The sequence below is a fragment of the Achromobacter deleyi genome (assembly GCF_902859705.1).
GTDB lineage: Bacteria > Pseudomonadota > Gammaproteobacteria > Burkholderiales > Burkholderiaceae_B > Achromobacter > Achromobacter deleyi.
Map to the genome: position 1 here is coordinate 1 of NZ_CADIJO010000028.1, position 56,518 is coordinate 56,518.

General features: G+C 67.5%; 51 protein-coding genes (1 of these 51 cut by a window edge). 26 read left to right on the plus strand and 25 right to left on the minus strand.

Annotation, left to right across the window (positions count from 1 at the left end):
• Positions 1 to 877 (minus strand): SPFH domain-containing protein (locus HV798_RS26855; RefSeq protein ID WP_175216599.1); only part of this gene is annotated, 877 nt, incomplete at its 3' end.
• 45 nt (positions 878 to 922) lie between these two features.
• The gene (locus HV798_RS26860) at positions 923 to 1,309 is read right to left on the minus strand and encodes a DUF350 domain-containing protein (RefSeq protein ID WP_175196487.1); all 387 of its coding nucleotides are present in this window, start codon (positions 1,307 to 1,309) and stop codon (positions 923 to 925) included.
• 97 nt (positions 1,310 to 1,406) lie between these two features.
• Between HV798_RS26860 and HV798_RS26865 the strand changes: the two genes are divergently transcribed.
• The 4 genes from HV798_RS26865 to HV798_RS26880 all read left to right on the plus strand — a co-directional run bounded on the left by HV798_RS26865 (position 1,407) and on the right by HV798_RS26880 (position 6,618).
• Positions 1,407 to 2,918 carry a polyamine aminopropyltransferase gene (locus HV798_RS26865; RefSeq protein WP_175196479.1) on the plus strand — a complete coding sequence of 504 codons (1,512 nt, stop codon included), beginning with the start codon at positions 1,407 to 1,409 and terminating at the stop codon, positions 2,916 to 2,918.
• The gene (locus tag HV798_RS26870) at positions 2,918 to 4,555 is read left to right on the plus strand and encodes an NAD(P)-binding protein (protein ID WP_175196477.1); all 1,638 of its coding nucleotides are present in this window, start codon (positions 2,918 to 2,920) and stop codon (positions 4,553 to 4,555) included. Before HV798_RS26865 ends, HV798_RS26870 begins: the two co-directional genes overlap by 1 nt.
• Positions 4,556 to 4,679: 124 nt before the next feature.
• Complete coding sequence (locus HV798_RS26875; RefSeq protein ID WP_175196475.1) at positions 4,680 to 5,924, plus strand: NAD(P)/FAD-dependent oxidoreductase; 1,245 nt, start codon at positions 4,680 to 4,682, stop codon at positions 5,922 to 5,924.
• 25 nt (positions 5,925 to 5,949) lie between these two features.
• A complete protein-coding gene (locus tag HV798_RS26880; RefSeq protein ID WP_281360923.1) occupies positions 5,950 to 6,618 on the plus strand; it encodes an aspartate/glutamate racemase family protein in 669 nt (222 codons plus the stop codon).
• Between the two features lie 83 nt (positions 6,619 to 6,701).
• Here the strand turns inward: HV798_RS26880 and HV798_RS26885 are convergent, their stop codons facing one another.
• From HV798_RS26885 to HV798_RS26895, 3 genes are all read right to left on the minus strand, one after another.
• Positions 6,702 to 7,496, minus strand: a complete 795-nt coding sequence (locus HV798_RS26885) for an ABC transporter ATP-binding protein (protein WP_025137868.1) — start codon at positions 7,494 to 7,496, stop codon at positions 6,702 to 6,704.
• 1 nt (position 7,497) lies between these two features.
• Positions 7,498 to 8,388 (minus strand): ABC transporter permease, encoded by an 891-nt coding sequence (locus HV798_RS26890; RefSeq protein WP_025137869.1) that lies wholly within the window; start codon positions 8,386 to 8,388, stop codon positions 7,498 to 7,500.
• A gap of 387 nt (positions 8,389 to 8,775) precedes the next feature.
• On the minus strand, positions 8,776 to 9,747 hold the full coding sequence (locus HV798_RS26895) for an ABC transporter substrate-binding protein (protein ID WP_025137870.1): 972 nt from the start codon (positions 9,745 to 9,747) through the stop codon (positions 8,776 to 8,778).
• 271 nt (positions 9,748 to 10,018) lie between these two features.
• Between HV798_RS26895 and HV798_RS26900 the strand changes: the two genes are divergently transcribed.
• Positions 10,019 to 10,975, plus strand: a complete 957-nt coding sequence (locus HV798_RS26900; protein WP_025137871.1) for an aldo/keto reductase — start codon at positions 10,019 to 10,021, stop codon at positions 10,973 to 10,975.
• 42 nt (positions 10,976 to 11,017) lie between these two features.
• Here HV798_RS26900 and HV798_RS26905 read toward each other — a convergent pair whose 3' ends face one another.
• From HV798_RS26905 to bktB, 10 genes are all read right to left on the minus strand, one after another.
• Positions 11,018 to 13,456 (minus strand): TonB-dependent siderophore receptor, encoded by a 2,439-nt coding sequence (locus tag HV798_RS26905; protein ID WP_175196473.1) that lies wholly within the window; start codon positions 13,454 to 13,456, stop codon positions 11,018 to 11,020.
• 95 nt (positions 13,457 to 13,551) lie between these two features.
• Positions 13,552 to 14,499 (minus strand): FecR domain-containing protein, encoded by a 948-nt coding sequence (locus tag HV798_RS26910; RefSeq protein WP_246289200.1) that lies wholly within the window; start codon positions 14,497 to 14,499, stop codon positions 13,552 to 13,554.
• A gap of 8 nt (positions 14,500 to 14,507) precedes the next feature.
• The gene (locus tag HV798_RS26915; RefSeq protein ID WP_425486173.1) at positions 14,508 to 15,014 is read right to left on the minus strand and encodes a sigma-70 family RNA polymerase sigma factor; all 507 of its coding nucleotides are present in this window, start codon (positions 15,012 to 15,014) and stop codon (positions 14,508 to 14,510) included.
• A 69-nt stretch (positions 15,015 to 15,083) separates the two neighbouring features.
• Positions 15,084 to 16,058 carry a Bug family tripartite tricarboxylate transporter substrate binding protein gene (locus tag HV798_RS26920; protein ID WP_175196470.1) on the minus strand — a complete coding sequence of 325 codons (975 nt, stop codon included), beginning with the start codon at positions 16,056 to 16,058 and terminating at the stop codon, positions 15,084 to 15,086.
• Positions 16,059 to 16,226: 168 nt separating this feature from the next.
• Positions 16,227 to 17,768, minus strand: a complete 1,542-nt coding sequence (locus HV798_RS26925; protein ID WP_175196468.1) for a malonate--CoA ligase — start codon at positions 17,766 to 17,768, stop codon at positions 16,227 to 16,229.
• 5 nt (positions 17,769 to 17,773) lie between these two features.
• Positions 17,774 to 18,565: an enoyl-CoA hydratase/isomerase family protein gene (locus HV798_RS26930; RefSeq protein ID WP_175196466.1), complete on the minus strand. Its 792-nt coding sequence runs from the start codon at positions 18,563 to 18,565 to the stop codon at positions 17,774 to 17,776.
• An 83-nt stretch (positions 18,566 to 18,648) separates the two neighbouring features.
• Positions 18,649 to 19,965, minus strand: a complete 1,317-nt coding sequence (locus tag HV798_RS26935; protein ID WP_175196464.1) for a malonyl-CoA decarboxylase domain-containing protein — start codon at positions 19,963 to 19,965, stop codon at positions 18,649 to 18,651.
• Complete coding sequence (locus tag HV798_RS26940; RefSeq protein ID WP_175196462.1) at positions 19,916 to 20,668, minus strand: GntR family transcriptional regulator; 753 nt, start codon at positions 20,666 to 20,668, stop codon at positions 19,916 to 19,918. The genes HV798_RS26935 and HV798_RS26940 overlap by 50 nt, the downstream gene beginning before the upstream one ends.
• A 147-nt stretch (positions 20,669 to 20,815) precedes the next feature.
• Positions 20,816 to 21,586, minus strand: coding sequence for a class I SAM-dependent methyltransferase (locus tag HV798_RS26945; protein ID WP_175196460.1), 771 nt, complete (start codon positions 21,584 to 21,586; stop codon positions 20,816 to 20,818).
• A 49-nt stretch (positions 21,587 to 21,635) separates the two neighbouring features.
• Positions 21,636 to 22,817 (minus strand): beta-ketothiolase BktB, encoded by a 1,182-nt coding sequence (bktB, locus tag HV798_RS26950; RefSeq protein WP_175196458.1) that lies wholly within the window; start codon positions 22,815 to 22,817, stop codon positions 21,636 to 21,638.
• A 215-nt stretch (positions 22,818 to 23,032) separates the two neighbouring features.
• Between bktB and HV798_RS26955 the strand changes: the two genes are divergently transcribed.
• Positions 23,033 to 24,184 carry an acyl-CoA dehydrogenase family protein gene (locus HV798_RS26955; RefSeq protein ID WP_175196455.1) on the plus strand — a complete coding sequence of 384 codons (1,152 nt, stop codon included), beginning with the start codon at positions 23,033 to 23,035 and terminating at the stop codon, positions 24,182 to 24,184.
• A gap of 9 nt (positions 24,185 to 24,193) precedes the next feature.
• Entirely contained in the window at positions 24,194 to 25,213 is a 1,020-nt protein-coding gene (locus tag HV798_RS26960; protein ID WP_175196453.1) for an acyl-CoA dehydrogenase family protein, read from the plus strand.
• Between the two features lie 4 nt (positions 25,214 to 25,217).
• Here HV798_RS26960 and HV798_RS26965 read toward each other — a convergent pair whose 3' ends face one another.
• Entirely contained in the window at positions 25,218 to 26,114 is an 897-nt protein-coding gene (locus HV798_RS26965) for a LysR family transcriptional regulator (protein WP_246289203.1), read from the minus strand.
• Positions 26,115 to 26,185: 71 nt separating this feature from the next.
• Between HV798_RS26965 and HV798_RS26970 the strand changes: the two genes are divergently transcribed.
• From HV798_RS26970 to HV798_RS26980, 3 genes are all read left to right on the plus strand, one after another.
• Complete coding sequence (locus HV798_RS26970) at positions 26,186 to 27,445, plus strand: CaiB/BaiF CoA transferase family protein (protein WP_175196449.1); 1,260 nt, start codon at positions 26,186 to 26,188, stop codon at positions 27,443 to 27,445.
• Positions 27,442 to 27,927 carry a MaoC family dehydratase gene (locus tag HV798_RS26975; RefSeq protein ID WP_175196447.1) on the plus strand — a complete coding sequence of 162 codons (486 nt, stop codon included), beginning with the start codon at positions 27,442 to 27,444 and terminating at the stop codon, positions 27,925 to 27,927. The genes HV798_RS26970 and HV798_RS26975 overlap by 4 nt, the downstream gene beginning before the upstream one ends.
• 126 nt (positions 27,928 to 28,053) lie before the next feature.
• A complete protein-coding gene (locus HV798_RS26980; RefSeq protein ID WP_175196445.1) occupies positions 28,054 to 29,019 on the plus strand; it encodes a Bug family tripartite tricarboxylate transporter substrate binding protein in 966 nt (321 codons plus the stop codon).
• Between the two features lie 97 nt (positions 29,020 to 29,116).
• Here the strand turns inward: HV798_RS26980 and HV798_RS26985 are convergent, their stop codons facing one another.
• From HV798_RS26985 to HV798_RS27005, 5 genes are all read right to left on the minus strand, one after another.
• Positions 29,117 to 29,491, minus strand: a complete 375-nt coding sequence (locus tag HV798_RS26985; RefSeq protein ID WP_025135635.1) for a tautomerase family protein — start codon at positions 29,489 to 29,491, stop codon at positions 29,117 to 29,119.
• Between the two features lie 159 nt (positions 29,492 to 29,650).
• Entirely contained in the window at positions 29,651 to 31,021 is a 1,371-nt protein-coding gene (locus HV798_RS26990) for a quaternary amine ABC transporter ATP-binding protein (RefSeq protein ID WP_175196347.1), read from the minus strand.
• Entirely contained in the window at positions 31,018 to 31,875 is an 858-nt protein-coding gene (locus HV798_RS26995; RefSeq protein ID WP_025135633.1) for an ABC transporter permease, read from the minus strand. The genes HV798_RS26990 and HV798_RS26995 overlap by 4 nt, the downstream gene beginning before the upstream one ends.
• A 210-nt stretch (positions 31,876 to 32,085) precedes the next feature.
• Positions 32,086 to 33,087 (minus strand): ABC transporter substrate-binding protein, encoded by a 1,002-nt coding sequence (locus tag HV798_RS27000; RefSeq protein WP_175196349.1) that lies wholly within the window; start codon positions 33,085 to 33,087, stop codon positions 32,086 to 32,088.
• Positions 33,088 to 33,671: 584 nt separating this feature from the next.
• On the minus strand, positions 33,672 to 34,946 hold the full coding sequence (locus tag HV798_RS27005; protein ID WP_175196351.1) for a class I SAM-dependent methyltransferase: 1,275 nt from the start codon (positions 34,944 to 34,946) through the stop codon (positions 33,672 to 33,674).
• 171 nt (positions 34,947 to 35,117) lie between these two features.
• On the opposite strand from HV798_RS27005, the gene HV798_RS27010 reads away from it, so the two are divergent.
• The 6 genes from HV798_RS27010 to HV798_RS27035 all read left to right on the plus strand — a co-directional run bounded on the left by HV798_RS27010 (position 35,118) and on the right by HV798_RS27035 (position 41,170).
• Positions 35,118 to 36,317 (plus strand): Bcr/CflA family multidrug efflux MFS transporter, encoded by a 1,200-nt coding sequence (locus HV798_RS27010; RefSeq protein WP_484456036.1) that lies wholly within the window; start codon positions 35,118 to 35,120, stop codon positions 36,315 to 36,317.
• A gap of 322 nt (positions 36,318 to 36,639) precedes the next feature.
• Positions 36,640 to 36,876, plus strand: coding sequence for a 50S ribosomal protein L28 (gene rpmB / locus HV798_RS27015; protein WP_006390601.1), 237 nt, complete (start codon positions 36,640 to 36,642; stop codon positions 36,874 to 36,876).
• Positions 36,877 to 36,913: 37 nt separating this feature from the next.
• Positions 36,914 to 37,081, plus strand: a complete 168-nt coding sequence (gene rpmG / locus HV798_RS27020) for a 50S ribosomal protein L33 (RefSeq protein ID WP_003810296.1) — start codon at positions 36,914 to 36,916, stop codon at positions 37,079 to 37,081.
• A 219-nt stretch (positions 37,082 to 37,300) separates the two neighbouring features.
• Positions 37,301 to 38,524: an ABC transporter substrate-binding protein gene (locus HV798_RS27025; protein WP_025135629.1), complete on the plus strand. Its 1,224-nt coding sequence runs from the start codon at positions 37,301 to 37,303 to the stop codon at positions 38,522 to 38,524.
• 13 nt (positions 38,525 to 38,537) lie between these two features.
• Complete coding sequence (locus HV798_RS27030; RefSeq protein ID WP_175196354.1) at positions 38,538 to 40,415, plus strand: ABC transporter permease; 1,878 nt, start codon at positions 38,538 to 38,540, stop codon at positions 40,413 to 40,415.
• Positions 40,412 to 41,170, plus strand: coding sequence for an ABC transporter ATP-binding protein (locus HV798_RS27035; protein WP_175196356.1), 759 nt, complete (start codon positions 40,412 to 40,414; stop codon positions 41,168 to 41,170). Before HV798_RS27030 ends, HV798_RS27035 begins: the two co-directional genes overlap by 4 nt.
• Positions 41,171 to 41,183: 13 nt before the next feature.
• On the opposite strand, the gene HV798_RS27040 is transcribed toward HV798_RS27035, so the two are convergent.
• From HV798_RS27040 to HV798_RS27050, 3 genes are all read right to left on the minus strand, one after another.
• Entirely contained in the window at positions 41,184 to 42,995 is a 1,812-nt protein-coding gene (locus HV798_RS27040; protein WP_425486174.1) for a SulP family inorganic anion transporter, read from the minus strand.
• Positions 42,996 to 43,032: 37 nt separating this feature from the next.
• Positions 43,033 to 43,905, minus strand: a complete 873-nt coding sequence (locus HV798_RS27045; RefSeq protein WP_175196361.1) for a phosphonopyruvate hydrolase — start codon at positions 43,903 to 43,905, stop codon at positions 43,033 to 43,035.
• A gap of 87 nt (positions 43,906 to 43,992) precedes the next feature.
• The gene (locus HV798_RS27050; protein ID WP_175196363.1) at positions 43,993 to 45,144 is read right to left on the minus strand and encodes a D-alanyl-D-alanine carboxypeptidase family protein; all 1,152 of its coding nucleotides are present in this window, start codon (positions 45,142 to 45,144) and stop codon (positions 43,993 to 43,995) included.
• 377 nt (positions 45,145 to 45,521) lie between these two features.
• Between HV798_RS27050 and HV798_RS27055 the strand changes: the two genes are divergently transcribed.
• The 10 genes from HV798_RS27055 to HV798_RS27100 all read left to right on the plus strand — a co-directional run bounded on the left by HV798_RS27055 (position 45,522) and on the right by HV798_RS27100 (position 55,610).
• The gene (locus HV798_RS27055) at positions 45,522 to 45,980 is read left to right on the plus strand and encodes an HU family DNA-binding protein (protein WP_025135623.1); all 459 of its coding nucleotides are present in this window, start codon (positions 45,522 to 45,524) and stop codon (positions 45,978 to 45,980) included.
• A gap of 201 nt (positions 45,981 to 46,181) precedes the next feature.
• Positions 46,182 to 46,694 carry a MarR family winged helix-turn-helix transcriptional regulator gene (locus HV798_RS27060; RefSeq protein WP_175196365.1) on the plus strand — a complete coding sequence of 171 codons (513 nt, stop codon included), beginning with the start codon at positions 46,182 to 46,184 and terminating at the stop codon, positions 46,692 to 46,694.
• A 58-nt stretch (positions 46,695 to 46,752) separates the two neighbouring features.
• A complete protein-coding gene (locus tag HV798_RS27065; protein ID WP_175196367.1) occupies positions 46,753 to 47,973 on the plus strand; it encodes an MFS transporter in 1,221 nt (406 codons plus the stop codon).
• A gap of 86 nt (positions 47,974 to 48,059) precedes the next feature.
• Positions 48,060 to 50,717 carry a leucine--tRNA ligase gene (gene leuS / locus HV798_RS27070; RefSeq protein ID WP_175196370.1) on the plus strand — a complete coding sequence of 886 codons (2,658 nt, stop codon included), beginning with the start codon at positions 48,060 to 48,062 and terminating at the stop codon, positions 50,715 to 50,717.
• A gap of 11 nt (positions 50,718 to 50,728) precedes the next feature.
• On the plus strand, positions 50,729 to 51,391 hold the full coding sequence (locus HV798_RS27075; RefSeq protein ID WP_175196372.1) for an LPS-assembly lipoprotein LptE: 663 nt from the start codon (positions 50,729 to 50,731) through the stop codon (positions 51,389 to 51,391).
• Positions 51,392 to 51,394: 3 nt separating this feature from the next.
• Positions 51,395 to 52,453 (plus strand): DNA polymerase III subunit delta, encoded by a 1,059-nt coding sequence (gene holA, locus HV798_RS27080; protein ID WP_025135618.1) that lies wholly within the window; start codon positions 51,395 to 51,397, stop codon positions 52,451 to 52,453.
• A gap of 92 nt (positions 52,454 to 52,545) precedes the next feature.
• Positions 52,546 to 53,826, plus strand: coding sequence for a glutamate-5-semialdehyde dehydrogenase (locus HV798_RS27085; protein ID WP_175196374.1), 1,281 nt, complete (start codon positions 52,546 to 52,548; stop codon positions 53,824 to 53,826).
• A gap of 48 nt (positions 53,827 to 53,874) precedes the next feature.
• On the plus strand, positions 53,875 to 54,255 hold the full coding sequence (locus HV798_RS27090; RefSeq protein ID WP_025135616.1) for a hypothetical protein: 381 nt from the start codon (positions 53,875 to 53,877) through the stop codon (positions 54,253 to 54,255).
• A gap of 5 nt (positions 54,256 to 54,260) precedes the next feature.
• Entirely contained in the window at positions 54,261 to 55,043 is a 783-nt protein-coding gene (locus tag HV798_RS27095) for a 2-keto-4-pentenoate hydratase (protein WP_175196385.1), read from the plus strand.
• 42 nt (positions 55,044 to 55,085) lie between these two features.
• Positions 55,086 to 55,610, plus strand: a complete 525-nt coding sequence (locus HV798_RS27100) for a GNAT family N-acetyltransferase (protein WP_175196387.1) — start codon at positions 55,086 to 55,088, stop codon at positions 55,608 to 55,610.
• 82 nt (positions 55,611 to 55,692) lie between these two features.
• On the opposite strand, the gene HV798_RS27105 is transcribed toward HV798_RS27100, so the two are convergent.
• Positions 55,693 to 56,518 carry the 3' portion of an amidase family protein gene (locus HV798_RS27105; RefSeq protein ID WP_175196389.1) on the minus strand. 578 nt of this gene lie beyond the right edge of the window, so 826 of the gene's 1,404 nt are visible here — the last part of the coding sequence; the start codon falls outside the window, past its right edge; the stop codon is at positions 55,693 to 55,695.

Below are 56,518 nucleotides of genomic sequence, written 5' to 3' on the forward strand. Positions count from 1 at the left end.
GGCCCTGGCCCGCCGCCTGCCCGACGCCCAGCCCGGCCGCCATGGTCTGGCCCAGCGCCGCGCCGGCCGCCAGGCCCGCGCCGATGCCGGCGATGCCGCCTTCGTTCTGCGCCGCCAGCGGAATGGACGTGGCCGTCTGGTACTGGGTGAACTTGCCCAGGTCGCCGGCCATGCCCATCGAGATCCGGGTATCCAGCGCCTTTTGCAATTCTTCGGGCAACGACACGTTTTCAACGGTGAAGTTGTCCAGCTTGACGCCATAGCGGTCGAACACCGGGGCCAACTGCTCGCTGATGCTTTGCGACATCAGGCCCTGGTTGCCGGCGATATCCAGGAACGGCACTTTCGAGCCGCCCAGCGCCGTCGTCATGGCGGCAACCACCATGTTGCGCAGCTGCAGTTCCAGGTCGTCGACGGTATAGACGTCGCGCGTACCGCTGATTTCGCGGTAGAACTTGGCCGGGTCGGTGATCTGGTACGAATACACGCCGAAGGCGCGCAGGCGCACCATGCCGAATTCGCTGTCGCGCAGCGTCACCGGCTGCGCCGTGCCCCAGCGCCGGCCCAGTTGCAGGCGGGTGCTGAAGAAGATGACGTCCGACTTGAAGGGCGACTCGAACAGCTTGTCCCAGTTCTTCAGGTACGTCAGGACCGGCAGCGTCTGCGTCGTCAGCTTGTACATGCCGGGGCCGAACACGTCGGCCACCTTGCCTTCGTTGACGAATACCGCCATCTGCGACTCGCGCACGGTCAGGCTGGCGCCGTACTGGATTTCGAAATCCTGCATCGGATGACGCCAGGCCAGCACGCCGTCGCCGTCCTCGTTCCATTGCAGGATGTCGATAAACTGCTTGCGGATAAATGAACCGAGACTCATGGCAAGTTCTCCTGTGTCAGATCGGAATCAGCGCGCCCGGCCGGATCAGGTCAGGCAGGCGGCGTTGACCACGCCGGCGGCCAGCGAGATCGATCCGATCAGGCCGCCCATGGCGATGTTGTTTTCTTCAATGGCCTCGTTCAGGCCGCGGATGGCCTGCGCCATGACCGCATAGACGATCAGCTGCACCACCATGGCGGCCACGCCCCAGACCACGAACATGATGAAGCTGGCGTGAATGGCGATGCTGGAGCACAGCGTGAAGGAAAAGCCCACCAGCGCGCCGCTGTAGGACAGCACCGCGGCGATATTGCCTTCGCGGATCAGTTCGAATTCCTTGTAGCGCGTCACGGTGGTGTAGACCGCGGTGAAAACGCCAAGCATGACCAGTGCCGAGACGATATAGATCAGATAGGTCACGGCCGGATGCATCGCTTCTCCCATATTCGCCCCCTTCAGGCCCTAATTGCGCGCAGTATATACGGCGGCTTCGATATACTGCGAACGCATTTTCTGAGTCGGAACCCCCATGCGCGACCGCGTTCTCATCCTGTCGGTATTGATCGTCGCTTCGTGCGGCTTGGGCTACGAGCTCATCAGCAGCGCGCTGGCCAGCTATCTGCTGGGCGATTCCATCCTGCAATTCTCGTCCGTCATCGGCTGCTATCTGTTCGCGATGGGCATCGGATCGTGGTTGTCAAAATATGTAAAAGACGACGACGTTTTGAATCGATTCATCGACGTCGAGCTGGCCGTCGCCTTGTTGGGCGGCGTTTCCGCCGCCGTCCTGTTCCTGGTGTTCGCCTGGCTGTCGGCGCCCTTTCGCGCCGCGCTGTACGTCGGCGTCTTCATCATCGGCTTGATGGTGGGCATGGAAATCCCGCTGGTGATGCGGGTCTTCAACCAGCGCAAGACGGAATTCCGCGAAATCGTCAGCCGCGTGCTGACCTTCGACTACCTGGGCGCGCTGGCCGTGTCGCTGGTCTTTCCGCTGCTGCTGGCGCCCAAGCTGGGCCTGCTGCGCACCGGGTTCCTGTTCGGCATCCTGAACGCCAGCGTGGCGCTCTGGACCACCTGGCTGTTTCGCGCCGAAGTGCGGCGCCCGGCCGAGAAAGCCATCCGCGGCAGCGTGGTGCTGGGCCTGTTGGCGCTGGGTTTCGCGTTCTCGGGCCAGATGACCGGCTGGGCCGAGAAAGGCCTGTACGGCGACGACGTGGTGCATGCCGAAACCACGCCCTACCAGCGCCTGATCGTGACCCGCTGGCACGACGACCTGCGCCTGTACATCAACGGCAACCTGCAGTTCTCGTCGCGCGACGAACATCGCTATCACGAGTCGCTGGTGATCCCGGGGCTGCAGGCGCTGCCGTGGGCCCGCAACGTGCTGGTGCTGGGCGGCGGCGACGGCCTGGCGGTGCGCGAGATCCTGAAATTCAAGCACGTCGAGCATGTGACGCTGGTGGACCTGGACCCGGCCATGACGGGCCTGTTTTCGCGGTCCGAACCGCTGACGCGGCTGAACCAGAATTCGTTGACGGATCCGCGCGTCACCGTCATCAACGACGACGCGGGCCGCTGGCTGGAAAGCCACGCCGAGGTCTATGACTACATCGTGGTCGACTTTCCCGACCCGTCCAACTTCGGGCTGGGCCGGCTGTATTCGGTGCCCGTCTACCACCTGATGGCGCGCCACCTGGCCGAGAACGGCTACATGGTCATCCAGTCCACCTCGCCCTACTTCGCGCCGCGCTCGTTCTGGAGCGTGGACGCCACGCTGAAGGAAGCCGGCCTGAACACCTGGCCGTACCATGCGTACGTGCCGTCGTTCGGCGACTGGGGATTCATCCTGGCCGGCAAGCGGCGCGACTACACGCCGCCCACGACGATTTCGGTGCCCACCCGCTACCTGGATCCGGCGACGATGCGCGAGCTGTTCCACTTTCCCGCCGACATGCCGGCGCTGGCCATGCCGCCGAACCGCCTGAACGAGCAATCGCTCGTGCGCTACTTCGACGAGGACTGGCGCAAGGTCATCCGCTGATGCGCCGCCGCACTTTCCTGTTGGGCGCGGCCACCGCCGCGGCGGCGGGCACGGCGGGCTATTACCGGTCACGCATCGTCGAGACCACGCCCGAGGTGCGCTACCCCGGCATGCAGGCGGGCCACGCACTGCGCGACGGCGCCGCACTGCCGGCGTCATCAAGCACCCGCCAAAGCCAGGTGGCGATCCTGGGGTCCGGCGTGGCCGGCCTGTCCTGCGCCTGGAAACTGGCGCGCGAGGGCTACACCGATTTCGTGGTCGTGCAAGGCCCGGAATACGGCGGCAACGCTGCGGCCGGCGTGCGCGACGGGCTGGACTATCCGCTGGGCGCGCACTACCTGCCGCTGCCCTCGATGCAATCCACCCACGTGCGCGAGATGCTGGCCGACTTCGGCATCGCCGAGCGCGATGCCTACGCCGCGCGGCCCTATTACGACGAAGCCATCCTGGCGCATTCGCCGCAAGAGCGCCTGCTGCGCGGCGGCCACTGGGAAGACGGCCTGCTGCCCATGACCGGCCTGCCCGACGGCCACGCCGAACAGCACCGCAAGTTCTTAGCGCTGGTGGATGTGCTGCACGGGCAGGTCGGCAACGATGGCCGCAAGGTCTTCTGCATTCCCATCTCCCTGTCGTCGCGCGACCCGGCCTGGCGGGCGCTGGACACGCTGACCTTCAAGGCCTGGCTGGAACGCGAAGGCTATACCTCGCCCGCCCTGCACTGGTACCTGAACTACTGCTGCCGCGACGACTACGGCGCCCAGTACGACGTGGTCTCGGCCTGGGCCGGCCTGCACTACTTTGCCAGCCGCGACGGCCATGCCGCCAATGCCGCAGAAGGCGCGGTGCTGACCTGGCCCGGCGGCCTGGCACCGCTGGTGCAGCGCCTGCACGACGCCATCAGCGCCCGCCTGGGCCACAGCAACTGGCTGCTGCCCGGCACCGCCATGCGGCTGCGCGAAACGCCCGCCGGCCCGCAGATCGACTGCCTGGCGCCCGGCCCCGCCTCGGCCGTCTACACACTGCAAGCGCGACGCGCCGTCTGCGCCATGCCGCTGTTCGTGACCCAGCACATCCTGCCGGACATCCGCGCCTATGGCTACGATCCGGCGGTGCATGCCTCGCCGCACGCGCCCTGGCTGGTGTCCAACTTCGTCATGGATGGCTATCCGCGCGAAGCGCCCGGCGAACCGCTGTCGTGGGACAACGTGGTCTACCAGGGCCAGGCGCTGGGTTACGTGGTGTCGACGCACCAGTTGCTGCGGGTGGCGCGGTCGCCGCGCACGGTCTTCACCGCCTACGACGCGCTCAGCGGCAAGACGCCGCAGGCCACGCGCCAATGGCTGGCCAGCGCCCGCCCCGAGGCCCTGCGCGACGAGGTGGCGGCCGACCTGGTGGCCGCCTACGGCGACGAGTTCTGGCGCCATGCGCGCCAGCTCGAGATCACGGTGCGCGGCCATGCCATGGCTTCGCCCTATTGCGGCTACCTGTCCAACCCCGGCCTGGCGGCGCTGCGCGACGTGGACGGCCCGGTGCTGTTCGCGCACGCCGACCTGTCCGGCTATTCGGTCTTCGAGGAAGCGGCGTGGTGGGGCGTGACGGCGGCCGGACGGATTCTGGGGCAACGGCCGGCGGCCTGATCGTCGTGCGCCCCGCTCGGGCCGCCAGCGTCCACGCCTCGACCTGATCTGCTTGCAGGCCGCCCCGGCTGCCCTACAATCGCCAGCGGGTCCCCTTGACCCTAGCCTGAGACCTAAAAAAACGATGGGAAAGCCAGTCATTGTGCTTGGCGCCGGCATGGTCGGCGTTTGCTGTGCGCTGGAACTGCAGCGCCGCGGCATGGATGTCACCCTGGTCGACCGCCAGGCCCCCGGGCTGGAAACCTCGCACGGCAATGCCGGCGTGCTGGCCCGCAGTTCCCTCATGCCGTTCAACCATCCCGGCCTGTGGCGCCAACTGCCCCGGCTGCTGCGTAACGACACGGTTCAATTCCGCTACCGCCCCGGCTACCTGGCCCGCAACCTGGGCTGGGCCGCCGGCTTCCTGTGGCGCGCCCGGTCTTCCGTGTTCGAGGAAACGGCCACGGCCCTGGACGGCCTGATCCGGCTGTCCGCCCCCGAACACCAGCGCCTGCTGGCCGAAGCGGGCATCAGCCATCGCCTGCGCGATACCGGCTGGATCTTCCTGTTCCGCAGCGAAGCGGCCTGGCAAGGCAGCGCCCTGGCGCGCGCCGCCTATGCCCGCCACCAGGTGCCGACGCAGGCGCTGGACCCGGCCGAACTGGCCCGGCTGGAACCCGCCCTGGCCCCGATATTCGCCCGCGCCCTGTGGATACAGGGCTCGTATTCCGTGGACGATCCGCGGGCGGTGGTGCAGGCCTATGCCGACCTGTTCCGCCGGTCGGGCGGCACGTTCAAGCCACTGCGGGCCACCGCCATCCGTCGCAACGGGCAAAACTGGACCGTGCAGGGCGACCAGGCGTCCGAGACGCTGACGGCGCCGGCCCTGGTGCTGGCGCTGGGCCCGTGGTCCAAGGCTTTGCTCAAGACCACCGGCATCGACCTGCCGATGGCGTTCGAACGCGGCTATCACATGCATTACGCGCCCGGCAGCGGCCCGGCGCTGGGCCGGCCCGTCTATGACACGGGCGGCGGCTACGTGCTCTCGCCCATGGCTCGCGGCCTGCGGCTGACCACTGGCGTGGAACTGGACGACTGCGACGCCCCCGCCCGGCCCGACCAGCTGGACCTGGCGGAAACCCGCGCCCGCGAAGCGCTGGCCCTGGGCGCCAGGCTTGATCCGCAAGCCTGGCTGGGCCGCCGCCCCACCCTGCCGGACAGCCGCCCGATGATCGGCCAGGCGCCGCGCCACCCCGGCCTGTGGCTGGCGCTGGGGCACCAGCACATCGGTTTCAGCACCGCGCCAGGAACGGCGAAGATACTAGGCGAGCTGATGGCCGGCGAAGGCGGTGAGCGTCATTCCGCCTTCCGCCCCGACCGGTTTCTCTGAGGCCTCACAGGACAAGGACACTCACGTGCACACCCCCGGCTTTCTAGGCGTGCTGATGCTGGACACCCGCTTTCCGCGGCCGCCCGGCGACGTCGGCAACGCCCAGACCTACGAACGCGCCGGCATCCCGGTGCGCTTTGTCACGGTGCAGGGGGCCTCGCCGCGCAAGATCGTGCAAGAGGCCGATCCCGCCTTCCTGCAGCCCTTCATCGACGCCGCCGTGGGTCTGGCGCGCGACGGTGCCGCGTTGATCTCCACCAGCTGCGGCTTCCTGGCCAGGTATCAGTCGGCGCTACAGGCCGCCGTGCCCGTGCCGGTGGTGACGTCCAGCCTCTTGCAGTGCCGCGGCCTTACGCGCGTGGGCATCGTCACCTTCGATGCGCAGTCGCTGTCGCGCGGCATCCTGGACGCGGTCGACGTGCCGGCCAACGCCATCGTCGAAGGGCTGGCGCCCGGCTGCGAGATGCATGCACGCATCCTGGAAAACAGCCCCGTGATGGACCTGGCCGAGGTCGAGCGCAACGTCGTGGATGCCGCCACCCGCCTGGCGGCGCGGGCGCCCGGCCTGACCGACATCGTGCTGGAATGCACCAACATGCCGCCCTACCGCGACGCCGTCGCACGCGCCACCGGCCTGCCGGTGCACGACATCGAAACGCTGCTGATCAAGACCTGGCGGGGCCTGGCGGCCTGACCGGCCCGCCATGAAAAACGCCCGCTGCGGGCCTCGGGTCGAGGCTTGCAGCGGGCGTGTTGCCGACCGGGTCGGCGCGCCGGTCAGCCGAGCAGCAAGGCGTCGTCAGACAGCTTTTCGCCGCGCACGCGCTCGAACATGGCCAGCAGGTCGGGCACGTCCATGCCGCGGCGTTCGTCGCCGGACACGTCCAGCACCACCTGGCCCTGGTGCAGCATCACCGTGCGGTCGCCCACGTCCAATGCCTGGCGCATGCTGTGCGTGACCATCATGGTGGTCAGCTTGTTTTCGGCCACGATGCGGGCCGTCAGTTGCAGCACGAAATCGGCGGTGCGCGGGTCGAGCGCGGCGGTGTGCTCGTCCAGCAGCAGGATGCGCGACGGTTGCAGCGCGGCCATCAGCAGGCTCACGGCCTGGCGCTGGCCGCCCGACAGCAGGCCGATGCGGTCGGCCAGGCGGCTTTCCAGGCCCAGGCCCAGCGTGGCCAGGCGTTCACGGAAACCGTCTTTCATCGACGCCTTGACGGCGCGGCTGTAGCCGCGCCGCGCGCCGCGCAGCTGCGCCAGCGCCATGTTCTCTTCGATGGTCAGGTCTTCGCAGGTGCCCGCCATGGGGTCCTGGAACACGCGGGCCACGCGGCCGGCGCGGGCCCAGACGGGCTGGCGCGTCACGTCCACGCCATTGATTTCGATCTTGCCGGAATCGATCGGCAGGTCGCCCGACACGGCGTTCAGGAAGGTCGACTTGCCCGCGCCGTTCGAACCGATGACGGTGACGAACTGGCCTTCGGGAATGTCCAGAGACAGGCCGCGCAGCGCGCGCGTTTCGATCGGCGTGCCCGCGTTGAAAGTGATCTTGAGGTCTTTTGCGGACAGCATATCAGCGCCCCTTCTTGCCGAGGAGCCGGCGCTTGAGCATGGGGATGACCAGGGCGATGGTGACCAGGACCGCGGTGACGAGGTTCAGGTCTTGCGCCTTCAGGCCGATGAAATCGCTATTGAGGGCCAATGCGATGAAGAAGCGGTAGACGATGGCGCCGATGATGACGGCCAGCGTGGCCAGCACCAGCTTGCGCGACGGCAGGATGCTTTCGCCCACGATCACGGCGGCCAGGCCGATGACGATGGTGCCGATGCCCATGGAAATGTCGGAACCGCCCTGGGTCTGCGCGAACAGCGCGCCGGCCATGGCGACCAGCGCGTTGGACAGCGCCATGCCGAACAGGATCATGCGGCCGGTATTCACGCCCTGGGCGCGGGCCATGCGGCCGTTCGAGCCGGTGGCGCGCACCGCCAGACCCGTCTGGGTGGCGAAGAACCAGTCCAGCGCCAGCTTGGCCAGCACCACGATGACCACCAGGATCAGGGGCCGCGCCACGTAGTCCGACAGCCAGCCCGGCTGCAGGATGGTGAAGACGGTGGGTTCGGTGATCAGCGGCACGTTGGGCTTGCCCATGATGCGCAGGTTCACGGAGTACAGCGCGATCATCATCAGGATACTGGCGAGCAGATCCATGATCTTGAGCTTGACGTTGAGCCAGCCCGTGACCAGGCCGGCGGCCGCGCCGGCAAAGGTGGCCGCGATGGTGGCGATGAACGGGTCGGTGCCCGCGGCGATCAGCGTGGCACAGACGGCGCCGCCCAGCGGAAAGCTGCCGTCAACGGTCAGGTCCGGGAAGCGCAGCAGGCGAAAGGAGATAAACACGCCCAAGGCCACCAGGCTGAAGATCAGGCCGATCTCCAGTGCGCCTAACAACGAGAACAATGACATGGGTCAAATCCAATCAGGTAAGGAACGAGCATATTAGAGATTTGAAACGTCCAACTTCTTGCGTTTCGGCATCAGTTTTACCCGAGCTTTTGCAATAAACGTTTCTTGCCGCGTGATTTTCTCTCGATTCCTGCCAAGGCGTCGCCAGGCTTGGCGGCCAGGGCCGCAAGCGGGCTGCTTGATGGACGCTCCGGGGGAGCAAAACGCAGCGTGGCGGCCAGAAGCCGACATGCCGTTCAAGACCAACGCCATCGCGCCGGGCCGCGCGCACCTTGTGGATGCTGCCGCCCTGTGGACCCCGCCTGTCGGCCGGGCAAACAAGAAAACAAGATAAAACAAACCCCGCTCGCGCCGGGTAGGCACGAGCGGGGCGAACCAGCCGATACTTTACTTCACGACCACCGCGGCCGACTTGATGACCGCGTCGGACAGCGTCACGCCTTGCTTGGCGGCCGCGCCCGGGTTCACGTAGAGCTCGAGCTTGTTGATGGTTTCGGACGGGATGGCGCCGGGCTTCTCGCCCTTCAGGATGCGCACCACCACCTTGCCCGTCTGCACGCCCAGGTCGCGGTAGTTGATGCCCAGGGCGGCGATGCCGCCGCGCTTGACGCTGTCGGTATCCGAGGCGATCAGGGGGATCTTGGCGTCGTTGCCGACCTTCACCAGCGACTCGTAGGCCGAGACCACGTTGTTGTCGGTGTTGGTGTAGATGACGTCGACCTTGCCGATCAGGCTGCGCGCGGCGGACGCCACGTCGACCGAACGCGGGGCGGCGGCTTCGACCAGGCTCATGCCCGACTTGGGCAGGATTTCCTGCAGCTTCTTGACCACCACGACCGAGTTGGCTTCGCCCGGGTTGTAGACGATGCCGACGCGCTTGGCGTTGGGAACGATCTTCTTGATCAGGTCGACCTGCTTGTCCAGCGCCAGCAGATCCGACACGCCCGTCACGTTGGTGCCCGAGGCGTCCATGCTGGACACGAGCTGGGCGGCAACCGGATCGGTCACGGCGGAATACACCACCGGCACGTCCTTGGTGGCGGCCACTACGGCCTGGGCCGACGGGGTGGCGATGGCCACGATGGCGTCGGGCTTGTCGCCGACGAACTTGCGGGCGATCTGGGCAGCGGTGCCGTTGTTGCCCTGCGCGCTCTGGTACTGCCACTTCAGGTTCTTGCCCGGCTCGTAGCCGGCGGCCTTCAGGGCGTCCTGCACCCCGTCACGCACGGCATCCAGCGCCGGATGCTCGACGATGGCGGTGACCGCCACCGACTTCTGCTGCGCCGACACCGGCGCGGCGATCGCCATCGCCAGCGCCATGGCGCCCACCGTCAGAAAATGTTTTTTCCCGATCAGCATAGATAAGCTCCTTGAACCCTTGGTATTTGTTCATTGTTACGGCTGTTCCGCAGGCTTCCCTGCGGTTCCGGTCCAGCCGTAAAGCCGTATAGTCTAACGTGTCGCAACACAAATTAACTTGGGGGGAATCCCTGAAATGGTGCATGCGCAGCACGCCTGCCCCATGTCGGGGCGAGCGGCGCCAATATACTAAAAGCGCCGCCCCCGCGCGACACGACATCCGCGACATCGCCGTCGCGGCACCTGATTGGCGCCACCCAAAGGCCTTACCATGATCAAACGCGCATTGGGCCGTTCCGGCCTGCAGATCCCTCCCCTGACTTTCGGCGGCAACGTCTTCGGCTGGACCGTCGACGAGGCCGGCACGTTCTCGCTGCTGGACGCCCTGGTTGACGCGGGCCTGAACTTCATCGACACGGCCGACGTGTATTCGCGCTGGGTCCCCGGCAACCAGGGCGGCGAATCCGAAGCCCTGATCGGCAAATGGCTCAAGCGCTCGGGCAAGCGCGACCAGGTCCTGATCGCCACCAAGGTCGGCATGGAAATGGGCCCGGACGCCAAGGGCCTGGCGCCGGCCTACATCCGGCGATCGATCGACGCCTCGCTGGCGCGCTTGCAGACCGACCACGTCGACCTGTACCAGTCGCACAAGGACGACCCGGACACCCCGCTGACCGATACGCTGGGCGAATACGCCAAGCTGATCGCGGCCGGCAAGGTGCGCGCCATCGGCGCGTCCAACTACACGCCGGTGCGCCTGTCCGAAGCGCTGATCGCGGCCGAACGGCACAACCTGCCGCGCTACGAAAGCATCCAGCCCGAATACAACCTGTACAGCCGCGAGCCCTTCGAGGCCGGCTTGCAGGCCCTGGTGAAAGCGCAGGACATGGGCACCATCAACTACTACGCGCTGGCCAGCGGCTTTCTCAGCGGCAAATACCGCAGCCCGGCCGACGTCGGCAAGAGCGCGCGCGGCAAGAAGATCGTCGACACCTACCTGAACGACCGCGGCTACCGCATCCTGAAGGCGCTGGACGAAGTCGCCGAAGACGCCGGCTGCACGCCCGCGCAGGCCGCGCTGGCCTGGCAGATCGCGCAGCCGGGCATCACCTCGCCGATCGTCAGCGCCACGTCGCTGGCGCAACTGGATGAATTGGTGAAGGCGGCCAGCCTGACGCTCACGCGTGACCAGTTGGCCAAGCTCAGCCTGGCCAGCGACTGGCGCTGAAGGCGATGAAACCGGTGCGGGCCACGGCCCGCGCCGGGTGCATCAGAAGCGCTGCGTCAAGGTCACCAGCGCGCTGCGGCCTTCGCCGTAGAACACCGAGTTGTAAAAGCCCATCGAGCGGTAGTACTTCTTGTCGGCCAGGTTGCGCACGTTCAACTGCACCTGCGTCTTGTCGCTGAAGTTGTACTGCGCCATCAGGTCGAACAAGGCATAGGGCTTCTGCACGATCGACCCCGACTGCAGGCCGTAATAGGTCTGCGCGCTGGTCTGGCTTTGCCAGCGCACGCCGCCGCCCACCGTCAGCTTGTTCCATGCGCCCGGCAGGCGGTAGGCCGTGCTCAGCTTGAGCAACTGTTCAGGCTGGGTGGTCTGCACCTTCTTGCCGGCGTTGTCCTTGGACTGGCGGTAGGTATAGCCCAGGAACACGTTCCAGCCCGGCACGACCTCGCCCGCCAGCTCGGTTTCGAAGCCGCGCGTGCGGGTTCCGTCCAGGATGTAGTACCAGCCGTCGTCGTGCGCATAGTCATAGCCGCCGTACTCGGCCACGTCCTTCTGGTCGGTCTGGAACACCGCCACCGACGCGTTCAGGCGCCCGTCCAGGTACGAGGCCTTCACGCCCGCTTCATAGTTGTGGCCATAGGCCGGGCCCGCCATGCTCCAGTCCCGCGTCTTGACCATCTGCGGCTGGAAGATGTTGGTGTAGCTGACGTAGGCGGTGTAGGTGTCGTTCAGATCGTAGGTCAGGCCGACATAGGGCGTGACCTCGGAATACGTATGCGAATAGCCGGTCACGCCGCCGCTGGTCTCGGTGGATTCCCAGCGGGTCCAGCGCGCGCCGGTCAACAGGTGCAGGCTGTCGGTCAGCCCCAGGCGCAGCGTGCCGTACACGCCCGTCTGCTTGTCGCGGTGGGTCTGCGACAGTGCCAGGATGTCCCAGTTGGGGGTGGGCCAGTCACCCGTCCAATGCTTCACGTCGGGGATCGGATAGTTGGCCTGGTCGCTGGTGTCCCAGCTCTGGTTCCAGGCATTGATGACCGAATGCGAAAAACCCAGGTTGAACTGATGGCGCCGGCCAAAGGCGTCAAAGCCGCCGTCCATGGAGCCGCCGTACACGTCCTGGTCGCTGCCGCCCTTGAACTTGCGAAGCAGCGGCGGCGTGGAAAAGCCGTCGATCGTCATCGGCACGTCGGACGTGAACAGCAGCGGCGCGTTGAACGTGTTTTCCAGCCGCGTGTACGACAGGCGGGCATTCCAGCCGTTGGCAAAGCCGTGCTCGACCTGGGCAAAATACTCGTGCGAATCGGTGTCCCAGCGCGACCACTTGGCGCCCATGGCCTGGCCCTTGGGCCAATCGATGGGCTTGCCGTTGGCGTCCAGCGCGGGCAGGCCGCCCCAGCTGATGCCGCTGGGGCGGGTGCGCTGCACCGAGCCGCCCACGCTGACCGTGGTGGCCTCGGCCACGTCCGCCTCGATGATGCCGTACAGCACGTCGCGCTTTTTCTTGTACAGGTCCATGGTGTCGCCGCGGCGCTCCTTGGCCCCCACCAGGCGGCCGCGCACCGAGCCGGATTCGTTGAACGGCGTGGACAGGTCGATCTCGCCGCGATAGGTGTCTTCGGTGCCGGCCGCGATCTTGGCGATGCCCTGGAATTCACGCGTGGGCCGCTTGCGGATGAAGTTGACCGAGCCCCCCGGATTGCCGGTGCCGCTCATCAGGCCGGTCGCCCCGCGGATGATTTCCACGTGGTCGTAGATCACCGGGTCCAGATTGCCATCGCCGAACTGGTACAGCCCGTTCAGCGGCTTGACCACACCGTCGAACTGGAAGGTATCCAACGAAAAGCCGCGTGAATAGTAGGTCAGGCGTTCGGATTCGGCCTGCTGCACGTTCATACCAGTGGCGTTCTCCATCACGTCGCGCACGGTCGTGATCGAGCGGTCGTCCAGTTGCTGGCGCGTCAGCACGCTGGTGGATTGCGGCGTTTCGCGCTGCGACAGCACCAGGCCATTGGCCGAGCGCATCCAGTCGGCGGTGTACAGGCCCGAGCCTTCCGTGGTGGCGCCCGCGCCCAGCACCAGCACCGGCGCCAGTTGCGTGGCCTGCTGGCCCGTGCGTTGCAGCAGATAGTCGCCATCGCCCCGGCGCAACGCTTCCAGCTGGGTACCGGCCAGCAGCGCGGCGAAACCCTGATCGATGCCGTAGGCGCCTTGCAGGCCGGCGCTTTGCAGGCCTTCGGTCAGGGCGGGGTCGAACGACAGCAGCACCCGCGCCTGCTGCGCGTAACCGGCCAGCGCCGCGCCCAGCGGCCCGGCGGGAATATCGACCACGCGGCCGGCTGCGGCGGGCGGTGCGGCCTGCGCCTGCACGGCTTGCGGGGCCAGGGCGCCGCCGGCCAGGGCGGCCAGCACCAGCGCGGCAAACGCCTTCATGCGCAGGCTGGCCCGCGCGGCGGGATGGGAAGGGGCAAACGGCAAAGACATGGTCAGGGTTCCAGGCAAAGAAAGTCGGGGCTACACCCGTATGCCAATCGAAACCGCGAAAGTGACAGTCCCGCCTGAGTTTTTTTCTAACGGCCCTACGGCCTGGCGCGCAGCGTCACCCAATAGCGCGTATAGCGCTGCGCCTGCACCGGCAGCGCGCGTTCCACCGCCGCCAGGATGCGGTCGGTGTCGCCCAAGGGGAACGAGCCGGAAATCCGCAACCCGGCCACCGCCGGATCGCAGGCCAGCCGGCCAGGCCGGTGGCGGCCGAGTTCGTCGATGAAATCGTCCAGCCGCATGTTGTCGGCATACAGCGCGCCCTGCACCCAGGCGGCGGCGTGCGGCGCCGGGCGCGCCGGCTGCACCGCGCCGCCATCGAAATAGGCGGAAAAGCCGGCCGGCACCGTTTCTGCCCCTTCGGCGTTGGCATGGATGGGCTGGATGCGCACGGCGCCTTCGGTCACGGCCGTCCAGGCCTGGCCGTCCAGCAGCCGCACGGTGTAGCGCGTGCCCAGCGCAGTCACCTGCCCCTGCGGCGTCACCACCCGCAAGGGCCGCGGCGGCTGGCGTGCGTCCGGGCGCGACGCCAGGTGCAATTCGCCACGGCGCAGGATGACCAGCCGTTCGGTGGCGGTAAAGCGCACGTCGGCCGCGCTGTCGGTGTTCAGGGTCAGCACGCTGCCGTCGTCCAGCGCCACGCTGCGGCGTTCGCCCACGCGGGTGGAGAGCGCCGCCGTCCAGCTCTGCCATTGCAGACCGGCGGCGGCCAGGCCGCCCGCGCCCAGCGCCAACGACAGGACCTTGAGCGCCTGGCGACGGCCGCGCGCACGCGGCCGATCCAGCGCGGCGATGCCGGCCTGGCGATCCACCTGGCCGAACTGGCGCCCCAGTTGCTCGACCCGATCCCACGCCGCGCGGTGCTGCGGGCTGGCGTCCACCCAGCGGCGCCAGGCCGCCGTGTCGGCCGCGCCGGCATCATCCGCGCCCAGCCGCACGAACCAGAGGCTGGCCTCGCGGATCACATCGTCGGAAAGCCTGCCCACCTGGCCGCTCACCACGCCGTCAGGCAATGCTGCATGGCACGCGCCAGGTATTGGCGCACCGAGCTGACCGACACCTGCAGGCATTCGGCGATCTCGGCGTGGCGCAGCCCTTCCAGTTGCGACAACAGGAAGGCGCGGCGCACCTTGGGCGGCAGGCCGTCAAGCAGGCGGTCGATTTCGATCAGCGCTTCCAGCGCCAGCGCGCGGCGTTCAGGCGAAGGCGCCAGCCCGTCTTCCTGCGCGGCCAGCGTGTCCAGGTAGGCACGTTCGATATCCCGGCGGCGGAACAGATTGACCATCAGGCCATGGGCGATGGTCACGAGGTAAGCGCGCGGCTCGCGATACGAGCGCGCCTCGCCCGCGCGCAGCAGCACTTTCAGGAAGGTGTCCTGCGTCAGGTCGGCGGCATCGAACGGGCAGCCCGTCTTGCGCCGCAGCCAATCGCACAGCCAGGACTGATGCTGCTGGTAAAGCCCTTCGACAGGCGCTTGAGAACCGCTGTGATTCATGGCCATGCGACGGACCGGGTGGATTCATTAATGATAATAGTTATCAATTGTAATCCAATCCGGCCCGCCCGGCCATCAATCCAGCTTAACCCCCGAATCGCTGACCACCTTGGCCCAGCGCGAGACTTCGCTGTCGACGAACTTGCCGAACTCGGCGCCCGTCAGCGTCGGCACGGCCGAGCCATTGCTTTCCCAGGTTTCCTTGATCTTGGGCGCGTTCAGGGCCTTGGTGATTTCGGCCGTCATGCGGTCCACGGCCTCGGGCGGCGTGCCGGCCGGCGCCCAGATCGCATACCAGGTCGACACCACGTAGTTCGGCACGCCGGCTTCGGCCGCGGTGGGCACGTCCGGCAGCGACGGCGAACGCTTGTCGGCGGCCACCGCCAGCGGCTTGATGGTGCCCGAACGGATGTGGCCCGACGAAGACCCCAGCCCGTCGAAAGCCAGGTCCACCTGGCCGCCGATCAGCGCGGTCAGCATGGGGCCGGCGCCCTGGTAGGGCACGTCCACCAGCTTGATGCCGGTCTGCATGGCGAACAATTCACCGGCCAGATGGTGCGTGCTGCCCTTGCCGGCCGTGCCGAAGTTGATCTCGCCCGGGTGCTTCTTGGCATAGTCGACGAATTCCTGCACCGTCTTGACCGGCAGCTTGGTGGCGTTGATGACGACCACCTGCGGCGGCTGCGCCACCAGCGCGACCGGCACGAAGTCTTTCTGGATGTTGTAGTTCAGGCTCTTGTACAGCGACGGCGCCAACGCGTGGTGCGCCCCGCCCATGAAGAAGGTGTAGCCATCGGGCCGGGCCTTGGCCGCCACGCCCGCGCCAACGGTGCCGCCCGCCCCGCCCTTGTTGTCGATCACGACAGACTGCCCCATCTGCAGGGTGAGCTGCTGGGCCAGCGGGCGGGCAAAGGTATCCGTGCCGCCGCCTGCGGGGAACGGCACGATGAGCGTGATGGGCCGTTCCGGCCAGGATGCGGCGCCGGCGGCGCCGCCAAACCCTGCGGCCGCCGTGGCCAGCAGGGCCGTGGCGAGTATGCGGTATTTCATATTGTCTCCTCTTGCTGCAGCGTGGGGACGGCGCGTTTCCCGCGTCTCGTCTCTTGTGTTTTCTGGATCGGGTGCTGCCAGGGTATTGCGGGGGGTTATGGACTGGCGTGGGGATCGGGCTCCTTGAAAAAAATGCCGGTCCATGGGGACCGGCACGGCTTCGCAGCGCTACAGCGTCTGATAGGTTTCGCGCAGCACGTTCTTTTGCACCTTGCCCATCGTGTTGCGAGGCAATTGGTCCACGATGTGCAACCGCTTGGGCACCTTGAAGTTGGCGATGCGCGCCTTCAGTTCGGCCTGCATCGCGGCCGCGTCCAGCGACACGCCTTCCTTGGGCACCACCACCGCCACCACCGCTTCGCCGAAGTCCGCGTGCGGCACGCCGATCACGGCCGATTCGGCCACGCCCGGCATGTCATCGATCAGGGTTTCGATTTCTTTGGGGTAGACGTTGAAGCCGCCGGAAATGATCAGGTCCTTGCTGCGGCCCACGATCGACAGGTAGTCGGCCGGCACGTCGCGGCCCGCGGATTCGCCGCCCCAGCGGCCGACGTCGCCCGTCTTGAACCAGCCGTCGGCGGTGAATTCCTCGCGCGTCTTTTCCGGCATGCGCCAGTAGCCCGAGAACACATTGGGCCCGCGCACCTGCACGTTGCCGATCTCGCCCGGCGCCAACGCAATGCCGGCATCGTCCACCACCCGCACCTGCACGCCCGGCAAAGCCCGGCCCACGGTACCCGCCAGGCGTTCGCCATCGGCCGGATCGTAGGGGTTGGAGGTCAGCATCACGGTTTCGCTCATGCCGTAGCGTTCGAGAATGGCATGGCCGCTGCGCTGGGCGAAATCGGAAAAGGTCTCGGCCAGCAGCGGCGCCGACCCCGAGATGAACAGGCGCATGTTGGCGCACAGTTCACGGTTGAAACGCTTGTCGGCCAACAACCGCACGTAATACGTGGGCACGCCCATCATCACCGTGCTTTGCGGCAGATAGCGCAGCGCCAGGTCGGCATCCAGCTTGGGCAGCCAGATCATCTTGGCGCCGGCCAGCAAGGCGCCGTGCGACGCCACGAACAGGCCATGCACGTGGAAGATCGGCAGCATGTGCAGCAGCACGTCGTCCGAACGCCAGCCCCAGTATTTGTGCAGCACCTGAGCGTTGGACGCCAGGTTGCCATGCGACAGCATTGCGCCCTTGCTGCGGCCGGTGGTGCCCGACGTGTACAGGATTGCAGCCAGGTCATCCGGCTTGCGCACCACGGTCTTGAACGTCTGGGGCAGGCCGCCCGCGGCATCCAGCAGCGTGCCGCTGCGGTCTTCGTCCAGCGTATAGACATGGGCGCAGCCGGCCTTGTCGGCAGCGCGTTGCACCCAGTCGCGGTTCTTGCTGGCGCACACCACCACGGCGGGTTCCGCGTTGCCCAGGAAGTACTCGATCTCGGCTTCGCGATAGGCCGTGTTCAGCGGCAGGTACACCAGCCCCGCGCGCAGCGTGGCCAGGTACAGCAGCAGGGCCTCGGGCGATTTCTCGACCTGCACCGCCACCCGCGCGCCCTCGGGCAGCTTGAGCGAACTGAGCAGATTGGCCAGGCAGGCGGTGGCCCGGTCGATGTCGTCCCAGGTGTAGGCAAGGTCGGGCGTCTCCAGCGCGACCTGCTTGCGGTTGGCGGGAAATCCGCCTTGCAGCACAGCGTATAGGTTGGCGTTGCTCACCGTATTCAATCTCCGGAAAAAAGAGGGTCTACGCCGGCCAGGAAGGCACGCACGCCTTCCTTGTGGTCGCGGCTGTCGGCGTAGGAGAAATAATCCTGGTATTCGTCTTCGGTCAAGGCGCCGCCACGGGCCAGCCGGGCGGACAGGCGCTTGTTGATACGGGCGGCCAGCGGCGCGCCCTGGGCGATGCGTTCGGCGCTGCGGCGCGCCTGGGCGGCCACATCGGCATCGGCCACGATGCGGGTCAAAAGGCCCAGGTCGCGGGCCTCGGCGGCGCCGAACACGCGGCCTTCCAGCAGGATGGCAAGCGTGGCTGCGCGTCCCGCCAGCGCCAGCAGGCCGCGCATTTCATCGGGCGCCATGGGAAAGCCCAGCCGGTTGATCGGCACGCCGAAGCGGGCGGATTCCCCCGCGATGCGCAGGTCGCACTGGCTGGCGATTTCCAGCCCGCCGCCCACGCACACACCTTCGATCTGGGCCACCACCGGCTGCGGACATTCGGCCACCGCCCGCAGCGCGGGCGCCAGCACCTCGCGGTGGTAACGCTGCACACCCGCGGCGTCGGCGCGTTCGACCGGAAATTCGCGGATGTCGGCGCCCGCGGCGAAATTGCCGCCCTCGCCGCGGACCACCACGCAGCGCAGCGCGTCGTCCTGCGCGATGCGTGTGAACACATCGCGCAGCTCGTGCCACATGGCCACGGTGATGGCGTTCAGGCGGCCCGGGTGCGATAACGTCACCCAGGCCAGATGGCCTTCGCGCTGCAGCAGCACGCGGCCGGCCACGTCGTCTGTCATGTCCCCTCCCGAGTTTGTCTGCGGGCCTGCCGGCATGGCACAGGCCCGCGCTCTTCTGTATTTATTGCCGGGCGGCGCGGCCGTCAGGCCACGCGCCCCACGCTGCGGCTGACCTGGGGCTTGCCATCGTGCAGCCGCGCCAGGTTGTCGTCGAGTTCATCCAGGTCGTACAGGTAGTTGACCATCAGCGCGCACGACTGCTTGAGTCCCTTGGCCGAGGTATCGGCCGCCCAGTTCAGGCGTTCGATGCGCGCGCCGTTGCCCAGGTGAAAGCGCGCCACCGCGTCCACCGGCAGGCCGTTCTTCATGGATTGCAGGTAGTGCGCGGCCAGCCGGAAGGCGGCACGCTTGACCACGTCGGGCGTCTTCTTGGCCTGCGCGGCTCGCGCCAACCGGGCCACCCAGCGCTGGCCATCGGGCACACCGGCACGCTTGCGCGCCTTGGCCCGCGCCTTGTCTTCGCGCACGATGGCTTCGACCGCGTCGGCGTCCAGCTTGCCCAGCCAGTCGGCAAAGCCGGGAATCGGCGACAAGGTCGCGAACGACTTGAGCTTGGGCAGTTCTTCCAGCAATTGCTCGACCACGCGCTTGAGCAGGAAGTTGCCGAAGCTGATGCCCTTCAGGCCCGGCTGCGTGTTCGAGATGGAATAGAAGATCGCCCAGCGCGCCTTGTCCAGGTCCTGGCTGGGCGCATCGCTGTCCAACAGCACCTGCACGTTGTCGGCCATCTGGCCGGCAAAGGCGACTTCGACGAAGATCAGCGGCACGCCCGGCATCTGCGGATGGAAATAGGCGTAGCAGCGGCGGTCGGGCGCAACCCGGTGGCGCAGGTCGTCCCACGATTTGATCTCGTGTACGGCCTCGTAGATGATCAGTTTTTCCAGCAGCGACGCGGGCGAATCCCAGGTCAGCGGGCGCAGTTCGAGCAGGCCCACGTCGAACCAGGCCGACAGCAGGCCTTCCAGGTCTTTGTCCAGCGCCTGGATGCCCGCCACCTGCTTGCGCCAGCGCAGCATGTCGGCGCGCAGTTCCACCAGGAAACGCAGGCCCAGCGGCTGCGCATTGAAACGCTTGAACAGGCGCACGCCTTCGCCGGCCTCGCCCGCGAAACTGCCGCGCACCTGCGCCAGCGCGGCCAGCATCAGGCGGCGGTCCTTGCCGTCGGCCGCGCCGTATTGCTCGCACCAGCGCCGCGCCAGCTTGTTGGCGGCCACGTCGGTCAGGCGCGCCTCGAACAGGCGCCGCACTTCGGATTCGCTGGGCAGGCGGCCGCGTTCCCACAGGCGTCCCAGGCGCGTGATCAGGCTGCCGGCCTCGTTGGCGGCCGACTCCACGGTGTCGGGTTCGGGCTCAGGCGTGCGTGCGCCGCGCGCGGGCGCGAGATTGGCGGGTGCGTTCATGGGCGGGTTCCTCAGCAACGGGAAGGTCGGAAAACGGCGTGTCCTGCGGATCGTCGGCGGCCAGGGCGCGCAGCACTTCAAGTTGGCGCATCAGGTGGTGGCGGGCCAGCGCTTCCGCGCGTTCGCCATCGCGGGCGCGCAGGGCCTCGAAGATGGCCAGGTGCTCGCCGCAGGATTCCTGGATGCGGCCAGGCCAGGCCAGGCTGCGGTGGCGCGACAGGCTCAGCACCTTGCGCAGGTTGCCCACCATGTCCACCAGCCATTGATTGCCGGCCAGCGCCTGCACGGCCTCGTGGATCAGGTAGTTGGTCTGGTAATAGGCGTCGATGCGGCCGGCGGCGGCATGGCCGGCCAGCGCCTCGTGCAGCGGCGCCAGCGCCGCCAGTTGCGCATCGGTGGCCTTGCGCGCGGCTTCGAAGGCGCAGCGGCCTTCCAGCATGGCCATCAGCGGAAAGATGTCTTCGAGGTCTTGCGGGGACAGTTCATTGACGAAGCAGCCGCGGCGCGGCTCCAGCCGCACCAGGCCTTCAGTGGCCAGCACCTTCAGCGCCTCGCGCAGCGGCGTGCGGGAAATGCCGAGCTCGCCGGCCAGCCGCAACTCGTCGATCCATTCGCCATTGCGCAGCGCGCGGGCATGGATCATGCCCCGCAGGCGATCCGCGACTTCCAGGTACAGGGCTTGCCGGACGATGGGTTGGGTCATGGGCTGACGGCTGGAACACGCCGTAATTCATAATTATGAATAAGCCCATCATATCCCTGGCGGTCGGATTCCGGCTAGCCGGACCGCTAAGGATTTGCCCTAACCCGCCGCGACAGAACGCGCGGGCGGGCCGGGACTTTCGGGGAATCAGAAGTGCAGAATCCCGTCGACCGCGTGGCGGGTCAACGAACGCGCCCAGCGGCGGGCCGGCAGGCCGTACTTGGACTCGACCACCTCGGCGCGCGCCAGCAGCTCGGCCGGCGTGATCGCCAGGCGCGGGCCGGAAAACGCCAGCACGATCTGGTTGCCGGCGTCGATTTCAGGCAGCAGCACGATGCGGTCGTCAAAGGCCTTGGACAGGTTGTCGATGTTCTTGCCGAAGCTTTCGTGGCGGCCGAACAGGTTCACTGCCACCACGCCGACTTCGCCCAGCACCCGGCGGCAGTCGCGATAGAACTTGACGCTGTCGCGCACCGGACCGGCGGCGGACGCGTCGTACAGGTCCACCATCAGCACCGGGCAGCGGCCGGCATTGGCGGGGTCAGCCGCCCAGACTGCCGCGTCGTCGTGTTCGACCGTGAGCCGGTTTTCGCCGGGCAGGCGGAAGAACATATGGCAGGCGGCGGTCACGCGCGGGTTCCATTCCACCGCCAGCAAGGGGCTGCGCGTGTGCTTGACGCAGAAGCGCGCCAGCGACCCCGCGCCCAGGCCGAACATGCCGATGGCCTCTTCCTTGGGCGGTTCCAGGAACAGCAGCCAGGCCAGCATCTGGCTGGTGTATTCCAGCACCAGTTCCGACGGGTTCTTGATGCGCATGGCGCCCTGGACCCATTCGGTGTTGAAGTGCAGATAGCGCACGCCGTCCACTTCGGACAGGGTCGGCTGGTCCAGTTCAGAGGGGAATTTGGATTTATACATGGCGCGATTGTAGGGCCGGCGGGCGGGGCCAGCCCCGCCCGCCGCGCGATCAGATGCGCTCGAAGATCGCGGCGATGCCCTGGCCGCCGCCGATGCACATGGTGACCAGCGCGTAGCGGCCCTGCACCCGTTGCAGCTCGTGCAGCGCCTTGACGGTGATGATCGCACCGGTGGCGCCGATGGGGTGGCCCAGGCCAATGCCGCTGCCGTTGGGGTTGACCTTGGCCGGGTCCAGCTTCAGCTCGCGGCTCACGGCGCAGGCTTGCGCGGCGAAGGCCTCGTTGGCTTCGATGACGTCCAGTTGGTCGACCGTCAGGCCGGCGCGCTTGAGCGCGGCCTGCGTGGCCGGCACCGGACCGATGCCCATGATGTTGGGGTCCACGCCGGCATGGGCGTAGGCCACCAGGCGCGCCAGCGGCTTGATGCCGCGCTTGGCCGCGACCGATGCATTCATGAGCACCAGGGCGCCGGCGCCGTCGTTCAGGCCCGACGCATTGCCGGCCGTGACCGTGCCGTTTTCTTTCTGGAACACCGGCTTCAGGCCCGCCAGGCTGTCGGCGGTGACGTCGCGGCGCACGTGTTCATCGGTGTCGAACACGACTTCGCCCTTGCGCGTCTTTTGCACCACCGGCACGATCTGGTCGCGGAAATAGCCGGCCTCGATGGCGGCGGCGGCGCGGCAGTGCGATTCGGCGGCCAGCGCGTCCTGGTCCTGGCGGCTGATGCCGAACTTGGCGGCCACGTTCTCGGCGGTGACGCCCATGTGCATGCGGCCGAAGGGGTCCGACAGCGCGCCGGTCATCATGTCCAGCATGACGCTGTCGCCCATGCGCGCGCCCCAGCGCTGGGCCGGCGCGATGTACGGCGCGCGGCTCATGCTTTCGGCGCCCGCGCCGATGGCGATCTCGGCGTCGCCCAGCAGGATGGTCTGCGCTGCCGACACGATGGCCTGCAGGCCCGAGCCGCACAGGCGGTTGACGTTGAAGGCCGGCGTTTCCTTGGCGATGCCGGCGTTCATGGCGGCCACGCGCGACAGGTACATGTCGCGCGGTTCGGTATTGATGACGTGGCCCACGGCAACGTGGCCGATTTCGTCGCCCGAAACGCCGGCGCGCTCGAGCGCCGCGCGGATGACGGTAGCGCCCAGGTCGCAGGGCGGCACGTCTTTGAGCGCCCCGCCGAAATCGCCGATGGCGGTACGGACGGCAGACGCGACGATGACTTCATTCATGGTGTTTCCTCCTTGTAATGCGTTCCATCATACCCGCGGGGCCGGGGGCCTTACCGGGCACTGCCGGCCCCCCGATCGGTTATCGGACAGACATCCAGTGATCGCTGATTCATATCGCCTGCCCGAAAAAAAATATTGGACACGCCTCGCGCCGCTCACGGATAGTGGCCTCTCGCCGCGCCTGCCCGGCGCCTGCTCGACCCGGACCCCGCCCCATGATCGATACGCTGGACCTGACCGCCATTCCCCCGCAAGACGAAGCGCTGCGCGCCGAGGTGCGCGCCTTCCTGGCCGCGGCCCTGGACGGCCTGGCGCCGGACCAGCGCGCCCGCTCCTGGATGGGGTATGACGCCAGCTTCAGCCGCCAACTGGCCGAACGCGGCTGGCTGGGCCTGACCCTGCCGCGCGAATACGGCGGCGCGGCGCGCGGCCATTTCGCACGCTTCGTGCTGTCTGAAGAACTGCTGGGTGCGGGCGCACCGGTATCGGCGCACTGGATCGCGGACCGCCAGAGCGCGCCGCTGATTCTCAAGCTGGGCACGGCGGCGCAGAAAGCCTTCTACCTGCCGCGCATCTGCCGCGCCGAGGCCTTTTTCTGCATCGGCATGAGCGAGCCCGGCTCGGGTTCGGACCTGGCCAGCATCCGCTCCCGGGCCGAGCCGGTGCCCGGCGGCTGGCGCCTGACCGGCAGCAAGGTCTGGACCACCAACGCGCACCGCTCGCACTACATGATCGCGCTGGTGCGCACGTCCGGCACCGCCGAAGACCGGCACCAGGGCCTGTCGCAGGTCATCATCGACCTGTCATTGCCCGGCATCACCATCCGCCCCATCCGCGACCTGGCCGGCGACGCGCATTTCTCGGAGGTGTTCTTCGACAACGTCGAACTGGCGCCCGACGCGCTGATCGGCGAGGAAGGCGCGGGCTGGGCCCAGGTCAACGCCGAACTGGCGTTCGAACGCAGCGGACCCGAACGCCTGTACTCCAGCATCGCGCTGCTGCAATGCTGGCTGGCGCACTGCCGCGGCGAGGACCGCACGGACGGCCCCGACGCCGCGCTGCTGGGGTCCGTGCTGTCGCAGATGGCGGTGCTGCGCGCGATGTCGCTGGCCGTGGCGGGCAAGCTGGCCGCGGGCCAAAGCCCCGCCATCGAAGCGGCGCTGGTGAAGGACCTGGGCACCGAGCTGGAACAGGACATTCCGCGCCTCATCGCCGACGCGCTGGGCCGGCGCCCCGACCGCCCGCCGCCCGCGCCGCTCGTGCGCACGCTGGCCTACCTGGAGCAGGCCGCCCCCACGTTTTCGCTGCGCGGCGGCACCCGCGAAATCCTGCGCGGCATCATCGCGCGCGGCCTTGGCCTTCGATAAGGACACCCCATGGATTCCCTTTTTGGCGACGCCGCCGAACGCCTGTTCGCCCAGACCTGCCCCCCCGACCAGATCCGCCGCGCCGAACAGGGCCAGGCGCCCGCCGACGCCTGGCAGGCCTGCGAGGCCGCCGGCTTTGCCGATGCGCTGGTGCCCGAGGCCCAGGGCGGCGCAGGGCTGATGCTGGCCGACGCACTGCCGCTGGCCGCTGCCGCCGGCCGTCACCTGTGCCCCTACCCCATCGTCGACACGATGCTGGCGCGCGCCTGGCTGGCGCAGGCGGGCGCCGCGCAATCGCGCGGATCGATCGCGCTGGCGCCGCATGGCTGGACCTTGCAAGGCCGCGAGGTCGCCGGCATCCAGGTGCCCTGGGTGCGCAGCGCCGATGCCGTGCTGGCGGTTATCGACGGCCAGGCCTGGCTCTTGCCGGTGGCCCGGGCCGCAATCGCTGCCGACGGCGTGCACGGCAGCCTGGCCGCCCCCGCGCGCTGGTCGCTGGACGATGGCGAACGCATCGACGCGCCCGCCGGCCTGCCCGCATTGGAAACCCTGGCGGCCACGGCCTGTGCCGGCTTGATCGCCGGCGCCATGGACCGGGTGTTGGCGATGACGCTGGACTACGCCAATACGCGCAGCCAGTTCGGCAAGCCCATCGGCCGCTTCCAGGCCGTGCAGCAGCAGATCAGTGTCATGGCCGAGCAGGTCTGGGCGGCGCGCATGGCGGCGCAACTGGCCTTCCAGGGCCTTGCCCGCTGCGGCCTGCCGCAGCCGCTGCTGGCCGCGCTGGGCAAGGCCCGCGCCAGCCAGGCGGTCGCGCGGGTGGCCGACATCGCGCATGCGGTGCACGGCGCCATCGGCATCACCGACGAATGCGACCTGCAGCTGTATACGCGGCGATTGCGCGAATGGCGCCTCGCGGCAGGCACCGAGTCGTACTGGCACGAGCGTATCGGCACGCAGGCCCTGGCCAGCGGCCTGGATGCGCTGCCATTCCTGCGTGAAGCGCTGTTCGACAAGGAAGCGGCCTGACGCCCTACGCCTCCTGCGCCAGCATGCTGTCGCGCAATCGCAGCACCGACGCGCACGACGTCCCCCGGTGCGTCACCAGCGACAGCGACAACGCGTTGCGCGCCTCCGTATCCGTCAGCGCGACGAACGCCACGTGCGGCGTGGAATAGGCCCGCGTCACGCCCGGCACCAGCGCCAGGCCCATGCCGCTGGCCACCAGGCTGACCAGCGTCTGCACCTGGATCGCCTCCTGGCTGATATGCGGTGAAAAGCCGGCCTTGCGGCACAGCGCCTGCGTCACGCCGTGCAGCCCCGGCACCTTGGCCGGCGCATACGTCACGAAGCTTTCACCGCGCGCGCGAGCCAGGTCGACCGGCCCGCCGCCCGCCAGCGGATGCCCTGCCGGCACCGCCAGGATCAGGTCGTCGCGCTCGACCACCCAGGATTCCAGCGCCGTGCCCTCGGCCAGCGGGCCGCGCACCAGGCCGGCGTCGATCTCATTGGCGCGCAGCATTGCCGCCAGCCCCACCGTGCTGTCTTCGCGCAGCTCCAGCTGCACGTCGGGATACTGCGCGCGAAACGCCGGCAGGCAGCGCGGCAGCAGCATGTAGGTGGCCGACCCGACAAAGCCCAGGCGCAACGTGCCCCACTCGCCCAGCGCCACGCGGCGCGCCGCCTGGCGCGCCTGGTCGGTGTGGAACAGCGCGCGGCGGGCATCGGCCATCAGCGCGTCGCCCGCGGGCGTCAGCGTCACGCCCTTGGCGCCGCGCACCAGCAGCGGCACGCCCACCGCGTGTTCGAGTTTCTGGATCGACACCGACAGCGCGGGCTGCGCGATGTGCAGCGCGTCGGCGGCGCGGCGGTAGCTGCCCAGTTCGGCAATGGTGACGAACTGGCGCAACTGCCGTAGATCGATAGCCATAACGGATTCCATATCAAGCAATACCGAAGCCATATTAGACGCGTATACGCCGCGCCGATAGGATTCCCGCCATGACCTCCCCTTCCCCCTCCCTAGCCCACGCCGCCGCGCTGGGCGGCGTGCGTGTGCTGGACCTGACGTCGGTCGTGTTCGGCCCCTATGCCTCGCAGATCCTGGCCGACTACGGCGCCGACGTCATCAAGGTGGAGGCGCCCGGCGGCGATTCCACCCGCCGCACCGGCCCCGCGCAGGAACCCGGGCTGGCCGCCATCTTCCTGGGCCTGAACCGCAACAAGCGCAGCGTGGTGCTGGACCTGAAGCAGGACGCCGCGCGCCAGGCCCTGCTGACGCTGGTGGACCAGGCCGACGTGCTGATGCACAGCATGCGGCCGGCCAAGATGGCCGCGCTGGGCCTGGACCCGGCCACGCTGTGCGCCCGCAATCCGCGGCTGGTGTATGCGGGCCTGTACGGCTTTGGCGCGGGCGGCGCCTACGACGGCCGGCCCGCCTACGACGACATCATCCAGGGCCTGGCGGGCTTTGCCGACCTGGCCGACCGCCAGACCGGCACACCGCGCTACCTGCCCACGGTGGCCGCCGACAAGACCTGCGGCCTGGTCGCCGCGCACGCCATCCTGGCCGCGCTGTTCCAGCGCGAACGCACCGGCCTGGGCCAGCAGCTGGAAGTGCCCATGTTCGAGACCATGGCGTCCTACGTGCTGGTCGAGCATTATTACGGCCGCCACCTGGCCGATACGCCCGACGGCCACCCCGGCTATCCACGCGTGCTGACGCCCTGGCGCAAGCCCTGCCGCACGGCCGACGGCGACGTCTGCCTGATGCCCTACACCGACGCCCATTGGCGCAACCTGTTTGTCGCCACCGGCCACCCAGATCTCGCCGACGACCCGCGCTTTGCCGACATCACCTCGCGCACCCGCCACATCGAAACGCTGTACGAATTGCTGGCCGGCATCGTGGCCGCACACCCCACGGCCCATTGGCTGGCGCTGTGCGAACAACTGGAAATTCCCGCCGCCCCCGTCAACCGCCTGGAAGACCTGGAAAACGATCCGCACCTGCGCAGCGTGGACTTCTTCCAGCCGCTGCAAAGCACATCCGGCAGCGGCTATCGCTTCACCCGCAACCCCGTGCGGCTGCAACGTTCAGAGGTGCCGCCCGCCATGCCGCCGCGGCTGGGCGAACACACCCGCGACGTGCTGCGCCAGGCCGGCCTGGACGACGCCGGCATCGACGCCCTGCTGCACAGCGGCGCCGCGCAGCAGGCCGACACGTCTTCCGATTCCGCTTCCATCAAGGATCCCGCATGACCGCAGACCGCAACGCCCCCGCCCAGCTCGGCCAGGGCTTCTACTGGCAGGACCTGACCGTCGGCCAGCGCTTTCGCACTTTCCGCCGCACCGTCACCGAAACCGACATCGTCAACTTCATCAGCGTCACCGGCATGCTGGAAACGATCTTCATCGACGCCACCTATGCGCACGGCGCCATCCAGGGCCGCCCCGCCCCCGGCGCGCTGACCTACGGCCTGATCGAAGGCCTGATCATGCAGGGCATGGTGCAAGGCACCGGGCTGGCGCTGCTGGAAGTGCACAAGAAGATGCTGGCGCCGGTCGTGGCCGGCGACACCGTCTGGGCCGAGATCGAAGTGACCGGCGTGCGCCCGACCTCGCAGCACAACCGCGCGGTCGTGTCGTCCACCATCGATGTCTATAACCAGCACGGCAAGGCCGTCATGACCTACACCGCCACGCGCATGCTGGCGGGCCGGCCGGATCGGAAGCCGGACTGAAGCGCCCCTTTTCCCGGCACCCAGCGGACAAGCGCCCCACGCAGAGGACGCTGCCGCGCTGAGGCCCCGCCACGCGGCATGCCGCGGGCTGCGGCCTCATTCCAAGAAAAGCACAAGGAGACAACCATGAAGCACGCATTGCGCGCGGCCCTGCTGGCCGCCCTGGCGCTGGCCGGCGCCCCCGCCGCCCAGGCCGCCTGGCCCGAACGCCCCATCACGATGGTGGTGCCCTTCCCGCCCGGCGGCCCCACCGACCTGGTCGCGCGGGTGCTGGCCAAGCAGTTGACCGACCAACTGGGCCAGACCGTGGTGGTGGAAAACAAGGGCGGCGCCAACGGCAACATCGGCATGCAGTACGCGGCCGCCGCCAAGCCCGACGGCTATACCGTGCTGTACAACACCTCGTCGATCGCACTCAGCCCCAACCTGTACCGCTCGCTGGCATTCGATCCGGTCAAGGACTTCACGCCGGTCTCGTCCACCGCCGTGATTCCGCTGGTGTTGCTGGTGCACCCGTCGGTGCCCGCCAAGGATGCGCAAGGCTTCGTGGACTACGCGCGCCAGCATCCGGGCAAGCTGTCCTATGGCTCCGCGGGCGCGGGCAACGTCACGCACCTGGGCGCCCTGCTGCTCTTGCGTTCGCTGCAGATCGACGCGGTGCACGTGCCGTACCGCGGCAGCGCGCCGGCCATGACCGATCTGGTCGGCGGCCAGGTGCAGCTGATGACCAATACGTTGAATGATTCACTGGGCTTCATCCGCGAAGGCAAGCTGCGGGCGCTGGCCGTCACCAGCCGTGCGCGCAGCGAGCAACTGCCCGATGTGCCCACGGTGGCGGAAACGGTGGCGCCCGGGTTCGAGATGGGGGCCTGGCAAGGCGTGGTGGTGCCGGCCGGCACCCCGGATGCGGTCGTGCAGAAACTGAACGCCGAAATCCGCCGCGCCTTGCAGTCGGACCAGATGCAGAAGCAATTGAAGGTACAGGGCGCGCAGGCCCTGGGGTCGACGCCCGGGGAATACGGCGCCTATATCAAGAGCGAAATCCAGCGCTGGGGCGCGGTCATCAAGGAGGCCGGCGTCAAGCTGGATTGAAGCGCTGGGCAATGGCGGGCGATCGGGTCGGGCGCAGACGCCCGGCAAGATACCGCCGCGCCGGCGCCGGGGCCTGCCCGGACCGGCGCCATGGGCCTTAACGGCCGGCGGCCTTGGCGCTCAGGCCGTTGGCCACGCCCATGTCGGTCTTGGGCACGTCGCGGATCAGCACGCGCACGTCTTCGCCCGAAATGCCGATGCTGTCGCACACGGCCTGGTTCAGCGCCGCGATCAGGGCGGATTTCTTGGCCTCATCGCGCCCTTCGATGAGCGCCGCGTCCACGCGGGCCATGGCCTTGCCGATCTCGCCGGCCACGATCACGTGTTCGGCCGGCACTTCCTGCAAGACGATGCGCACGCTGGCCAGCGGCGCGGCAATGCTTTCCACCACCGCCTGCGAGGCCGCCTTCAGCAAGGCGGTCTTCTGGGCGGCCGAGTGGCCCTGCATGATCTGGACATTCAAAATAGGCATGACGGGTTCCGATATTCCGAATAGGGACGAACCGGCGATCCGTGCCGGCCAGCCATCATATCCGGAGCCGGCGCCAGGGCAAGCCCCGGCGCGCGGCAAGCGGCCGCCTGGTCGACGGCCGCCGGACCGCCGGCCGCCGGATCGCCGGCCGCCACGCCCTCAGGCGGCTTCGCCCCGCTTGGCCGGCTGGGGCTGGCCTTCCAGCTCAGCCTTGGCGGGCGTGCCGTCGGCAGCCGGCGCAGCGTTGGCCGCGCCCTCGCCTGCCACGGGCTGGCCCGAGGCCGGTTCGCCCGACCCGGGTTGACCCGTGCCACTGTCTTGCGCCGCGTCGCCTGCCGCCTCGGTGGACGATTCCGCCAGCACCGGCGTCACCAGCTCCACCACCTTCTTGCGCGACAGCATGCCCAGGAACTCGTCGTTCTCGCCCGTCACCGCCACCGGCTGGTCGCTGTGCACCAATTGCGCCAGCACCTCGCCCAGCCCGGCCGTGGCTGGCACCGACGCCAGGTCCTCGACAAAGCGCGACACGTCGCGTCCGCCTTCGCGCACGGCCTGTTCGGCCGCCACCAGCGTCAGCACGCCGGCCAGGCGCTTGCCGTCCAGCACCGGCGCGTATTCATAGTTCAAGGCGCGCATGCGATCCACGGCATGCGCGGGACGCGAACGCATGGTCAGCGTCAGGCGCGCCGGGTTCACCGCGTGGGTCGCGTTCAGCACCTTGGTGCGGTTCACGTCCTGCAGGAACGACTGCACGTAATCGTTGGCCGGGTTCAGCAGAATGTCTTCCGGCGTGCCTTCCTGCACCAGTTCGCCGTCTTTCAGGATGGCGATGCGGTTGCCCAGGCGCAGGGCCTCGTCCAGGTCATGCGTGATGAAGACGATGGTCTTGTTCAGCTTGGATTGCAGCTGCAGCAGCTGGTCCTGCATCTCGCGGCGGATCAGCGGGTCCAGCGCCGAGAAGGCTTCGTCCATCAGCAGGATTTCGGCATCGGTGGCCAGCGCGCGCGCCAGGCCCACGCGTTGCTGCATGCCGCCCGACAGCTGGTGCGGATACTGCTGCTCGAAGCCCGACAGGCCCACCTGGTCCAGCCATTCGCGAGCGCGCTTTTCACGTTCGGCGCGGCCCACGCCCTGCACGGTCAGGCCGTACGCGGCGTTGTCCAGCACGGTGCGGTGCGGGAACAGGCCGAAGCGCTGGAACACCATGCTCATCTTCTTCTGGCGGAAGGTTTCCAGGTCACGCTTGTTCAGGCTCACCACATCCACGCCATCAACCAGGATGTGGCCCGCGCTGGGCTCGATCAGGCGATTGAAATGGCGGATCAGCGTCGACTTGCCCGAGCCCGACAGGCCCATGATGACGTAGATGCTGCCTTCGTCGATCGACAGGCTGATGTCGCGCAGGCCCAGCGTATGGCCGCTTTCGGCCAGCAGCGCTTCCTTGGTCATGCCGTCCTGGGCGGCCTTCAGCCACTTCTTCGGATGCGGTCCAAAAATCTTGTAGATGTTCTTGACTTCGATCTTGCTCATCGCTGGCCTCCCATGCGCATGCGCTGTCCATACGATTGCGTGATCCGGTCGAACAGCACGGCCAGCACCACGATGCCCAGTCCGGCCAGCAGGCCGCGGCCCACCTCCAGACGGTTGATACCCAGCAAGACTTCATAGCCCAGGCCGCGCGCGCCGATCATCGAGGCGATCACCACCATGGACAGCGCCATCATCGTGGTCTGGTTGATGCCAGCCATGATGTTGGGCAGGGCCAGCGGCAGCTGCACGCCGAACAGCTGCTGGCGCGGATTGGCGCCGAAGGCGCGCGAGGCTTCCAGCACTTCGCGGTCGACCAGGCGGATGCCCAGGTCGGTCAGGCGGATCAGCGGCGGCACGGCGTAGATCACGGTGGCGATAATGGCGGGAATCTTGCCCAGGCCGAACAGCATCACCACGGGGATCAGGTACACGAAACTGGGCATGGTCTGCATCACGTCCAGCACCGGCAGCATGATCGAACGCAGCCAGTTCACGCGCGCCATCAGCACCCCCAGCGGAATGCCGATCACGACCGACAGGCCGGCCGCCATGATCATCAGCGCCAGCGTCTGCATGCCGGCGTCCCACAGGCCCAGCACGCCGATGACGCACAGCAGCGCGCCCATGGCCAGGCTCAGCACGATACGGCGGCTGACCAGCCAGGCGATGACGACGGTGACGGCCACGACGGCCCACCAGGGCGAGCTGCGCAGCAGCTGCTCCAGCCAGACCAGCGCGTGCAGCACGGGCTGCGACAGCGTTTCCAGCGTGTCGGCGTAGTTGGTGACGAGATGATCGACGAAACCGTCGATGGCTCCCCGCACTTGGCGGGCAGGAATAATTTCAGGAAACATGCTTTCGACTCCATTTCAGCGCGTACGCCGCAAGGGCGCGCCGCTGGCGCAGGAGAAAATGCTCCTGCGCATTGCCCGCGCATGCGGGCCCTGTGCCGGCCGAAGGGCTTTTTCCCCTTGGGGGCATCCCAAGGGGAAAAAGTCCAACTGGCGGCGCGCCCGGGCGGAGGATGCCCGGGCGGCTGCGCCGCCGAGGATGGCGGCGGGCGGTTACAGCGCGCTTTGCACGCGCCCGGCGACGTCAGCGGGAACCCACTTGTTCCAGACGTCGGGCTTGGTCTTCAGGAACCACTTGGCCACGGCGGCAGCGTCGTCGCCCGACTCTTCCATGTGGGCCAGGGTTTCGGTCATCACGGGCAGCGGCACCGAGACCTTGGACAGGAATTCGGTCAGCACCGGCGCTTCCTGCGAGAACTTGGTGTTCACGGCCGTGAAGACGGGGTTGTCGGGATAGGCGCTGGGCTCGGGCTTGGCGCACTTGGGCGACGTCAGGCACTTGTGCTTTTCGGCGTCGAAGGGCGGCAGGTCCAGCTTGACCAAGTCCATCGCGCCCACCAGCGGCGTGGGCGACCAGTAATAGAACACCACGTTCTGCTTGCGCTTGTAGGCTGACATCAGGGCCGCCTTCTGCGCCGCGCCCGTGCCGGGCGAGTACAGCGTGAACGTATCATCCAGCTTCAAGGCATGGAACAGGTTGGTGCTGGCGACTTCGCAGCCCCAGCCCGCCGGGCAGCCGTAGAAACGGCCCTTGCCGGGTTCCTCGGGGTCCTTGAACTTGTCCTTGAACTTCGGCAGGTCGGCCGCGGACTTCAGTTCGGGCAGGCGCTCGGCCGTGTAGCGGGGGATGTACCAGCCCTCGCCGCCCATGTAGAGATCGCCGATCCGCTTGACGCGGCCGGTCTTTTCAGCGCGCTCCCAGGGTTCGGCAACGCTGTTCAGCCAGATCTCGGTATTGATATCCAGGTCGCCGCGCTCGAGCGCGGCCAGGGCGGGCAAGGTCTCGGTGGGCAGGGTTTCGGTTTTGCAGCCGTAGCCCTTTTCCATGATGAATCGTTCAACATCGACCAGAATCAGGTTGGATTCCCAATTCATGGCGCCGAAGTTGATCGGACGCTTGAGTTCGCATTGCGGGGCATCGGCGGCTTGGGCCGTACCAGCAAAGGCGAGCAAGACGGCCGCGGCGGCCAGGGTCTTGACGGGGGTGAAACGCATTGGCTTTTGCCTCCATAGGTTCAGGGACACGACGGCGCGAAAACCAGCCGTGCCATGGAGCTAAGGGGGTTGTGCGGAAGACGGGCAGAACCGCCAATACAAACCGACACTAGCAACAAGAGGATCCGCAGGGTGCGGGGTCTTGCAAGACAGGAGTCTCAAAAACTAAGTTTTCGAGAACCCACAGAAAGTGAACAAACTGAAAGAAGAAGGCAGCATCTTAAACGAAATTGATGCATGACCCAACCCCAAGCCTGAATGAAACGGATACATTCCGGGCAAAAAACGTGCGGAACAACCCGGATTCCCAAGAGGCGATTCCTCGTTTTTCCCTGGGGAATCGCCTGCCGAAAATTCCGATACATTTAGTTAATATTTTGTTCGTATAAATACATTTAAGGGGCAAATCCGGGCTGAAATTGCGCCTGAATCGCGCTCGGATCGGCCCCAAAACGCGCCCGATTCAGCTCATATTCAGCAACAAATCAGCCTTCAAATCGGGCCGGATTCGCTCAAGAACAGCATCGAATCCGGCCGCGAAAGCCGACGGATCGCGGCGCGGACGCCGCCCCGACACCGGCGGTTCAGGCCTTTTGTCCGCCCTCGCTGCGGTACATATAGTCGCGCCGCCACGGGTAGGCCAGGTCGGCAGGGTTGTCCAGTTCGTCAGACCGTCCGCCCGCTGGCGGCTGGCCCAATATCTGGTGCAGCGCGATCCACCCATGCTCGAACGCCATGGCGCAGCCGGCCAGGTACAGCCGGTAGGCGCGCAGCGAACGCGCGCCCTGCTCGCCGCTCAGGATCTGCGCGGCCTCGGGCAGGCGCGCTTCCAGCGCATCGCTCCAGGCCCACAGCGTGCGGGCGTAGTGCGGCCGCAGGTTTTCCACGTCCACCTCTTCCAGGCCGCCGTTGGTCATGGCTTCCATGACCACGCTGATGTGCGTCAGCTCGCCACCCGGGAAAATGTACTTTTCGATGAACTCGCCCATGCCGTTGCCCAGCTCGGCGTTGTAGACGCCGGCCGCGGTGATGCCATGGTTCATGATCAGCCCGCCCGGCTTGAGCAGGCGGCGCAGCTTGGCGAAATAGCTTTCCAGCTGGGCCCGGCCGACGTGCTCGAACATGCCCACCGACGCAATCTTGTCGAACGGCACCGCCTCGTCCAGCTTGCGGTAGTCCAGCAGTTCCATCCGCACCCGGCCCGTCAGGCCCTTGTCCTGGATCAGCTTGGTCACGTGGGCGTGCTGGTTGCGCGACAGCGTGATGCCCGTGGCATCCACGCCGTAATGTTCAGCGGCCCACAGCAGCAGCCCGCCCCAGCCGGCGCCCACATCCAGGAAGCGCTCGCCCGGCTGCAGGCGCAGCTTGCGGCAGATGTGGTCGAGCTTGGCCTCTTGCGCCTGGGCCAGGTTCATGTCCGCCGTGCGGTAGTAGGCGCAGGAATAGACCCGGCGCGGGTCCAGCCACAAAGCGTAGAAATCGTCGGAAAGATCGTAGTGAAACTCGATCTGGCGCGCATCGCGTTCGACCGAATGGCGCCACACCGACATCACTTTGCGCACCAGTTCCGTCAGCCAGCCGCCGCGCGCCGCATCCACCGGCGACCCCGGCAGCATCGCCGATGCCGCCGCCATCACGTCGCGCATCGAACCTTCGATATCGATGCGGCCTTCGACGTAATCCTGCCCCAGCACGCCCACCGCGCCTTCGGCCAGATGGGCCAGCGCCGTCTTGTCATGCGTGACGAACCGGACCTGCGGGTCCGGCGGCCCCACCACGGTGCCGTCGGGCAGCACGAGCTGAACGGTCACGGGCAAGGCCTGGAGCTTGCGTTCCACAACAGACAACAAAGGACTCACAGCATCTCCTCTGAAATACGTACGGACACGTCTAACTGTATCGGAAATCTATTGCAATTTGCGTGTAAGGTGCCCCGTGATACAGTCATCGGCTTGGTGCAAATCGTGCAATAAAGCGCGACGCGCCCTGTCCCTCGCGCCGTGTTCCCCGCGCGACCCTTCGCGATCCACATGCCCCCAACACTCTCATCCCGCGGCTCCCTGCCGGGCTGGCTCATTCTCATGGGCGCCCTGACGGCAATCGGTCCCTTCGCCATCGACATGTACCTGCCGGCGTTCCCCACGATCGCGGCGAACCTGGGGGTGCCGCGCGGCGATGTCGAACGCACGCTGGCCGCCTACCTGATCGGCCTGGCGCTGGCGCAGGTGTTCTACGGCCCCATGGCCGACCGCTTTGGCCGCAAGCCGCCGCTGATGGTGGGCCTCGCGCTCTTCATGATTGCGTCGTTGGGCTGCGCCCTGGCCGGCTCGGTCGAAGCGCTGACCGGCTGGCGCGTGGTGCAGGCGATGGGCGGCGCGGCCGGCATCGTCATCCCGCGCGCGGTCATTCGCGACCACTACGAAACCCACGAAGCCGCGCGCGCGATGTCGCTGCTGATGCTGATCATGGGTCTGGCCCCCATCCTGGCCCCGCTGGCCGGCGGCCAACTGCTCGCCATCACCAGCTGGCGCAGCCTGTTCTGGGTCATGCTGGCCGGCGGCGCCATGCTGATGACCGCCGTGACCCTCATCATGAAGGAATCACTGGCGCCCGAACGCGTGGTGCCGCTGCGCTGGCAGACCATCCTGCATAACTACCGGGCGCTGTTCGCCCACCGCGGCTTCATGTCGCACAGCCTGGCCGGCGGCTTTGGCCAGGCCGGCATGTTCGCCTACATCATCGGCTCGCCGCGCGTCTTCATCGAACTCTACGGTGTCGATCCCAAGTACTACGGCCTGCTGTTCGGCACCAACGCCCTGTCGCTCATCATCTGCTCGCAGATCAGCGCGCGCTTGCTGCGCACCCACACCCCGCGCCAATTGCAGCGCCGCGCCCTGACCACGCTGGCCGCGGCCAGCCTGGCCGCGGTCGGCCTGACCCTGGTCGGCTGGATGACGCTGCCGCTGCTGATGGCCTGCCTGATCTGCTATATGGGCAGCCAGGGCTTCGTCAATCCCAATTCGGCAGCGCTGGCGCTGTCGGACCAGGGCAAGCGCCTGGGCGCCGCATCGGCGCTTTTGGGGACGCTTCAATTGTCCTGCGGCGCCCTGGCGGGTTTTGCCGTCAGCGCCTGGCAGACCGACAGCGCGCTGCCCCTGACGACCACGCTGGCGACCTGCGCCTGCCTGTCCTGGATTTCCGGCCGCGTGGCGCAATCGCACACCGCCTAGCCCTACCGCTTGATTTGTTTGGCTTTTTCGTATTAGAATCTACGTCTTCACATGAAGTTTCCCGTGCTGGACTACTATGCTTTGTAGTTCAACACTCTGACCCCCAAACCGCGTTTTGTGCAGGCGGATGGCAGGCAGCGGGTATAAGCACTGGGCGGAATCCCAGGCACCGGGCGAAATCCCGGTTTTCCAGATTCCCCCTCATCCACTAAGACTGGGTGGCCGGCAGAATGCTGCAGCATGCAGCGTCCACAGCCCGGCGGCTGAAACCCTGTCTACCCCCCCGGCGATGCGCGCAAGAACGACATAAAGAGGTGCATCCATGGCACGCGTATGCCAAGTGACCGGCAAAGGCCCGATGGTGGGCAACAATGTTTCGCACGCGAACAACAAGACCAAGCGTCGCTTCCTGCCCAACCTGCAATCGCGCCGGTTCTGGGTTGAAAGCGAAAACCGCTGGGTGCGCCTGCGCGTCTCGGCCAAGGCCATTCGCACGATCGACAAGAACGGCATCGACGCCGTGCTGGCCGACATGCGTGCCCGCGGCGAACTGGCCTAATCGGCCCCCCGCCAATCTGACATACTAGGAGCACGACATGGCCAAAGGTATCCGCGAAAAGATCAAGCTCGAGTCGACTGCCGGCACGGGTCATTTCTACACGACCACCAAGAACAAGCGCAACATGCCCGAGAAGATGCTGATCAAGAAATTTGATCCGGTCGCTCGCAAGCACGTGGACTACAAGGAAACCAAGCTGAAGTAATTCAGCCGGTATTCCGTAAGTCGAAAAGGCCCTGCATCGCAGGGCCTTTTTCATTGGCGCCTGGCGCGGCGCCCCCTTGGCGTTTTTCCCAGGATGGCCCGTTTTCCTTGGCGAGCGGCGTCGCCCATGCTTCAATTGGGCCGAAACCGACCCCGCGCTGGCCATCGTCACCCTGCCCAGCGCGGCTTCATTCAAGCCCTCCAGCCTGCGATACCCGCCATGCTCCGTCCCTGCCTGACCCTGCTGCGCCGCGCGCTTGCCCCCGCGCTCCTGGCCCTGGCGCTGACTCCGGTCGCGTCCGCCAAAGACACGGAACCGCCGATCCGCATCGGCGAGATCAACAGCTACAAAGCCATCCCCGCCTTCCTGGGCCCGTACAAAAAAGGCTGGCAACTGGCCGTGGAAGAGGTCAACGCGGCAGGCGGCGTGCTGGGCCGCAAACTGGAAGTGATCTCGCGCGACGACAACGGCAATCCGGGCGACTCGGTACGCGCGGCGCAAGAACTGCTGGCGCGCGAGAAAGTGGACCTGCTGTTCGGAGGCTTTTTGTCCAACACCGGACTGGCCCTGACCGACTTTGCCAAGCAGCAGCAGGTGTTCTTCCTGGCCGCCGAGCCGCTGACGGACAAGATCACCTGGCAGGAAGGCAACCGCTATACGTATCGCCTGCGGCCATCCACCTGGATGCACGTGGCCGCCCTGGCGCCCAAGGCGCTGGCGCTGCGCAAGAAGCGCTGGGCCATCGTCTACCCCAACTACGAGTACGGACAATCCGCCGTGGCCACCTTCAAGGCCATGATGAAGTCGTTCCAGTCCGACGTCGAATTCGTCGCCGAGCAGGCCGTGCCGCTGGGCAAGGTGGACGCGGGTGCCGTGGTGCAGGCGCTGGCGGACGCCAAGCCGGACGCGATCTTCAACGTGCTGTTCGCCGCCGACCTGACGCGCTTCGTGCGCGAAGGCAACACCCGCGGCCTGTTCGAAAACCGCGCCGTGGTCTCGGTGCTGTCCGGCGAACCCGAATACCTGGAACCCCTGGGCGCCGACACGCCCACCGGCTGGATCGTCACCGGCTACCCCTGGTACGCCATCGACACCCCGGCCAACAAGACCTTCGTCGAGGCCTACCGCAAGCGCTACAACGAAACGCCCAAGGTCGGCTCGGTGGTCGGCTACGCCTCACTCATGTCGATCGCCCAGGGCCTGAAGGCCGCGGGCCAGGTCGACACCGAAAAACTCGTCGACGCCTTCGCCGGCCTGAAGGTGGATACCCCCTACGGCCCCATCCAGTACCGCAAGATCGACCACCAGTCGACCATGGGCGTGTACGTCGGCGTCACGGCCGTGGAAGACGGCAAGGGCATCATGAAGGACTTCGCCTATATCGACGGCGCCCGCCTGCAGCCGCAGGACGAACAAGTGCGCAAGATGCGCCCGGCCCACTGACGCGCCGGCCCCGATGAGCCTGTCCGGGCTGCTCTCGCAGCTGCTCAACGGCCTGGCCGACGCCAGCGCGCTGTTCCTGGTGGCCGCCGGCCTGTCGCTGATCTTCGGCGTCACACGGGTGGTGAATTTCGCGCACGGCTCGTTCTACATGCTGGGCGTGTACCTGGCGTGGACCTTCACCCGCTATTTCGGCGACGGCCCGGGCTACTGGGCCGGCCTGCTGCTGGCGGCGCTGGCCACCGGCCTGGTCGGCGCGGCCGCCGAACTGCTGGTGCTCAAGCGCCTGTACCGCGCCCCCGAACTGTTCCAGCTGCTGGCCACTTTTGCCCTGGTGCTGGTCATCGGCGATGCCGCGCTGGCGCTGTGGGGGCCTGAAGACCTGTTCTCGGCACGCGCGCCGGGCCTGTCCGGCGCCGTCGACATCCTGGGCCGCCGCTTTCCCCAATACGACCTGCTGCTGATCGCCGCCGGCCCCGTGGTGCTGGGCCTGCTGTGGCTGCTGCTGCTGCGCACCCGCTGGGGCCGCCTGCTGCGCGCCGCGGCCGAAAACCGCGACATGCTGGCCGCGCTGGGCGTCAACCAGGCTTGGCTGTTCACGTCCGCCTTCACCCTGGGCGCCTTCCTGGCCGGGCTGGGCGGCGCGCTGGCCGCGCCGCGCGTGCCCGCCACGCTGGGGCTGGACCTGGAAATCATCGCCAGCGCCTTCGTGGTCGTGGTGGTGGGCGGGCTGGGCTCGATTCCCGGCGCCTTCCTGGCAGCGCTGCTGATCTGCTGCGTCAAGGCCGTGTTCGTCTTCATCGGCCAGGTGCAGATCGGGCCGTGGGCCTTCAACCTGTCCAAGCTGACCTTGCTGGCCGAGTTCGCCGTCATGGCGGTGGTGCTGGTGGCGCGCCCCTGGGGCCTGCTCGGCAAGCCGCCCGCGCCGTCGTCGCAGGCCCCGGCCGCCGAGCCGCCCATCGCCCCCGCCGGCCGCCGCGTGCGGCTGGCCTATGGCGTGCTGCTGGCGTTGTTGGTGCTGGCGCCGCTGGCGGCCGCGCAATGGCCCTACCTGGGCATTCTCTTGACCGAAGTGCTGATCGCCGCCCTGTTCGCGGCCAGCCTGCATTTCCTGACCGGGCTGGCCGGCATGACCACCTTCGGCCACGCCGCCTGGTTCGGCCTGGGCGCCTACGGCGCGGCGCTGCTCCTGAAAATGGCGGCGCTGCCGATGGAAGCCGCGCTGTTGCTGGGCCCCTTCGCGGCCGCGCTGGGCGCGCTGCTGTTCGGCTGGTTCTGCGTGCGCCTGTCGGGCGTGTACCTGGCCATGCTGACCCTGGCGGTGGCGCAGATCCTGTGGGCAACGGCCTATCAGTGGGACGACGTGACCGGCGGCAGCAACGGCCTGATCGGCCTGTGGCCTTCGCGCTGGCTGACCCAAGGGCCGGGCTTCTATTACGTGACGCTGGCGCTGTGCGTGCTGGGCGTCTGGTGGCTGCGGCGGCTGGCGTTTGCGCCGTTGGGCTACGCCCTGCGCGGCGTGCGCGATTCCGCCTTGCGGGCCGAGGCGCTGGGCATGGATACGCGCCGCATCCAATGGGCGGGCTTTGTCGCGGCCTCGCTGGCGGCGGGGCTGGCGGGCTCGCTGTATGCGTTCTCGAAGGGCAGCATCGCCCCCGATGCGCTCAGCGTCAGCCGCTCGGTCGATGGGCTGGTGATGGTACTGCTGGGCGGTCTGCAGACGCTGGCCGGCCCGTTGGTCGGCGCCGCGGCCTACACCTGGCTGCAGGACGTGGCGGCCCGCAGCACCGAATACTGGCACGCGGTATTGGGCCTGGCCATCCTGGCGCTGGTCATGCTCTTTCCCGAAGGCCTGGCCGGCGCGGCCCGGCGCCTGCGCCGGAGGTCCGCATGAGCGCCCCCCTGCTCCAGGTGCGCCACCTGCGCAAGTCGTTCGGTGGCATCGATGCGCTAGCCGACGTCTCGTTCGACCTGGACGCCGGCCAGATGCTGGCGCTGATCGGCCCGAACGGCGCCGGCAAATCCACCTGCTTCAATGCGCTGGGCGGCCAATTGCGCCCCGATGCCGGATCCGTGCGCCTGGACGGCCAGGAACTGGTGGGCCTGGCGGCCGGCCGGATCTGCCGGCTGGGCGTGGGCCGCACGTTTCAAACCGCCGCCACCTTCCGTTCGATGACCGTGCTGGAAAACGTGCAGACCGCGCTGCTGTCGCGCGACCGCCTGCTGTTTCGCCCCTGGCGCCGCGCCGCCGCGCATGCGGTCGACGAAGCCCACGCCCTGCTGGCGCAGGTGCAGATGGCCAGTCAGGCCGCCACACCCTGCGGCGTGCTGGCCTACGGCGAGGTCAAGCGGGTGGAACTGGCCATGGCGCTGGCCCACCGGCCACGCCTGCTGCTGATGGACGAACCCACCGCCGGCATGGCCACCAACGAACGCCATGCGCTGATGCGCCTGACACGCGAATTGGCCGATACCCAACGCATGGCGGTTCTGTTCACCGAACACAGCCTGGATGTCGTCTTCAAGCATGCCGATCGCATCGCGGTGCTGGTGCGCGGCAGCCTGCTGGCCGAAGGCCCGCCCGCCGCCATCGCGGCCGACGAACGAGTCAAGGCCGCCTACCTGGGTACCGAATCGCCGCACCCTTGAGGCGCGCCTGCGCTCAACCGCCAGACTGCGGGCTGTCCGGCTGGCATTCCCAGAACACCTTGGCCTGGCAGCCTGCGCAGATACCGCGGTCCAGTTTGGCGTAGATGGCGTGCAGCGCCGTGGCCTTGTCGGGAAACACGTGGTCCGCGCCCAGCCTGCCCAGAAAGCCCGTGCGGCGCCACATGGCCAGCACTTCGGGCCGCGGCCGATGGAAATACAGGTCGCCGCCCATGGCGCGGCGCGCCGCCAGTTCGTCTTCCCAGACCTGGGCGCCGGCCAGGTCGATGAAGTTCATGCTCTTGGCCATGACCAGCAGATGCCGTGGCGCATCCGGCCCCGTGCGCAATTCCTGCAAGCGCTGCGCCACATGCGCGGCGGCGCCGAAATAGACCGATCCTTCCATGCGCAGCAGCTTGAGCTGCGGGCATTCCGGCAGCGTATCGGGCGATGCATCCCCTGCGCCATTGCGCGGCGCCTCCAGCACCACGAAGCGGCGGTCCAGCCCGCGCGAATCGAAGCCCATCGTGCGCATCGCTGGCCGCGAGGTGCGGTGCAGATACACCATCAGCGACAGCACGGTGCCCAGCAAGATGGCCACTTCCATGCGAATGGTGACGGTGGCGGCCAATGTGGCCGCGGCGATCGCGCTTTCACCCGGCTGCGTGCGGATCAACTGCCGCCAGCGCGGCACGTCCAGCAAGGTCCAGGCCACCAGCAACAGCAGGCCGGCAATGGCCGCATGGGGAATCTGCGCCAGCAGGGGTCCGGTCAGCGCCACCAGCGCCATCAACAGCAAGGCCGAAAACACCGAGGCCAGCGGTGTGCGGGCGCCCGCCTCGAAATTGGGAATCGAGCGGTTCAACGAGCCGCAGGACAGATAGCAGGAAAAGAATCCCCCCACCACGTTCGACAGCCCCTGCCCGACGAATTCACGGTTGGCGTCGATGCGCTGGCCCGAACGCGCAGCCACCGCCTTGGCGATGGAAATCGACTGCGCCAGGGCCACGATGGTCAACGCAAACGCCAGGCTGAGCAGGTCGGGCAACGCACGCCAATCGACGCTGGGCACATGGAATGGCGGCCAGGGTTGCGCCAGGTCGCCCAGCACCGGCACCGGCGCCGCGCCGTGCTGCGCCGTCAGGGCATTGAACGCGACCGCGGCCAGCGCCCCCGCTGCCAGGCCCGCCAGCATGTAGGGCTTGCGCTTGTCCCAGCGCTTGACCAGCAACGCGCACACCAGCGTCACGGCCGTCACCAGCACCGCACCCACCTGGATCTGATCGGCGTTGGCCGCCACGCTGGCCAGCAGCGTGCCGGCCCCGTGCGAAGCGGGCGCCGGCAAACCGAGCGCATCTTTCAGCGCATGCACCGCAATCAGCAGGGCCGCACCGCTGGTGAAACCGAACAGCGCCGACGGCGAAATGAAATGCGCCAGCGAGCCCAGGCGCAGGGCGCCCACCAGCCACTGCATCAGCCCGACCAGCACCGTCACGGCCAGCGCTAGCTCGATATAGCCGGGGCTGCCCGCCACCGCCAGCGGCGTCAGCACCGCGAACAGCGCCAGCGAATTCGCATTCGTGGGACCGGACATGACGTGGCGGCTCGAGCCGAACAGCGCCGCGACAATAGAGGGCACGATGGCCGAATACAGGCCGTATTGCGGCGGCAATCCCGCCAGCGTGGCGAACGCGACGCCCTGCGGCAGCACCAGCAAGGCGCCCAGCAGGCCGGCGGCCAGGTCCGCGCGCAGCGTCACGGCGCCCACTTCCGGCACCCAATCGCCAAACATGCGCGTCAGCCACGCCCTGCGTCCTACCGCCCCCATTGCCCCACCCCTGTTTTTTCTTCGAATGGCGGCGCGTTCATCGCAGGAACTTGCGTTCCAGCTCGCGCATGCCCGCATCGCCTTGAAGGGCGATGATATCGCGCACCGTCGGCAAAGCCGCGTCCACGGCATGGATGCCGCCATCCTGCCGGATGCGGGCAAACACGTCGCGCATGGCCCCCACGGCCGCGCGGATCGCATGGTTGCCGTAGATCACCAGGCCGACTTTGCCCAGCGCCTGAATGTCGGCCTCGCGCAGTTGCGGGTAGGCCGTGGGCACCAGCACCAGCGGCACCCGGCCCTGCCAGGCCGCGATGAAGGCCAGCACTTCGTCGGGCGTGGTCTGCTTGGAATGGATCAGGATGGCGTCGGCGCCGGCGGCTTCATAAGCCGTGGCGCGCGCCAGCGCCTCGGCCTGGCCCAGGCCGGCGATCAGTGCCTCGGTGCGCGCAATGACGCAGAAATCCGGGTCGCGGCGCGCGGCGCAGGCCGCTTCGATCTTGCCCTGGAATTCTTCCGTGCGCACCAGTTCCTGGCGGCCGTCGGCGCGCAGGCTGGTGTCCTTGGGAAAGGTCTTGTCTTCCATCACCACGGCCGATACGCCCGCCGCTTCGTATTGCGGCACGGCGTAGGCCACGTTGATGGCATTGCCGAAACCCGTGTCGATGTCCGCAATGACCGGGATATCGACGACGGCGGCGATGGCCCGCATCATGTCCAGATGCAGGCCGGCCGACAGGATGTTGGCGTCCGGCACCGCATAGCTGGCCGACAGTTCGAATCCGCTGCCCCAGATCGCGTCGAATCCCGCGTCGGCCGCCAGCCTGGCCGACAAGGGATTGTGCGCCGACATGGCGTGCATCAGGGTGGCATGCTGCAGTTGCTGGCGAAAACGGGCGTTGCGGGACATGGAGGAGCAACCTGAAGATCCGGCGCACAGTGCCCCGGCCAAGGCATTTTTTACACTAAATGCCTCGCCCGCTCTTCGATATTGCCGCTAGCCGCGCCACCACAGGCGAATGGAATCCCACGTGCGGCCGACGAATCCCGCTTCGGCCACGGGCTCCAGCGCCACCACCGGGAACTGCATGGCCGGCTTGCCGTCGACCATCACGCGCAGCGAGCCCACCGTGGCCTGCGCCGCGATGGGCGCCACCAGCGGATCCTGCGGCGTCCAGACCGACTCGACCTTGGCGCCCGCCGGCACCGTCACATAGGCATCGCGCGCAAAGCCCGCTTTCAGCGTGTCGGCCTGGCCCTTCCAGACCTCGGGCGTGGCCACCGGGTGGCCCTTGGCGTACAGCTTGACGGTCTTGAAGCCCTGGAAACCCCATTCCAGCAGCTCGCGGCTTTCCTGTGTACGCAGCTTGTCCGAGGCCGTGCCCACCACCACCGTCACCAGGCGCCGCTGGTCCGTGCCATTCGGGCGCCGCGCGGTGGCCACGATGCAATAGCCCGCCGCCTCGGTATGGCCGGTCTTCAGGCCGTCGACGCTGGGGTCCAGCCACAACAGGCGATTGCGGTTGGGCTGGGTAATATTGTTATACGTAAACGTCTTGGCCGAATCGTAGGACTTGTACAGCTCGGGATAGTCGCGGATGAACCGCGTGGCCAGGATCGACAGGTCGCTGACCGTGGAATACGTGCCCGGGTCCGGCAGGCCGTGCGGGCTGGCGAAATGCGTGTTGCGCAGGCCCAGTTTCACGGCCGTGTCGTTCATGCGGGCCACGAAGGCCTCGACGCTGCCCGACACCGCCTCGGCCAGCGCAATGGCCGCGTCGTTGCCCGACTGGATCATCAGGCCGCGCAGCAGCAGGTCCACCGACACCTTCGACCCAGGTTCCAGGAACATCTTCGAACTGCCCGCCGGCACCTTCCAGGCCCGCGTCGAGATGGTCACCTTCTGGTCGGGCGAGATTTCCTTGTCGTGCAGCGCGCCGAACACCACGTACGCCGTCATGATCTTGGTCAGCGACGCCGGCTCGATCCGGCTATTGGCGCCTTGCGAGGCGATCACCTGCCCGCTCGTCTCATCCAGCAACAGCCAGGCCTTGGCCGACAGCGCCGGTTGCGGCATCGATTGCGCCAGGGCGCCGGACATACACGCGGTCGCAACGAGCAGGCTCGCCGCCAACTTCTTCATCAACATATAGCTGCTTCACTTCCATGCGGGGTGGGAATGGCGCGCCGGCAGCCGACAGGCAAGCGGCCGCGAGGCCGCCGCCCAACCCGGCCGATGCGCGCCGCGATGCATTGGAACACGTTGCGCCCGGATGGTTCAAAACCCCTTCAATCAAGCACTTTTCGCGCCGCGCGCGGCATTGAAAAAATCGCTGTGATTGTCACGACATTTTGCGCGAGCCCTTGCAGAAAGGGTTTTTCTGCGTGGAAAACAACAAACATTGATCGAAAGGCCCGTAGAAAGGCGCAAAAACCGCCGAGGTTCCGCTATCATCGGGCGCGTAGCGTCAAACGCCGATATTCGGCGCGCGCTGCCCCAATGTCCTCAACATACGGATTTTGACCATGGCCACGAAAGCAAAAGCTCCTGCCAAGAAAGTCACCAAGCCCGCCGTCAAGGCGCCCGCAAAGAAGGCTACCGCCGCCAAACCCGCAGTGAAGCCGGCAGCCAAGAAGGTCGTTGCCGCCAAGAAGGTCGCTGCCGCCCCCAAGGCTATCAAGGCTGCTCTGAACAAGACCCAGCTGATCGCCTACATCGTCGAGCAGTCCGGCGTTGAAGCCAAGTCGGTCAAGGCCGTCCTGGCCAGCCTGGAAACCTCGGTGCTGAGCTCCGTGGACAAGAAGGGCGCTGGCGAATTCACGCTGCCCGGCCTGTTCAAGGTTGCCGTGCAGAAGGTTCCCGCCAAGGCCAAGCGCTTCGGCAAGGATCCGTTCACCGGTGAAGAGCGCTGGTTCCCCGCCAAGCCGGCTTCGGTCAAGGTGAAGGTTCGCCCGCTCAAGAAGCTGAAGGACGCCGCGCAGTAATTCTCGCGCGAGTATCCGGTCAAGCCGGAAAGGGCCTGCTCCGCAAGGGGCGGGCCCTTTCTTTTTTTGCACGGCCAGATCGCTGCCCCTGACGCCGCGCGCCGTCCGGGCGCTGTCGCCGCCGCCCCCCACGCTTTGCATGACCCGGCGCCAAGCTGCTAGAATTTATCTTTACGTTAAGAAACTTCACATCAAGCCATCATGAACGATCTGGTCGATCTGGTGCTGTCGCAATGGGGCCAGGAATGCCCCAATCTGGACACCGCCCCCATGAGCGTCGTCAGCCGCGTGTTCCGTTTCAACGCTTTCGCGGTGCGCGACGTGAACCGCGCCTTCAAGCGCTACAACCTGCACCAGGGCGAATTCGACGTGCTGGCCACGCTGTACCGCACCGGCGCGCCCCACGCGATGAATCCGCAAAAGCTGGTGGACGCGCTGCTCCTGACCTCCGGCGCCATGACCAACCGCCTGGACCGCCTGGAACAGGCCGGCCTGCTGGCGCGCACGCCCAACCCCGAAGACCGCCGCGGCGTCATCGTGGCGCTCACCGCCGAAGGCCTGCGGGTCATCAAGCTGGTGCTCAAGGACTACCTGCGCGAACTCGACGCCCTGCTCGCGCCGCTGACCGCCGCCGAACGCCGCCAGATGGCCGGCCTGCTGAAAAAACTGCTGATCCCGCACGACCAGGAAACCCCTGGCGGCGTCGGCGCCTGACCCGGCGCTTTTCCACCGGGCCCCGCTTGCCCGGATCTTCATCCACGCATTGCTCCGCATGAACTCCGCCTCCCGCACCGCCCAGCCCGCCACACTCACCGCGCCCGTCATCCTGCTGATGTCGGTCGCCACCGGCCTGGCCGTCGCCAGCAACTATTACGCGCAGCCGCTGCTGCACACCATCAGCCAGCAGTTCTCGCTGTCCACCGCCGCCGCCGGCAGCATCGTCATGACCGCGCAGCTCAGCTACGCGGTCGGCCTGCTCTTGCTGGTGCCCCTGGGCGACATGTTCGAGCGGCGCGGCCTGATCGTGCTGATGAGCTTCCTGTCGGCCGGCGGGCTGCTGGTGTCCGCCTTCGCCCCGGACATCCTGACGCTGATGCTGGGCACCGCCATCACCGGCATGCTGTCGGTGGTGGCGCAGATCCTGGTGCCGTTCGCGGCCACGCTGGCCGCACCGCACGAGCGGGGCAAGGCCGTGGGCACCGTCATGAGCGGGCTGCTGCTGGGCATCCTGCTGGCCCGCACGGTGGCCGGCGCGCTGGCCGACCTGGGCAGCTGGCGCACCGTCTACTGGGTAGCCGCCATCCTGATGCTGGGCATGTCCTGCGCGCTCTGGAAGGTGCTGCCGCGCCACCAGGCCCAGGCCGGCATGAGCTATCCGCAACTGCTGGGCTCGATCTTTCGCATGTACGCCGAAGAACCCCTGTTCCGCGGCCGTTCGCTGCTGGGCTTTCTGCTGTTTGCCGCCTTCAGCATGCTCTGGACGCCCCTGACCTTCCTGCTGTCCAGCCCGCCCTACCAGTTCAACAACACCACGATCGGGCTGTTCGGCCTGGCCGGCGCAGCCGGCGCCTATGCCGCCAACCGCTTCGGCCGGCTGGCCGACCGTGGCCTGGGCAACCAGGCCACGCGGGTCGGCCTGCTGCTCCTGTTGGCCTCCTGGGGCCTGATGGCCTTCGGCCAGGCCTCGGTGATCGCCCTGCTGGCCGGCATCCTGATCCAGGACCTGGCGATCCAGGGCGTTCACGTCACCAACACCAGTTCGCTGTACCGCCTGCGCCCCGAAGCCCGCAGCCGCCTGACGGCCGGCTACATGACCAGCTATTTCATCGGCGGGGCCACCGGATCGCTGGTATCGTCCTGGCTGTACTCCCATTTTGGCTGGCCCGGCGTGGTCACCGCGGGCGCCGTTCTCGGGGCCATAACCCTGGCGTATGGCATGCTGGCGGCCAGTGCCCGCATCCCGGAAACGGCCCCGTCCCCTATCCGCGCCTAGCACCTCCTATAATCAGGGGTTTTGACCGCCCCCGCGCCCCGTGCGCGAGGGCGGCTCACCCTTTTTTCGCCATCGCGCACGAGCCCATGCAGGAACGTTACCTCCCCACTACCGTCGAAGCGGCCGCCCACCAAGACTGGCAGGCCCGCGACGCCTATCTGGTCCAAGAACACGCGAAGAACCCGGACGGCTCCGAGAAGCCGAAGTTCTACGCCTGCTCGATGCTGCCCTACCCCAGCGGCAAGCTGCATATGGGCCACGTGCGCAACTACACCATCAACGACATGATGGCCCGCCAGTTGCGCATGCGGGGCTACAACGTCCTGATGCCGATGGGCTGGGACGCCTTCGGCATGCCGGCCGAGAACGCCGCCATCAAGTCCAAGGTGCCGCCCGCCAAGTGGACTTACGACAACATCGCTTATATGAAGAAGCAGATGAAGTCGATGGGCCTGGCGATCGACTGGTCGCGCGAAATGTGCGCCTGCGACCCCGAATACTACAAATGGAACCAGTGGCTGTTCCTGAAGATGCTCGAAAAGGGCGTGGCCTACCGCAAGACCCAGGTCGTCAACTGGGACCCGGTCGACCAGACCGTGCTGGCCAACGAACAGGTCATCGACGGCCGCGGCTGGCGCTCGGGCGCGCCGGTTGAAAAGCGCGAGATCCCCGGTTACTACCTGCGCATCACCGACTACGCCGACGAATTGCTCGGCGCCGTCCAGAACGACCTGCCCGGCTGGCCCGAGCGCGTGCGCCTGATGCAGGAAAACTGGATCGGCAAGTCCGAAGGCCTGCGCTTCGCCTTCCCGCACCAGATCGCCGGCCAGGACGGCCAGCTGATCCAGGACGGCAAGCTGTACGTCTTCACCACGCGCGCCGACACCATCATGGGCGTGACCTTCTGCGCCGTGGCGCCCGAACACCCCCTGGCCACGCACGCCGCGCAGTCCAACCCGGCCCTGGCCGCCTTCATCGAGCAATGCAAGCTGGGCGGCACCACCGAAGCCGAGCTGGCCACGCGCGAAAAAGAAGGCATGCCTACCGGCCTGACCGTGACCCACCCGGTCACCGGCGACGCGATCGAAGTCTGGGTCGGCAACTACGTGCTGATCACCTACGGCGACGGCGCCGTCATGGGCGTGCCCGCCCACGACGAACGCGACTTCGCCTTCGCCAAGAAATACAACCTGCCGATCCGCCAGGTCGTGGACGTGGCCGGCAAGGCCTATTCCACCGATGGCTGGCAGGAATGGTACGGCGACAAGCAAGCCGGCCGCACGATAAATTCCGGCAAGTACGACGGCCTGTCGCACAAAGAAGCCGTGGACGCCATCGCCGTCGACCTGGGCGCGCAAGGCCTGGGCGAAAAGCAGACCACCTGGCGCCTGCGCGACTGGGGCATCTCGCGCCAGCGCTACTGGGGCACCCCGATCCCCATCATCCACTGCGCCGATTGCGGCCCCGTGCCGGTCCCTGAAAAAGACCTGCCGGTCGTGCTGCCCGACGACCTGATCCCCGATGGCAGCGGCAACCCGCTGACCAAGAACGAAGCCTTCCTGTCCTGCGCCTGCCCCAGCTGCGGCAAGCCCGCGCGCCGCGAAACGGACACGATGGACACCTTCGTGGATTCGTCCTGGTACTTCATGCGCTACACGTCGCCGGGCAACAACACCGCCATGGTCGATGCGCGCAACGACTACTGGATGCCGATGGATCAATACATCGGCGGCATCGAGCACGCGGTCCTGCACCTGCTGTACGCCCGCTTCTGGACCAAGGTCATGCGCGACATGGGCCTGCTCAATTTCGACGAGCCCTTCACCAAGCTGCTGTGCCAGGGCATGGTGCTGAACCACATCTACTCGCGCAAGAACGCCCAGGGCGGCATCGAATACTTCTGGCCCGAGGAAGTCGAAAACGTCTATGACGCCCGCGGCGCCATCACTGGCGCCAAGCTCAAGTCCGACGGTTCCGACATCACCTATGGCGGCGTGGGCACCATGTCCAAGTCCAAGAACAACGGCGTCGATCCGCAATCGCTGATCGACACGCTGGGCGCGGACACCGCACGCCTGTTCGTCATGTTCGCCAGCCCGCCCGAGCAGACGCTCGAGTGGTCCGATTCCGGCGTCGAAGGCTCGAACCGCTTCCTGCGCCGCCTGTGGTCCATCAGCTACGCGCAGCGCGACACGGTCGCCCGCGGCCTGGCGGCCGGCGCCAACTGGGCCGACGCGCCCGCCCCCGTGAAGGATCTGCGCCGCGAGGTCTACAACCTGCTCAAGCAGGCCGACTACGACTACCAGCGCATCCAGTACAACACCGTCGTGTCGGCGTGCATGAAGATGCTGAACGCCATCGACGATGCCAAGTTGCCCGAAGGCGCCCATGCCGACGCCGCCTACACGGAAACGCTGGGCGTGCTGCTGCGCGTGCTGTACCCGGTGGTGCCGCACATCACCTGGCACCTGTGGCAAGACCTGGGCTACGCCAAAGAGCTGGGCGACCTGCTCGACGCGCCGTGGCCGCACGTCGACGAAGCCGCCCTGGTGGCGGACGAAATCGAACTGATGCTGCAGGTCAACGGCAAGCTGCGCGGCTCGATCCGCGTGGCCGCCAAGGCCGCCAAGGAAGAGATCGAACAGCTCGCCGCCGCCCAGGAAGAAGTCGCCCGCTACCTGGAAGGCCGCCCGCCCAAGCGGGTTATCGTGGTCCCGGGCAAACTGGTCAACGTCGTAGGCTGATGAGGTCAAGCATGTACTTCGCCGGGCAACAAACGCACTCCCCCCGCCAATCATGGCTGCTGCGCGGCGCCTGCCTGGCGCTGTTCATGCTGCTGACGGCCTGCGGCTTCACGCTGCGGGGCGTCACGCCTCTGCCGTTCGATACGCTGTACATCGGCATTCCCGACAACACCCTGTTTGGCGCCGACGTGCGCCGCGCGCTGCGCGCGGCCTCACCCAACACCAAGCTGGTCGCCACGCCCAAGGAAGCGCAGGCCATCCTGCAGCAGGTCGCCAATGACCGCACGCTGCGCGAGGTATCGCTCAATGCCCAGGGCCGCGTCGAGGAATACGAACTCGGCATCAACTACACCTTCCGCCTGATCGACGACAAGGGCCGCGCCCTGATCCCGGACACCACGCTGTCGATCTTCCGCGAAATGCCCTACGACGACCAGATCGTCCAGGCCAAGCAGGGCCAGATCGAAACCCTGTACAACTCCATGCAACGCGATCTCGTGGCGCGCCTGCTGCGCCGCATGACCGCTCCCGAAGTGCGCAAGGCGTTCGAAACCCGCGAACAGCGCGGCGAAGACGGCGAAATTCCGCTGTACGACCCGACCGCCCCGGCACAACGCGCCACGCCGGCCCCGTGGCAGACGCCGTCCACCACCGATCCGGCCAACCTGCGCTGACCGATGGCACAACCCCTGGACGCGGATCGGCTGGCTGATCACCTGCAGCGGGCGGGCAACCGCCTGGCCCCGCTGTACACGGTATCCGGCGACGAGCCGCTCCTGGTCACCGAAACCGTCGACGCCCTGCGCGCCGCCGGCCGCAACGCCGGCTACACCGACCGCTTGTCGATGGTGATGGACGCGCGCAGCGACTGGAGCTCGGTCACTGCCGCCACCCAAAGCGTGTCCCTGTTCGGCGACCGCCGCATCCTGGAAATCAAGATCCCCACCGGCAAGCCCGGCAAGACGGGCGCCGACACGCTGGCCCGCCTGGCCGAACAGGCCGAGAAACAGGCGGACAACCCCGATACGCTCGTCCTCATCGCCCTGCCGCGCCTGGACAAGGCCACCCGCGAAAGCCGCTGGGTCCAGGCCCTGGGCCGCGGCGGCATGATGGTCGACATCGCGAACATCGAACGCACCCGCCTGCCCGCCTGGGTCGGCATGCGCCTGGCCCGCCAGAACCAGCGGGCCGACAACGCCACCCTGCAATGGATGGCCGACAAGGTCGAAGGCAACCTGCTGGCCGCCCACCAGGAAATCCAGAAGCTCGGCCTGCTCTACCCGGAAGGCCAACTGGCCGCCGAAGACGTCGAACGCGCCGTGCTCAACGTCGCACGCTATGACGTATTCGGCCTGCGCGACGCCATGCTCGCGGGCGACGTCGCCCGCACCATCCGCATGATCGACGGCCTGCGCGCCGAAGGCGAAGCCCTGCCGCTGGTCCTGTGGGCGGTGGGCGAAGAAATCCGCCTCTTGGCGCGCGTCGCCGAAGCCCGCAGCCTGGGCCAGGATGCCAATGGCCTGATGCGCCGCCTGCGTATCTTCGGCGCCCATGAACGGCTGGCGCTGCAAGCGCTGGGGCGGGTGCATCCCGCCGTCTGGCCTGCCGCGGTGCAACATGCCCATGAAGTCGACCGCCTCATCAAGGGGCTGTCCGTCCCCGGGCGGCTATCTGACCCCTGGGAAGAAATGACCCGCCTGGCCCTGCGCGTGGCCGCTGCCGGCGGCCGACCGTGAAGGCGGCCTAGCCGCCCCACTCGTCCCCTCCGGCCGTCCGGCCGGATAAACTATCCCTATTCCGCCGGCGGCCCCCATACCGCCCCAACACTATGAACGACGCCGTCATGTCCTCGTCTTCCATCGAACAAGCCATGCTGACCCTGGGCGAGAACGCACGCCGGGCCTCGCGCGCCATGATGCGCGCCAACAGCGCCGCCAAGAACCAGGCCTTGCTGGCCATGGCCGACGCGCTGGCCGCCAACCAGGACGAGCTGCTGGCTGCCAACGCCAAGGACGTCGCCGCCGCGCGCGCCAACGGCCTGGAAGCCGCCCTGCTCGACCGCCTGACCCTGTCGGAAAAGACCTTGGCGCACATGGCCGAGGGCCTGCGCCAGATCGCCGCCCTGCCCGACCCCATCGGCAGCGTCACTGCCACGACCGTCCGCCCGAACGGCATGCGCGTGGCCCAGATGCGCGTGCCGCTGGGCGTGATCGGCATCATCTACGAGTCCCGCCCCAACGTCACCATCGACGCCGCGGCGCTGTGCCTGAAATCGGGCAACGCCGCCATCCTGCGCGGCGGCAGCGAAGCCCTGCATTCCAACGTGGCCCTGGGCCGCATCGTGCAGCTGGGCCTGGCCGCCGCCGGCCTGCCGCAAGATGCCGTGCAGGTCGTCGCCACGGCCGACCGCGCCGCGGTGGGCAAGCTCATCACCATGACCGAACACATCGACGTCATCGTGCCGCGCGGCGGCAAGGGCCTGATCGCCCGGCTGGCGCAGGAAGCCCGCGTGCCGCTCATCAAGCATCTGGACGGCAACTGCCACATCTACATCGATGCGGCCGCCGACCCCGACAAGGCCCACGCCATCGCCTTCAATGCCAAGACCTATCGCTACGGCATCTGCGGCGCGATGGAAACGCTGCTGGTCGACGCGGTCGCCGCGGTGTCGATCCTGCCGCGCCTGGCGGCGGCCCTGACCGAACACGGCGTCGAACTGCGCGGCTGCCCGCGCACGCTGGCGCTGCTGCCCCACGCCACGCCGGCCACCGACGAAGACTGGGGCACCGAATACCTGGGCCCGATCCTGGCAATCCGCATCGTCGATTCGCTCGACGACGCCATCGAGCACATCGCACGCTGGGGCTCCGGCCACACCGACGCGATCGTCACCGAAGACCTGTCCTCGGCCCAGCGGTTCCAGCGCGAAGTCGATTCCAGCTCGGTCTACGTCAACCTGCCGACCTGCTTTGCGGACGGCTTCGAATATGGCCTGGGCGCTGAAATCGGCATCTCGACCAACCGCCTGCATGCCCGCGGCCCAGTCGGCCTGGAAGGCCTGACCACTCTCAAGTGGGTACTGACCGGCGAAGGCCAGACCCGCGGCTAACCCTTCTCTTTGACCTTGCGGCGGCGCCGCGCACTTGTCGGAATTTCCATGCATTCACCCGCCATGGCCATGGCCTTCAGCCTTTTCGTGCTGTGCTTCATCACCTGCTCGCTCTGCGGCATCTGGTTGTTCTTCGTCAAAAGCAAAGAAATCAACGCCGCGCTCAAGCATCCCTACCTGCAGCATCGCCCGTTCAAGGCCTATCCGCTGGCCATCCAGGCCGCGATCATGCTGGACTATTTTTTCCGCCTGATGTTTCCGGGCACCCGCTTCTGGCTCATCGGCAACGCCAACGACCTGCTGCCGCACGTGGATCCCAAGAAGACGCCGCTGGCCCTGAAATGGCCCATCGTCGGCTTCTGGGGTTCGTGCTGGCTGGGCCTGATCGCCATGATCGTGCTGTGGACCCTGCTCTACCTGGGAGCCTGACCCGCATGCATCTCCAGATCGAAGACTATCCCGGCTGCGCCGACGCCGCGCGCGCCCTGATTGCCGCGCGCGAATCCGGCGTGGCTGGTCCGCGCCTGCCCGTGGCCTGCCGGCCGCAAACGGTGGGCCAGGCCCTAGCCGTGCAGCAATGCACGGCCCAATTGCTGCTGCAAACCCGACAGGACGCCATCGCCGCCTGGAAAAGCGCGCTGCCCTCGCCCGAAAAAACCGTCGTCGCCCCCATCTACGCCTCGACGGTGGCGCAGGCCGGCGCCATCGCCAGCCGCACGCCGGTCGTGCGCATCGAACCCGAAATCGCGTTCGAACTCGCACGCGACCTGCCTGCCCGCAGCGAGCCCTACAGCCACGCCGAGATCGATGCCGCCATCGGCGGTGCGCGGCTGGCGCTGGAAGTGCTGGGCTGCCGCTATGCCGCGCCCGAACACGCCAGCCTGCCCGAACTGCTGGCCGACCACATGTTCAATGGCGGCCTGGTGCTGGGCCCGCGCCTGGCATCGCCCGATGACGCCCCCGCCACCATGACGCTCACCCTGTCGGTGGACGGCGCCGAAGTCGAACAGCACGCCGGCATCCACCCCAACGACCATCCCAAGGCCGGGCTGTACTGGCTGGCGAACTTCCTGCGCGAGCAAGGGCTGGGCCTGCAAGCGGGCCAGCATGTCATCACGGGCTCGTATGCGGGGTTCCTGGACGTGCCCGCCAACCGCGACATCGACATCGCCTATGGCGATCTTGGCGTCTTGAGCCTGCGCTTCACGGCGCCCTGATTTTCCTCGGCGTTTCACTCGCATCCCGACTTCAGGACTTCCATGCTGACCCTGCGCCCGTTCACCCCGTCCGACTACGCCCTCCTGGCCAGCTGGTTCACGAGCCTGCCCGACGTAGTGCAATGGGGCGGATCACACGTCTCGTACCCGATCACGCCGGCCGACCTGGACATCATGCTGCGGGAAGGTGAAACGCAGCCGCCCTCGCGGCGCTGCTGGATGGTCTGCCGCGACGGTGCCCCCGTGGGCCATGCGCAGCTGGCCTACGATTGGCGCGACGGCAACGCCCGCCTGGGCCGCGTCGTCATCGCCCCCAACCAACGTGGCCAGGGGCTGGGCCGCCCCATGGTGACGCTGCTGATCGACGAAGCCTTCCGCACTCCGGGCATCGAGCGCCTGGAACTCAACGTCTACACCTTCAACGAACGCGCCATCCACCTGTACCAGGCCCTGGGTTTCACGTTCGAAGGAGTGCGGCGTTCGTCCACGCAGGCAGGCGACGTGCGCTGGGATACGGGCATGATGGGCCTGCTGCGCACGGAATGGCAGCAGGCGGCGGCCGCCTGACAACGCCAGAAACGGCAAGGCCCCGGATGCCGGGGCCTGCCAGACAGCGCCGCGGGCGTCGTGCCCGCGACCCATCACACGTTCAGCGCGGCCGCGGCTGCGCGATGTCGACCGGCGGTCCGGCCGCTTCAATCGCTTCGCCCGCCGCCAGGCACAAGTCCTCGCGGTAGCGCCCCGCCACCACCTGCACGCCCACCGGGCTGTCGCCCGCGCTGCCCATGGCCACGGTCAGGCCGGGCAAGCCCATGAACGGCAGGCCGATCTGCGTCATCTGCGCGCGCCAAACGCGGTCGTAGGCCGCGTCGCCTTGCAGATCCAGGTTGTCGGCAAACGGCAATTCCGCGGACACCGGCAACAACAGCACCGGATAGTCCGCCAGGAACAGTTCCCAAAGACGCGTCAACGTCGCGCGGCGCGTCAGGATGGCCGAAAACTGCGCCAGGTCCATGCCGGCGGCACGCTCGCGCTGGCCCGCCAACGCCGCAATCGCCCCGGCATCGCCTTCCTTGCGGGCGGCCTCGACCATGCCCGCGTAGCCGTCGGCCATCCACATGCGAATCTGCAGGTCCGCCGCTTCCTGCAAGGGTGGCACGGCATCCAGCGTGTCCACCGACCAGCCCGCCTCGCTCAGGCGCCGGGCGGCCTCCTGCAAGGCCTTGACCACGGCGGGTTCGGTCTGCATGCCGTCCGGGTTCAGGCACAACGCCGCGCGGCGCGGCACGTCCGGCCCCGTCAGCGGCGCCGGCACCCACCAGGGATCGCGCGGATCGGGCGCCGCCATCGCGGCCAGGCCCAAGCGCACATCGGCAATCGTGCGCCCCAAAGGCCCCGACACCGCGGTGATCTGTCCACCAATGGTGCGTTCGGGCAAGGCCGCGTTGTAGGCCGGCACTCGCCCCAGCGAAGGC

What these genes read in the sequence shown, in the direction of transcription:
- HV798_RS26860 (WP_175196487.1), bottom strand. Translation starts at nt 1,309, where the DNA reads ATGCATCCGGCCGTGACCTATCTGATCTATATCGTCTCGGCACTGGTC.
- HV798_RS26865 (WP_175196479.1), top strand. Translation starts at nt 1,407, where the DNA reads ATGCGCGACCGCGTTCTCATCCTGTCGGTATTGATCGTCGCTTCGTGC.
- HV798_RS26870 (WP_175196477.1), top strand. Translation starts at nt 2,918, where the DNA reads ATGCGCCGCCGCACTTTCCTGTTGGGCGCGGCCACCGCCGCGGCGGCG.
- HV798_RS26875 (WP_175196475.1), top strand. Translation starts at nt 4,680, where the DNA reads ATGGGAAAGCCAGTCATTGTGCTTGGCGCCGGCATGGTCGGCGTTTGC.
- HV798_RS26885 (WP_025137868.1), bottom strand. Translation starts at nt 7,496, where the DNA reads ATGCTGTCCGCAAAAGACCTCAAGATCACTTTCAACGCGGGCACGCCG.
- HV798_RS26890 (WP_025137869.1), bottom strand. Translation starts at nt 8,388, where the DNA reads ATGTCATTGTTCTCGTTGTTAGGCGCACTGGAGATCGGCCTGATCTTC.
- HV798_RS26895 (WP_025137870.1), bottom strand. Translation starts at nt 9,747, where the DNA reads ATGCTGATCGGGAAAAAACATTTTCTGACGGTGGGCGCCATGGCGCTG.
- HV798_RS26900 (WP_025137871.1), top strand. Translation starts at nt 10,019, where the DNA reads ATGATCAAACGCGCATTGGGCCGTTCCGGCCTGCAGATCCCTCCCCTG.
- HV798_RS26905 (WP_175196473.1), bottom strand. Translation starts at nt 13,456, where the DNA reads ATGTCTTTGCCGTTTGCCCCTTCCCATCCCGCCGCGCGGGCCAGCCTG.
- HV798_RS26915 (WP_425486173.1), bottom strand. Translation starts at nt 15,014, where the DNA reads ATGGCCATGAATCACAGCGGTTCTCAAGCGCCTGTCGAAGGGCTTTAC.
- HV798_RS26920 (WP_175196470.1), bottom strand. Translation starts at nt 16,058, where the DNA reads ATGAAATACCGCATACTCGCCACGGCCCTGCTGGCCACGGCGGCCGCA.
- HV798_RS26930 (WP_175196466.1), bottom strand. Translation starts at nt 18,565, where the DNA reads ATGACAGACGACGTGGCCGGCCGCGTGCTGCTGCAGCGCGAAGGCCAT.
- HV798_RS26935 (WP_175196464.1), bottom strand. Translation starts at nt 19,965, where the DNA reads ATGAACGCACCCGCCAATCTCGCGCCCGCGCGCGGCGCACGCACGCCT.
- HV798_RS26940 (WP_175196462.1), bottom strand. Translation starts at nt 20,668, where the DNA reads ATGACCCAACCCATCGTCCGGCAAGCCCTGTACCTGGAAGTCGCGGAT.
- HV798_RS26945 (WP_175196460.1), bottom strand. Translation starts at nt 21,586, where the DNA reads ATGTATAAATCCAAATTCCCCTCTGAACTGGACCAGCCGACCCTGTCC.
- bktB (WP_175196458.1), bottom strand. Translation starts at nt 22,817, where the DNA reads ATGAATGAAGTCATCGTCGCGTCTGCCGTCCGTACCGCCATCGGCGAT.
- HV798_RS26955 (WP_175196455.1), top strand. Translation starts at nt 23,033, where the DNA reads ATGATCGATACGCTGGACCTGACCGCCATTCCCCCGCAAGACGAAGCG.
- HV798_RS26960 (WP_175196453.1), top strand. Translation starts at nt 24,194, where the DNA reads ATGGATTCCCTTTTTGGCGACGCCGCCGAACGCCTGTTCGCCCAGACC.
- HV798_RS26965 (WP_246289203.1), bottom strand. Translation starts at nt 26,114, where the DNA reads ATGGCTATCGATCTACGGCAGTTGCGCCAGTTCGTCACCATTGCCGAA.
- HV798_RS26970 (WP_175196449.1), top strand. Translation starts at nt 26,186, where the DNA reads ATGACCTCCCCTTCCCCCTCCCTAGCCCACGCCGCCGCGCTGGGCGGC.
- HV798_RS26975 (WP_175196447.1), top strand. Translation starts at nt 27,442, where the DNA reads ATGACCGCAGACCGCAACGCCCCCGCCCAGCTCGGCCAGGGCTTCTAC.
- HV798_RS26980 (WP_175196445.1), top strand. Translation starts at nt 28,054, where the DNA reads ATGAAGCACGCATTGCGCGCGGCCCTGCTGGCCGCCCTGGCGCTGGCC.
- HV798_RS26985 (WP_025135635.1), bottom strand. Translation starts at nt 29,491, where the DNA reads ATGCCTATTTTGAATGTCCAGATCATGCAGGGCCACTCGGCCGCCCAG.
- HV798_RS26990 (WP_175196347.1), bottom strand. Translation starts at nt 31,021, where the DNA reads ATGAGCAAGATCGAAGTCAAGAACATCTACAAGATTTTTGGACCGCAT.
- HV798_RS26995 (WP_025135633.1), bottom strand. Translation starts at nt 31,875, where the DNA reads ATGTTTCCTGAAATTATTCCTGCCCGCCAAGTGCGGGGAGCCATCGAC.
- HV798_RS27000 (WP_175196349.1), bottom strand. Translation starts at nt 33,087, where the DNA reads ATGCGTTTCACCCCCGTCAAGACCCTGGCCGCCGCGGCCGTCTTGCTC.
- HV798_RS27010 (WP_484456036.1), top strand. Translation starts at nt 35,118, where the DNA reads ATGCCCCCAACACTCTCATCCCGCGGCTCCCTGCCGGGCTGGCTCATT.
- rpmB (WP_006390601.1), top strand. Translation starts at nt 36,640, where the DNA reads ATGGCACGCGTATGCCAAGTGACCGGCAAAGGCCCGATGGTGGGCAAC.
- rpmG (WP_003810296.1), top strand. Translation starts at nt 36,914, where the DNA reads ATGGCCAAAGGTATCCGCGAAAAGATCAAGCTCGAGTCGACTGCCGGC.
- HV798_RS27025 (WP_025135629.1), top strand. Translation starts at nt 37,301, where the DNA reads ATGCTCCGTCCCTGCCTGACCCTGCTGCGCCGCGCGCTTGCCCCCGCG.
- HV798_RS27030 (WP_175196354.1), top strand. Translation starts at nt 38,538, where the DNA reads ATGAGCCTGTCCGGGCTGCTCTCGCAGCTGCTCAACGGCCTGGCCGAC.
- HV798_RS27035 (WP_175196356.1), top strand. Translation starts at nt 40,412, where the DNA reads ATGAGCGCCCCCCTGCTCCAGGTGCGCCACCTGCGCAAGTCGTTCGGT.
- HV798_RS27040 (WP_425486174.1), bottom strand. Translation starts at nt 42,995, where the DNA reads ATGGGGGCGGTAGGACGCAGGGCGTGGCTGACGCGCATGTTTGGCGAT.
- HV798_RS27045 (WP_175196361.1), bottom strand. Translation starts at nt 43,905, where the DNA reads ATGTCCCGCAACGCCCGTTTTCGCCAGCAACTGCAGCATGCCACCCTG.
- HV798_RS27050 (WP_175196363.1), bottom strand. Translation starts at nt 45,144, where the DNA reads ATGTTGATGAAGAAGTTGGCGGCGAGCCTGCTCGTTGCGACCGCGTGT.
- HV798_RS27055 (WP_025135623.1), top strand. Translation starts at nt 45,522, where the DNA reads ATGGCCACGAAAGCAAAAGCTCCTGCCAAGAAAGTCACCAAGCCCGCC.
- HV798_RS27060 (WP_175196365.1), top strand. Translation starts at nt 46,182, where the DNA reads ATGAACGATCTGGTCGATCTGGTGCTGTCGCAATGGGGCCAGGAATGC.
- HV798_RS27065 (WP_175196367.1), top strand. Translation starts at nt 46,753, where the DNA reads ATGAACTCCGCCTCCCGCACCGCCCAGCCCGCCACACTCACCGCGCCC.
- leuS (WP_175196370.1), top strand. Translation starts at nt 48,060, where the DNA reads ATGCAGGAACGTTACCTCCCCACTACCGTCGAAGCGGCCGCCCACCAA.
- HV798_RS27075 (WP_175196372.1), top strand. Translation starts at nt 50,729, where the DNA reads ATGTACTTCGCCGGGCAACAAACGCACTCCCCCCGCCAATCATGGCTG.
- holA (WP_025135618.1), top strand. Translation starts at nt 51,395, where the DNA reads ATGGCACAACCCCTGGACGCGGATCGGCTGGCTGATCACCTGCAGCGG.
- HV798_RS27085 (WP_175196374.1), top strand. Translation starts at nt 52,546, where the DNA reads ATGAACGACGCCGTCATGTCCTCGTCTTCCATCGAACAAGCCATGCTG.
- HV798_RS27090 (WP_025135616.1), top strand. Translation starts at nt 53,875, where the DNA reads ATGCATTCACCCGCCATGGCCATGGCCTTCAGCCTTTTCGTGCTGTGC.
- HV798_RS27095 (WP_175196385.1), top strand. Translation starts at nt 54,261, where the DNA reads ATGCATCTCCAGATCGAAGACTATCCCGGCTGCGCCGACGCCGCGCGC.
- HV798_RS27100 (WP_175196387.1), top strand. Translation starts at nt 55,086, where the DNA reads ATGCTGACCCTGCGCCCGTTCACCCCGTCCGACTACGCCCTCCTGGCC.